This window comes from Desulfovibrio psychrotolerans (assembly GCF_013340305.1).
Lineage (GTDB): Bacteria > Desulfobacterota > Desulfovibrionia > Desulfovibrionales > Desulfovibrionaceae > Halodesulfovibrio > Halodesulfovibrio psychrotolerans.
Window position 1 is genome coordinate 1 of sequence record NZ_BLVP01000043.1, and the last position, 57289, is coordinate 57289.

At 58.9% G+C, this 57289-nt stretch carries 54 protein-coding genes and 2 tRNA genes (1 of these 56 cut by a window edge); 24 read left to right on the forward strand and 32 right to left on the reverse strand.

Translation table 11 applies throughout. The annotated features are described in order from the left end of the window. The 7 genes from HUV26_RS15680 to HUV26_RS15710 all read left to right on the forward strand — a co-directional run. Positions 1-1164, forward strand: a 1164-nt coding sequence (locus tag HUV26_RS15680; protein ID WP_205245165.1) for a hypothetical protein, incomplete at its 5' end; no start/stop codon positions are given. Between the two features lie 12 nt (positions 1165-1176). Beyond that, positions 1177-1500, forward strand: coding sequence for a hypothetical protein (locus HUV26_RS15685; protein WP_174411089.1), 324 nt, complete (start codon positions 1177-1179; stop codon positions 1498-1500). A 280-nt stretch (positions 1501-1780) separates the two neighbouring features. After that, positions 1781-2110, forward strand: a complete 330-nt coding sequence (locus HUV26_RS15690) for a hypothetical protein (protein ID WP_174411090.1) — start codon at positions 1781-1783, stop codon at positions 2108-2110. Next, on the forward strand, positions 2091-2459 hold the full coding sequence (locus HUV26_RS15695; protein ID WP_174411091.1) for a hypothetical protein: 369 nt from the start codon (positions 2091-2093) through the stop codon (positions 2457-2459). The genes HUV26_RS15690 and HUV26_RS15695 overlap by 20 nt, the downstream gene beginning before the upstream one ends. A 159-nt stretch (positions 2460-2618) precedes the next feature. Then, on the forward strand, positions 2619-3218 hold the full coding sequence (locus HUV26_RS15700; RefSeq protein ID WP_174411092.1) for a hypothetical protein: 600 nt from the start codon (positions 2619-2621) through the stop codon (positions 3216-3218). A gap of 33 nt (positions 3219-3251) precedes the next feature. Further along, positions 3252-3572 (forward strand): immunity protein CdiI family protein, encoded by a 321-nt coding sequence (locus HUV26_RS15705; RefSeq protein ID WP_507762565.1) that lies wholly within the window; start codon positions 3252-3254, stop codon positions 3570-3572. A 197-nt stretch (positions 3573-3769) separates the two neighbouring features. Next, positions 3770-5140, forward strand: coding sequence for an ankyrin repeat domain-containing protein (locus tag HUV26_RS15710; RefSeq protein WP_174411094.1), 1371 nt, complete (start codon positions 3770-3772; stop codon positions 5138-5140). Between the two features lie 442 nt (positions 5141-5582). On the opposite strand, the gene HUV26_RS15715 is transcribed toward HUV26_RS15710, so the two are convergent. The 3 genes from HUV26_RS15715 to HUV26_RS15725 all read right to left on the reverse strand — a co-directional run bounded on the left by HUV26_RS15715 (position 5583) and on the right by HUV26_RS15725 (position 8598). After that, positions 5583-5996, reverse strand: a complete 414-nt coding sequence (locus HUV26_RS15715) for a GFA family protein (protein ID WP_174411095.1) — start codon at positions 5994-5996, stop codon at positions 5583-5585. A 291-nt stretch (positions 5997-6287) separates the two neighbouring features. Further along, positions 6288-6363 (reverse strand) — tRNA-Ala (locus HUV26_RS15720). Between the two features lie 120 nt (positions 6364-6483). Continuing rightward, positions 6484-8598: a sensor domain-containing protein gene (locus HUV26_RS15725; protein ID WP_174411096.1), complete on the reverse strand. Its 2115-nt coding sequence runs from the start codon at positions 8596-8598 to the stop codon at positions 6484-6486. A gap of 294 nt (positions 8599-8892) precedes the next feature. On the opposite strand from HUV26_RS15725, the gene HUV26_RS15730 reads away from it, so the two are divergent. Continuing rightward, positions 8893-9471 (forward strand): flavodoxin family protein, encoded by a 579-nt coding sequence (locus HUV26_RS15730; protein ID WP_174411097.1) that lies wholly within the window; start codon positions 8893-8895, stop codon positions 9469-9471. 226 nt (positions 9472-9697) lie between these two features. Here HUV26_RS15730 and HUV26_RS15735 read toward each other — a convergent pair whose 3' ends face one another. Next, positions 9698-9898 (reverse strand): hypothetical protein, encoded by a 201-nt coding sequence (locus HUV26_RS15735; protein ID WP_174411088.1) that lies wholly within the window; start codon positions 9896-9898, stop codon positions 9698-9700. Positions 9899-10987: 1089 nt separating this feature from the next. Beyond that, positions 10988-11413 (reverse strand): 2-thiouracil desulfurase family protein, encoded by a 426-nt coding sequence (locus tag HUV26_RS15740; RefSeq protein WP_174411098.1) that lies wholly within the window; start codon positions 11411-11413, stop codon positions 10988-10990. 177 nt (positions 11414-11590) lie between these two features. Here HUV26_RS15740 and dinB point away from each other — a divergent pair, with 177 nt between their 5' ends. Continuing rightward, positions 11591-12832, forward strand: a complete 1242-nt coding sequence (gene dinB / locus HUV26_RS15745; protein WP_174411099.1) for a DNA polymerase IV — start codon at positions 11591-11593, stop codon at positions 12830-12832. A 159-nt stretch (positions 12833-12991) separates the two neighbouring features. Here the strand turns inward: dinB and HUV26_RS15750 are convergent, their stop codons facing one another. The 5 genes from HUV26_RS15750 to HUV26_RS15775 are packed head-to-tail and all read right to left on the reverse strand — an operon-like array spanning position 12992 to position 17683. Beyond that, a complete protein-coding gene (locus HUV26_RS15750) occupies positions 12992-13774 on the reverse strand; it encodes an aminotransferase class IV (RefSeq protein ID WP_174411100.1) in 783 nt (260 codons plus the stop codon). Then, entirely contained in the window at positions 13771-15435 is a 1665-nt protein-coding gene (locus tag HUV26_RS16865) for a chorismate-binding protein (protein WP_243451431.1), read from the reverse strand. Before HUV26_RS16865 ends, HUV26_RS15750 begins: the two co-directional genes overlap by 4 nt. Beyond that, positions 15407-16351, reverse strand: coding sequence for an aminodeoxychorismate/anthranilate synthase component II (locus tag HUV26_RS16870; protein WP_243451417.1), 945 nt, complete (start codon positions 16349-16351; stop codon positions 15407-15409). The genes HUV26_RS16865 and HUV26_RS16870 overlap by 29 nt, the downstream gene beginning before the upstream one ends. A gap of 4 nt (positions 16352-16355) precedes the next feature. Then, positions 16356-17108, reverse strand: coding sequence for a purine nucleoside phosphorylase YfiH/LACC1 family protein (locus HUV26_RS15770; RefSeq protein WP_174411101.1), 753 nt, complete (start codon positions 17106-17108; stop codon positions 16356-16358). After that, positions 17099-17683, reverse strand: coding sequence for a 5-formyltetrahydrofolate cyclo-ligase (locus tag HUV26_RS15775; protein ID WP_174411102.1), 585 nt, complete (start codon positions 17681-17683; stop codon positions 17099-17101). The genes HUV26_RS15770 and HUV26_RS15775 overlap by 10 nt, the downstream gene beginning before the upstream one ends. A 361-nt stretch (positions 17684-18044) precedes the next feature. Here HUV26_RS15775 and HUV26_RS15780 point away from each other — a divergent pair, with 361 nt between their 5' ends. From HUV26_RS15780 to infA, 3 genes are all read left to right on the forward strand, one after another. Next, complete coding sequence (locus HUV26_RS15780; RefSeq protein WP_174411103.1) at positions 18045-18716, forward strand: metallophosphoesterase; 672 nt, start codon at positions 18045-18047, stop codon at positions 18714-18716. Between the two features lie 112 nt (positions 18717-18828). Further along, positions 18829-18905 (forward strand) — tRNA-Met (locus HUV26_RS15785). A gap of 121 nt (positions 18906-19026) precedes the next feature. After that, the gene (gene infA / locus HUV26_RS15790; protein WP_174411104.1) at positions 19027-19245 is read left to right on the forward strand and encodes a translation initiation factor IF-1; all 219 of its coding nucleotides are present in this window, start codon (positions 19027-19029) and stop codon (positions 19243-19245) included. 135 nt (positions 19246-19380) lie between these two features. Here the strand turns inward: infA and HUV26_RS15795 are convergent, their stop codons facing one another. The 3 genes from HUV26_RS15795 to HUV26_RS15805 all read right to left on the reverse strand — a co-directional run bounded on the left by HUV26_RS15795 (position 19381) and on the right by HUV26_RS15805 (position 23874). Then, entirely contained in the window at positions 19381-20751 is a 1371-nt protein-coding gene (locus tag HUV26_RS15795; RefSeq protein WP_174411105.1) for a PFL family protein, read from the reverse strand. Between the two features lie 118 nt (positions 20752-20869). Beyond that, positions 20870-21433 carry a glycine cleavage system transcriptional repressor gene (locus HUV26_RS15800; RefSeq protein ID WP_174411106.1) on the reverse strand — a complete coding sequence of 188 codons (564 nt, stop codon included), beginning with the start codon at positions 21431-21433 and terminating at the stop codon, positions 20870-20872. Positions 21434-21624: 191 nt separating this feature from the next. Further along, positions 21625-23874 carry a heavy metal translocating P-type ATPase gene (locus HUV26_RS15805; protein WP_205245166.1) on the reverse strand — a complete coding sequence of 750 codons (2250 nt, stop codon included), beginning with the start codon at positions 23872-23874 and terminating at the stop codon, positions 21625-21627. Between the two features lie 633 nt (positions 23875-24507). On the opposite strand from HUV26_RS15805, the gene HUV26_RS15810 reads away from it, so the two are divergent. Both HUV26_RS15810 and HUV26_RS17025 read left to right on the forward strand, forming a co-directional pair. After that, complete coding sequence (locus HUV26_RS15810) at positions 24508-25080, forward strand: hypothetical protein (protein WP_174411108.1); 573 nt, start codon at positions 24508-24510, stop codon at positions 25078-25080. A 3-nt stretch (positions 25081-25083) separates the two neighbouring features. Next, positions 25084-25356 (forward strand): type II toxin-antitoxin system RelE family toxin, encoded by a 273-nt coding sequence (locus tag HUV26_RS17025; RefSeq protein ID WP_174411109.1) that lies wholly within the window; start codon positions 25084-25086, stop codon positions 25354-25356. Positions 25357-25414: 58 nt separating this feature from the next. On the opposite strand, the gene HUV26_RS15820 is transcribed toward HUV26_RS17025, so the two are convergent. Further along, a complete protein-coding gene (locus tag HUV26_RS15820; protein WP_174411110.1) occupies positions 25415-26662 on the reverse strand; it encodes a glycosyltransferase family 2 protein in 1248 nt (415 codons plus the stop codon). After that, positions 26656-27024, reverse strand: coding sequence for a tRNA-binding protein (locus tag HUV26_RS15825; RefSeq protein WP_174411111.1), 369 nt, complete (start codon positions 27022-27024; stop codon positions 26656-26658). Before HUV26_RS15825 ends, HUV26_RS15820 begins: the two co-directional genes overlap by 7 nt. Positions 27025-27508: 484 nt before the next feature. Between HUV26_RS15825 and HUV26_RS15830 the strand changes: the two genes are divergently transcribed. Genes HUV26_RS15830 through HUV26_RS15850 form a run of 5 tightly spaced genes read left to right on the forward strand, consistent with a single transcriptional unit; the run spans position 27509 to position 34598 of the window. Further along, positions 27509-29836 (forward strand): adenylate/guanylate cyclase domain-containing protein, encoded by a 2328-nt coding sequence (locus HUV26_RS15830; protein ID WP_174411112.1) that lies wholly within the window; start codon positions 27509-27511, stop codon positions 29834-29836. A 32-nt stretch (positions 29837-29868) separates the two neighbouring features. Beyond that, the gene (locus HUV26_RS15835; protein ID WP_174411113.1) at positions 29869-31422 is read left to right on the forward strand and encodes an ABC transporter substrate-binding protein; all 1554 of its coding nucleotides are present in this window, start codon (positions 29869-29871) and stop codon (positions 31420-31422) included. Between the two features lie 59 nt (positions 31423-31481). After that, positions 31482-32582: an AraC family transcriptional regulator gene (locus tag HUV26_RS15840; protein ID WP_174411114.1), complete on the forward strand. Its 1101-nt coding sequence runs from the start codon at positions 31482-31484 to the stop codon at positions 32580-32582. Positions 32583-32633: 51 nt separating this feature from the next. Then, positions 32634-33566 carry an AraC family transcriptional regulator gene (locus tag HUV26_RS15845; protein WP_174411115.1) on the forward strand — a complete coding sequence of 311 codons (933 nt, stop codon included), beginning with the start codon at positions 32634-32636 and terminating at the stop codon, positions 33564-33566. Between the two features lie 48 nt (positions 33567-33614). Beyond that, a complete protein-coding gene (locus HUV26_RS15850; RefSeq protein ID WP_174411116.1) occupies positions 33615-34598 on the forward strand; it encodes a DMT family transporter in 984 nt (327 codons plus the stop codon). 557 nt (positions 34599-35155) lie between these two features. On the opposite strand, the gene HUV26_RS15855 is transcribed toward HUV26_RS15850, so the two are convergent. After that, on the reverse strand, positions 35156-35443 hold the full coding sequence (locus tag HUV26_RS15855; protein ID WP_174411117.1) for an HU family DNA-binding protein: 288 nt from the start codon (positions 35441-35443) through the stop codon (positions 35156-35158). 263 nt (positions 35444-35706) lie between these two features. On the opposite strand from HUV26_RS15855, the gene HUV26_RS15860 reads away from it, so the two are divergent. Continuing rightward, a complete protein-coding gene (locus tag HUV26_RS15860) occupies positions 35707-36411 on the forward strand; it encodes a MerR family transcriptional regulator (RefSeq protein ID WP_174411118.1) in 705 nt (234 codons plus the stop codon). An 8-nt stretch (positions 36412-36419) separates the two neighbouring features. Here the strand turns inward: HUV26_RS15860 and HUV26_RS15865 are convergent, their stop codons facing one another. The 5 genes from HUV26_RS15865 to HUV26_RS15885 all read right to left on the reverse strand — a co-directional run bounded on the left by HUV26_RS15865 (position 36420) and on the right by HUV26_RS15885 (position 41188). After that, positions 36420-36821 (reverse strand): Ros/MucR family transcriptional regulator, encoded by a 402-nt coding sequence (locus tag HUV26_RS15865; RefSeq protein ID WP_174411119.1) that lies wholly within the window; start codon positions 36819-36821, stop codon positions 36420-36422. A 628-nt stretch (positions 36822-37449) separates the two neighbouring features. Then, positions 37450-38073, reverse strand: coding sequence for a VOC family protein (locus tag HUV26_RS15870; protein ID WP_174411120.1), 624 nt, complete (start codon positions 38071-38073; stop codon positions 37450-37452). 8 nt (positions 38074-38081) lie between these two features. Then, entirely contained in the window at positions 38082-38687 is a 606-nt protein-coding gene (locus tag HUV26_RS15875) for a peroxiredoxin (RefSeq protein WP_174411121.1), read from the reverse strand. A gap of 138 nt (positions 38688-38825) precedes the next feature. After that, positions 38826-39410, reverse strand: coding sequence for a TlpA family protein disulfide reductase (locus HUV26_RS15880; protein ID WP_174411122.1), 585 nt, complete (start codon positions 39408-39410; stop codon positions 38826-38828). A gap of 1025 nt (positions 39411-40435) precedes the next feature. Continuing rightward, entirely contained in the window at positions 40436-41188 is a 753-nt protein-coding gene (locus HUV26_RS15885) for a biotin--[acetyl-CoA-carboxylase] ligase (protein WP_174411123.1), read from the reverse strand. 302 nt (positions 41189-41490) lie between these two features. Between HUV26_RS15885 and bioA the strand changes: the two genes are divergently transcribed. The 3 genes from bioA to HUV26_RS15900 all read left to right on the forward strand — a co-directional run bounded on the left by bioA (position 41491) and on the right by HUV26_RS15900 (position 47060). Then, positions 41491-43611: an adenosylmethionine--8-amino-7-oxononanoate transaminase gene (gene bioA, locus HUV26_RS15890; RefSeq protein ID WP_174411251.1), complete on the forward strand. Its 2121-nt coding sequence runs from the start codon at positions 41491-41493 to the stop codon at positions 43609-43611. Beyond that, positions 43602-44957 (forward strand): sodium:solute symporter family protein, encoded by a 1356-nt coding sequence (locus HUV26_RS15895; RefSeq protein WP_174411124.1) that lies wholly within the window; start codon positions 43602-43604, stop codon positions 44955-44957. The genes bioA and HUV26_RS15895 overlap by 10 nt, the downstream gene beginning before the upstream one ends. 393 nt (positions 44958-45350) lie before the next feature. Then, positions 45351-47060: an FAD-dependent oxidoreductase gene (locus tag HUV26_RS15900; RefSeq protein WP_174411125.1), complete on the forward strand. Its 1710-nt coding sequence runs from the start codon at positions 45351-45353 to the stop codon at positions 47058-47060. A 209-nt stretch (positions 47061-47269) separates the two neighbouring features. On the opposite strand, the gene HUV26_RS15905 is transcribed toward HUV26_RS15900, so the two are convergent. From HUV26_RS15905 to HUV26_RS15950, 10 genes are all read right to left on the reverse strand, one after another. Continuing rightward, entirely contained in the window at positions 47270-47647 is a 378-nt protein-coding gene (locus HUV26_RS15905; protein ID WP_174411126.1) for a hypothetical protein, read from the reverse strand. A 172-nt stretch (positions 47648-47819) separates the two neighbouring features. Beyond that, on the reverse strand, positions 47820-48200 hold the full coding sequence (locus HUV26_RS15910) for a DnaJ family domain-containing protein (RefSeq protein WP_174411127.1): 381 nt from the start codon (positions 48198-48200) through the stop codon (positions 47820-47822). Beyond that, the gene (locus HUV26_RS16980) at positions 48197-49555 is read right to left on the reverse strand and encodes an ABC-type transport auxiliary lipoprotein family protein (RefSeq protein WP_308483165.1); all 1359 of its coding nucleotides are present in this window, start codon (positions 49553-49555) and stop codon (positions 48197-48199) included. The genes HUV26_RS15910 and HUV26_RS16980 overlap by 4 nt, the downstream gene beginning before the upstream one ends. Continuing rightward, complete coding sequence (locus tag HUV26_RS15920; RefSeq protein WP_174411129.1) at positions 49479-50441, reverse strand: MlaD family protein; 963 nt, start codon at positions 50439-50441, stop codon at positions 49479-49481. The genes HUV26_RS16980 and HUV26_RS15920 overlap by 77 nt, the downstream gene beginning before the upstream one ends. A 61-nt stretch (positions 50442-50502) precedes the next feature. After that, positions 50503-51282, reverse strand: coding sequence for an ABC transporter ATP-binding protein (locus HUV26_RS15925; RefSeq protein ID WP_174411130.1), 780 nt, complete (start codon positions 51280-51282; stop codon positions 50503-50505). A gap of 223 nt (positions 51283-51505) precedes the next feature. Continuing rightward, a complete protein-coding gene (locus HUV26_RS15930; protein ID WP_174411131.1) occupies positions 51506-52258 on the reverse strand; it encodes an MlaE family ABC transporter permease in 753 nt (250 codons plus the stop codon). A 222-nt stretch (positions 52259-52480) separates the two neighbouring features. Next, positions 52481-52789: an STAS domain-containing protein gene (locus HUV26_RS15935; protein ID WP_243451420.1), complete on the reverse strand. Its 309-nt coding sequence runs from the start codon at positions 52787-52789 to the stop codon at positions 52481-52483. 26 nt (positions 52790-52815) lie between these two features. Beyond that, on the reverse strand, positions 52816-54093 hold the full coding sequence (locus HUV26_RS15940) for a PP2C family protein-serine/threonine phosphatase (protein WP_174411132.1): 1278 nt from the start codon (positions 54091-54093) through the stop codon (positions 52816-52818). 14 nt (positions 54094-54107) lie between these two features. Then, positions 54108-55139: a bifunctional heptose 7-phosphate kinase/heptose 1-phosphate adenyltransferase gene (locus HUV26_RS15945; protein ID WP_174411133.1), complete on the reverse strand. Its 1032-nt coding sequence runs from the start codon at positions 55137-55139 to the stop codon at positions 54108-54110. 5 nt (positions 55140-55144) lie between these two features. Then, on the reverse strand, positions 55145-56068 hold the full coding sequence (locus tag HUV26_RS15950) for a ParB/RepB/Spo0J family partition protein (protein ID WP_174411134.1): 924 nt from the start codon (positions 56066-56068) through the stop codon (positions 55145-55147). Positions 56069-56152: 84 nt separating this feature from the next. Between HUV26_RS15950 and HUV26_RS15955 the strand changes: the two genes are divergently transcribed. After that, positions 56153-56602, forward strand: coding sequence for a hypothetical protein (locus HUV26_RS15955; protein WP_174411135.1), 450 nt, complete (start codon positions 56153-56155; stop codon positions 56600-56602). Positions 56603-56621: 19 nt separating this feature from the next. Here the strand turns inward: HUV26_RS15955 and HUV26_RS15960 are convergent, their stop codons facing one another. Continuing rightward, a protein-coding gene (locus HUV26_RS15960) for a ParA family protein (RefSeq protein ID WP_174411136.1) crosses the window boundary here: on the reverse strand, positions 56622-57289 show its 3' portion. The gene runs 106 nt beyond the window's last position; 668 of the gene's 774 nt are visible here — the last part of the coding sequence; the start codon falls outside the window, past its right edge; the stop codon is at positions 56622-56624.

The window sequence follows — 57289 nt, forward strand, 5'->3', positions numbered from 1 at the left end:
GAGATTACCAAGGATTCCGAGACGGTTGTTTCTGTGTATATCGACCCGGCTGCAATTAAGGAAATTGCAAGCGGGTTTGAGGGGGTTGTCGAGGGATTCAAGAGCGCAGGTGAAGAGCTCCAGCAGTTAGCCCGGGAATATAAAGCGTTCACAGCTGCCCTTCCTCCTGACATGAAGCACTTGGGCGAAGCTGGCCTTTCGGCCATGCAGAATATGATACGCGGAGGAGCAAAGGATCAGGATATAGCCGCACTAATGAAGGATCCGGAGTTTCAAAAGGTTTTAACTCAACTGGCTGATGTTCAGTACGCTCTTGATAATGGCGGTATAAATTCCATATACCAGGAAAAAGGTGCAACGCGAATTGAGAATGGCGAGCTGTATATAGATATATACCTGAACGCTCCGACTCCTGTTGGTGTCAAGGTTCTAACTGCTCTAGGTTCTGCAAAAGATTATTTTGAAAGCATTCCATACAAAGAAGAAGCTGCGCTGGCCTTGCTTGGATTGCAAACTCTACTTTTCGGCCCAATTAAAACGGCAATCTCAGTAGCGGGAGATGTTGCTAAGGATACAATTTTTGGAGGATATATTGAGCAGGCTAAGACAGAGATTGCGACAGAAGTTGCTTCTCAGCTTCGGTATAATTTGTCATCATCTATAGTGGCTCCAAATGTTGATAGTTTTGGGTTTAGGGATCAGTTCGAAAATGATGTTGCTGCAGCAGAGTTTGGGATAGGCATTTTAGCCGGGAGCATTGGCGCGATTGTCGGGAGTAAGGCGTCCCTTGGGGGTGGCGGCGTTGGTGCGGGGAGTGTTAAGCTCTCATACGACAAGGCAACGAAGACATGGACCTCGCCAGCTGGGTTGGTGTATGGGCCAGACCGAAATGCAGAATTTGGGAATAGAATAAAGCATGTGTTAGCTCATTGTGAGGAAAATTCAGAAAAAACTAAGCATTCAGTTTTTAGTGTGCCAAGAGAACAGTTGCTTGGTTTGCTTGATGAAGCGTGGGTAAACAAGGGAGTGGGATTTACTGATGGAAGAGCATATGTCCATGTGGTTAATATGGGGAGAGTGGTTGGGACACAGGGTGAGCACAGTGTTCGAATTGTCACTCGCGCTGGTACATCAGAAATAGTGTCTGCATATCCCGTAAAATGATTGGAGTGTAGAATGGGTGATTCATTGTTTGTTGATAAGAATGGCGTTGTATATTGCACTTCATTTGAGGATGGAAGAATAGAAAAAATATTATTAAAAAAAACAGGTGATATCGTGTTTGTGTGCGAAGAGTGTGAATCAACATGGACTGATCCAGAAAGTATTTTTATGAAAAATGATTTTATTGGATTCATGGATTATATTGAATCAATTGGATTGATAGAGAGGGGTAAAGCTCCTGATTGGGATAACATTATTAGTAACTTGGGATATGTTTACATTAATGATGTCAAGGATTTTGTTGATAAGCATGGTGTGGAAATTGTTAGAGTGTAGATTGTTGGAGTGGCCCCGACCTGCGTAGGGTTTGTGTTCGCGAGGTGCCGCCGCTCTTCGGCTGTGTTGTCTTGTTCAGGCAATATCTCCTGGCCCCATGATTTGCGGAAGGCCGTAGCGTGCCGCAAACCCCAAACCATGATAACACGCAGCCGACACTTCCCGGCACGAGCACCGGGGCTATGCTGCTGGTGCGGGAGGCGTTGGCTCTGGCCCGCAGGTAACCCCTGATCAGGGTGGCGGCTCTGGCACAGCGCATATTACGCCGGATCAGAGTGGGGTGATTGATAATTCCAATCTAGTGATTAATAGTGGTAATCAGGATGCTGCTGAGTTGGCAGAAAAGATTGCCAAGGGGTATGCATGGGGGAAGCATGTAGTCAAGAAAGGCGAATTTTATGGGATAGTGAGTGATGAAAGGGAGTTCAAAGAACTAATTGAGCGCATCATTAAAAATCCCAGTGAAACGAAACAATTAGCTAATGGACGTCAAGGTTATTGGGATGACAAAACGGAGACGCTAGTTATAACAAGCCCCAAGGATAAAGATGGTGGAGCTTGTTTCCGCCCTGACAATGGAAAGGACTACTATGATAACAGCCTGGAATAGAACAGAAATATCTGATCAAGATGCAAGGCTATTACGCAGTATGCTTAACGAGGTCCTGCATGGATTTAATGCATCTGAATACAGTGACTTCTTTAAGTATAACAAATATAAATGTGAATGTGCTTTTGAAAAATTGAAGAAAAGCATAAAATCCAATAGAGTAATGTTCTATGGAGACATTGCGAAAGAGGAGTGGGTTGCAACGTTTGAGACGTTTAGGGCTGTTATGTTTGATTTTTTTGAATACAACGAGTTCCACACGACGCTTGGATATACTTTCCACGAATGTATTGATTTGTTTAGCAGAATATCAACTTTGTTGATAGATGGGCAAAACGGACAGAAATAGTATTCACTTTGCAGAATCGCTTCCGGCAACGAAATATTCGGGCTGCCCCTTTCCGGGCAGCCTTTCTTCATTTCTCCCCCTTCCCTGACGCTGGACACCAACACCCTGACCTATGCTGACATTCACGATCACGACACGGCCAGCAATGTCAGTGTGGGGGTGAGTGTATCCGGAAGCCATAACGGCGGCGTGGATGGCCCCAAGGCACCGGAGCAGGTGGGTGCAAAGGATGTTTCGCTGGGTTCCGTGAGTGTGGATTATTCCTCCAAAGACCGCCGCCAGATCAACCGCGCCACCATTGGTGAAGGCACCATCATCATTCGTTCTGACCCCAACGCAGGGCTTGAAGGGCTGAACCGCGACCTTGCCCGTGCGCAGGAGATTACCAAGGATTCCGAGACGGTTGTTTCTGTGTATATCGACCCGGCTGCAATTAAGGAAATTGCCAGCGGGTTTGAGGGGATACGGAGCGATTTGAGGAAAATCGCTGAGATTGTCAAAAAGGCTCTGCCCGATGGACCAATCGCAAAGAGTCTTGAAGCTCAGGCCGAGTTGATGGAGTCTTTGAAGGCTCAGGGTGTTACGGAGGAGGGGCTGGCTGAGCAAATCAGTGCCGCAAACCCATACGAGGCCAAGGTTATTTCTGAACTTGCTGCACTGGAGCAGCAGCACGGCACGCTTGAGAATGTTCCTGGCGAAGTGGCGCAGAGGATGCTCACTGCTTTGCAGAAACAATTTCAGACAACGAATTTGTTGTAGATGCTAATCAAAAGGCATAAAGGACATAAAGTGATGAAAACAATAAGGCTATTTCTAGAGTATACGTGCTCCGGCATATGGATTATTTATGACGATGGAGTAGATACTATTGAGCCAGAAGATCTTCCTGTTAGCGTTGAATTGCAAAAGGCTCTTGCTTTGTGGAATAGAACATATCAAGCAACGTATGATAGTGCAGTTGCACAGAATTCTGGATTTTCCAGCACGTTGGCAAGCAGATTGCTTGACGAAGCTTTCAATGAAGAGGGTGCGTTCTTACTTCAAAGACTTAAAGACGAACTCCCAGATGAGTACGACCTGACGCATACGCCTATTCGGTTGTATGACGCTTGATAACTGATTGAGGTTGGTTGCTGGTGAGATCGTTTTGGGGTCTGGGATGGTGTTGCCCCTCCTGAACCGGATACGTTGCCGACACTTTCCGGCACGAGCACCGGGGGGCTGTGCTGCCAGGCTGAGGAGGCGTTTGCCTGCCTCATGCTGCCGGGAGTGCAGGGGGGGATTCGGCATTGTACCATAGGAGTCCGGATATGAAGTTCGTTAGATTTGCGGTTGCGTGCATGCTCCTTCTTTCGCTTACGGCATGCATGGCATCGAATAATACATCCTCGCCGCATCGCAAGTCGTCTGTGCCGCTGCGGTCTATGAGTATAGAGGAAATGTTGCCGGGTATGCCGCTTGAGCAGCAGCTGGCTGTTGCCGCATCAAAGGGCAATATCAAAAAGATGGATGAGCTTGTGGCTGTCGGGGCGGATGTGAACGCCAGAGGGGCATACGGCGTAACCCTGCCCTACTGGGTGCTGATGCACCCCAATTATGAGGGGTTTGTTCATCTGCTGAAGCTCGGCGCGGACCCGACTATTTTTTCTAACAGAAAAGTGTCTTTTTTGCATTTTTCCATTGAGCAGTCGCCCGTGATAGGTCTGCGCTATCTCAAGGCAATTCTGGAAATAGGCAAGGCGGACCCCAATCTTGCCCATCCGGAGCGCCTGTATAGGCCACTTCAGTCGGCTATTGCTGTTAAGTCGCGTGAGGCCTTTGTCATGCTGGTGAATGCCGGTGCAGAGATTGATTACAACACGTTCGGGAATCTTCCATTTGTTGCAGACGTAATGCTCACAGGAGACTATGAGCTTGCCTATTATTTGCTGGAGCAGGGGGTCGCGATTACTGCAACCACCAGCTATGGCTTTGGGGTAAATACAGCGCTGGATTTTCCTTTGGAGCGTCAGCCATGGAATTTTGTTCCTTCTGCGCCGCAATACATGTGGTTCTGGCGTTGTGTTGATTTTGTGGAAAAGCGCGGCATGACGGTGAAGATTCCTCCGGATGCGCAACGCCCCGCTGTGCTTGCCACACACCCGCCTAACATCACCACATCGCCTCCCCGCACGGTGCCGATGACGGGTAACGTTATCATGCATGAGGTTTCGCTTACCTATCCCGCTCCGATATGGGCTCAGACTGTTGAAACTATGGAAGATCTGGCGGTGCGGAGCAAGAACAATCCCGGTGTCATAATGCATGAGGTTATTCCGCGAGGGGAAAACTTTGAGACGTGGAGCCGGAAGATGGTTCTGGGCGGCTTCTATGGAAGCGGCGTGACGCTGGAGAGTTTCACGGAAGCGTGGATAGCCCATGCTCGGAAGGAAGCTGGCGGAAGTCTTGCTGTGCAGACCATCGAGAAGGCGGAAGGTCACCTTTTGAGCCACCTGAAAAGCGAAGCTTCGGATTTTGAGATGTGCCTGTACACCGGAAGATATAAGGACACTTTTGTAGTGGTTTCGTCTGCGTGGCATCCATCCATGGTGCAGCAGCCGGAAGAGTACAGCGCCCATGTGCTGCGCGATATGCAGAAGATAAGAATGGACAAGGGCTTGAATGTGGTGCCGGTCAATTAGCGGGCGTTGCGGAGGCTCTGCTTTATAACCTGATGACACGGAGAGGTATCGTGAAGAATGTATGTGATTGCGCGGCTCGCGCGGTTGTTGTTTGGTGTTGCCCTCCTGAACCGGATACGCAGCCGACACTTCCCGGCACGAGCTTCAGGGCTATGCTGCTGATGCAGGAGGCGTTAGCCCTGCCCGCTGCTAGCTGGAGTAACCCTGTCCGCCTCACAACCGCACTGCCGAGCGCATCCCGCAGCCTGCCCCGCCGCTGAATGCCCAACCTTCAGCAGTGGTGCACGGTCAGGCCCCAATCATCCCAAGCGCCTACCGCGCAAATCAGCCTCGTCAGCAATCGCTGACATTCAGCAGCACGAAAAAAGGGTCTAGGTCAATTCGACCTAAGCCCTTGAAAAATTTGGTGGAACTGAACGGGATTGAACCGATGACTTCCCGCTCACTCTTCATTCTCATCAGGAAGTCGCTCAAACATAGGCACATTCTCCAAACCTGAATCCCAATTGGCCTTATTTGCGATGAAAATATGACCATCCGGCCGAATCGGCACTTCGCTGTCGAGACTGCCCACAGGCACGACGAGAAGAGCCCCATCCATTTGGATATTCGGCAGTGCAGAACCACAATGAATGCAGAAGCTCTTTATATGCCCTGTTGAGTTAAAATTGAACGTCCGTACGTCCTCTTCGCCAGATAACCATCGCAACTTGGCTGTGGAAGAGAACAGATTTGCAGCATGCGCTGAGCCAGTGTCTTTGCGGCATCGCTCGCAATGACAGAGATAAAAACTATCAAAACCACCTTCCACCTCAAATGCTACCTTGCCGCACAAACAGGCCCCTGCATGTTTCATTCTGCTTCCTCCATTACATAACGTCTGCTTTTTGAGCTGGAGCAGAAAAAAGCATAACGTCAGCCTACTCAAGAAGCAAACACCACCACGAAGCTTTTAAAGAACGTATAGCTCTTTCGCAGAAGCAGACACACAGAGCCGCTATTCGCTTGGGTAGGTGAGCTTGCCGGACTGGTGCGGCATGCTTGACGCGCGCCATATACCGCGCGGAGCCATGCGGATTGAGGGGATAAACGGACGCGACAACGAAAAAAACGGTTACGTCTTTCGACATAACCGCTTGTATTCGCGTGGTGGAGCTGAACGGGATTGAACCGATGACCTCTTGAATGCCATTCAAGCGCTCTCCCAACTGAGCTACAGCCCCACGCTGTGGAAGAGGTAAGTAACCAAGTGGCCTGTTGATGTCAACAGGAAATACTCTCCCAGCTGCTTTTTCTTGCACTGCCGGGAGCGTCCGCCCTGAAAACGGCACTGCACAAAGTGGCTACTTCCCTGCCGGAATCTGCACGCATTCCGCCCCCTCATTCTCTTCTGGCGCATGCGGCTCCGCTGCCATACAAAACCTCGCACGTGCGCGCTTGGCCTCATACATGGCGCTGTCCGCCGCGCTGAGCAGATCACTTGCGGTAGTGCCATGCGCGGGATACAGGCTGGCTCCCATGCTCGCTCCCACGGAACAGAGCGTACCATCGCAGTCATACGGCTCACCAAGCGATGCCAGCAACTCGCGGCTCACCCGTTCCACTGCGGCACAATCACCCACATCCCAGAGCACCACAGAAAATTCGTCCCCGCCCACCCGGGCGGCTAGGTCTGCACTGCGCAGCCGTGCGCACAACCGCTCCGCCACCTGCGCAAGCACCATATCCCCCACCCTGTGCCCGAACTGATCATTAATGGGCTTGAACCCGTCCAGATCAATAAACAGCAGCCCCACCCTGCACCCGGAACGCGCCCCCTGCCGCAGGGTCTTCTCCAGATGCTGGTTCATGCCTATGCGGTTGGCAATGCCCGTAAGCGGGTCCGTAATAACCAGCCGCGCCAACTCCTCTGCCGACTGCTTCTGCACGGTCACATCCACTACCAGTCCCTCAATGCGCTCCAGCCTGTCCCCCAGCCCGAACATGCCACGCGCGCTGATCGAAGCCCACCAGACAGCACCATCCGCGCGCACCACCTTCGCCTCAAAGCCAGAAACCACACGCTCCGCCCGCAACCGCTCCTGCAATTCGGCATATTGCTCGGGCTGCACAAAAAGCTGCGCCCCCACATCACGCACCTGCACCCGCATGGCCTGCGGCGAATCATAGCCAAACATTCCGGCCATGGCAGGATTCACGCCAAGAAACACGCCTTCCATGGATGCGGTAAAAATCCCTTCTGCCGCATTCATATACAGGGCGCGATAGCGCTCCTCTGCCCTGCGCAGAGAATTCTCCATACGCTTGCGGTCGGTTATGTCCATGATCACGCCCACAAGGCCGATCAACCCCCCATCCTCATTGAACATAGATTCCTTGTTGAACATCACGTCGCGAACGCTCCCCGCCGACACCACCTGATACTCATACTGCTGCACCGCCGGCCCGCACGAGGCTAACAGCGCAGCATCCATCTGATAATATTTTTCCGCATACGCCCGCGGCGCTACGTCAAACACTCTCTTGCCCAGCACCTGCTCGGCACTTTGCCCAAACAGGTGCTCAAACGCCAGGTTCACAAGCTGATAACGCCCCTCTGCGTCCTTAAAAAACACAGGCGTCGGCATGGCATTGAGAATATTCTGCAAAAAGGTGTGGCTTTCGCGCAGCATGCGCTCGGCTTCCTTGTATTCGGTCACATCCAGGACGGCACCCTGCAAATAGCCTTCTTCCTTGTGCAGTGTGGCCGTCATCATCACATGCAACGATCCGCCGTCCTTGCGACGCAGTTCCAGCTCCATGTTATCCACCCGCCCGTGCAACTGCAGCACATCCAGCAGCACGTCACGCATCCGGGGGTCCTGATACAGCCGGGTAGGTGTCGCCAGCCGCAACAGTTCCTCCACATCCGCATAGCCCAACGATTCGGCACAGGCCTGATTCGCAATGATAAAACGCTTGCCGTCCAGCGTTGAGCGAAAGATGCTCACCTGCGCCAGATCAAACAACGAACGGAACCGTTCCGCCTCGCGCTCGGCGGCATAAAGCGCACGGCTGTACTGCTCGCGCAGCACGTCCGCCTCCCTGCGCTGCACGCGCCGCTCATCCCGCCTTGCCCTGCGCGCCACCACCCACAGAGAAACAGCCCACACCGCAGCCAAAATCCCCGCCCCTATCAGCAACGGCCCTGCCCCGCCCTGCACGGCTACCCCCTTCCCTGCAGAGGCCTGCGCGCCGGAAGCGGGCAAACTGAACAGGGTGAAAAGGCTGAACAGACCGAACAGGCTAAAAAGGCTGAGCGGACTGAACGGGCTAAGCAGGTCTGCATGGCTAGGCAGGCGGGCGCGGGCGCGCGCCGCCTGAAAAAACGTCCGCACACCGCCACCGTGCAGCATTCTGCGCACCATCCCTGCCACTGTTCCTGTAGCTGTTCCGTATATATGAAGAGTCAAAAACATAGGGTACCCTGCATGAGTGTGTAATGCTCCCATTCTGCCATGCCGCCGCACATTTCCCAACGATATTTTTCCTCTCGCGGCACGTCAGGCATAGCACGCTGTTTTGACAATGCATACGACCACCCCCCGTCGGGGAGAAAGACCGCGGAAAAGGAGCCAAAAAACCGCACATGGCTGGTATGTTTTTGGGTACTATTCAACAAAAAAGTGGGTACTTGCACGATACGCCGCACCGTGAAATACCATAAGAACAGCATATACGGCACAACCATCCCCAGACCATACGGAGGAACCATGAAAGTAGTGGCTTTTAACGGCAGCCCGCGTGAGGGCGGCAACACGGAACATCTGATAAAGGCGGTCTTTGTTCCTCTGGAAGAGGCGGGCGTAGAAACGGAACTGGTGCGCATCGGCGGCACGGGGCTTCGGGGCTGCATCGCCTGCATGAAGTGTAGAGAGCGCAAAGACGGCAAATGCGCCATAAAAAACGATGATCTCAACGACTACGTGGAAAAGATGCGTCAGGCAGACGGCATCCTGCTCGGCTCCCCCACCTACTTCACGGACGTAACGGCAGAAATGCAGGCACTCATAGACCGCGCTGGCTTTGTCACGCTGGGCAACGGTGCACAGCTTCGCCGCAAGGTGGGCGCAGCCGTGGTGGCGGTCCGGCGCGGGGGAGCCACCCATGTGTTCGACACCATGAACCACTTTTTCCAGATCAGCCAGATGATCGTGCCCGGCTCCACCTACTGGAACATGGGTTACGGCCTTGGCCCCGGTCAGGTCACCGCCGATGAGGAAGGTATGAACAACATGCGCAATCTGGGCGAGACCATGGCGTGGCTGATGAAGGCTATAGAGGGACGCTGATCCGGATGTTCCGGTTAAACCGGTAAAGCCCGTTGTTCCGGCTAAGGCGGGACATAACGACCAGAGGCGGCATCGCGAAAAGCTGCCCGGAACCTATCTGGCCCTATCCGACCCTATCTGGCCCGACAGGAACTGGTGGCCCCGTTCAGCGCACAGAAACAGCATCCGCAGGCACCCGCCTCCCTGAATACATGGGGGTTGCGGAGCTTGCGGATGTCTTTTCTTCCTACTTCTTGTTCCGGTTCTTATGCTTGTGGGCAAGGGTAATGCCCGCAAGAAAACCGGCCACCATACCCAGAGCCAGCGCGCGAGGCAGATTATCCATAAACCCTGCCAGATGGGCAAAGGTGCCCATTGCTCCGCCTATGAGTATGCCCCGCACCAGATAGTTGGGCATTTCCTTGTTGTCGTCTGGGGTCTTAGACATGGGTATCTCCTTGTGAACTATGCGCAATCCTTGCGGTTACGGTTGCGCAAGCCTACGGGCAGGGCAGGCCTGTGTCAACGTGAACCGAATGTTGCCCCTCCAAACGCAGGCTCCCCGGTTCCGTGAGGAACCGGGGAGCTCGCTTAGGAGGTCGCTTCGCTTGTCTAAGGCTGGTTGCGACCGTGGGCAAAGCCGCAACCGGGGAACAGAGGCATGGGAAGGAGGAGTCAATGCATGTTTCAAACTATCCGTTCGTGCAGTGCCGCGTGGTTCTGGTCTCCCCCGCAGACACTGCCGTCAATCTCTATGTCATGCGGAACATCATTCCGCCTGTTTTGCTGGGCAGGGCTTCGCGCGTTGAAGCCCTGCCGGGTATCCTGTCGATCGGCGGAAAGACGGAGAGGAGGAAACCGTCTTTCCAAGGGAGCATACCTGTCTGCCGGTCCCTGCGTAGGGATTCAGGAACCGCAGCATCTGGAGTCGGTCTGCGCGCCCGCCGCCAAAGGGGGAAAGCGTCAGGTGCGCAGTTGGCCGGAGATGTCGAATCCGGCCCGAGCCAACGTGTGAGGAAACGTTCAAGCCTAGCGTTCTGTTTATCCGGTCAGGATTCGGAAATGCTGCCTTCTGCCACAAAGGACACCTCTTCCACCCGACCGTTGCGTCCTTCTCCATCCGCCTGTTCTCTCAGATTCTCTCAGAGGGAGAAGACATGTTCGCCGTATCTGGTCTTCTTATAGCACACACCGTGCCAAACAATTTTGTCCTGCAATTTCAGCTAGTCACAAAAAGCCTTCGTTCCTTCGCCTTCACTTGTGCAACTTTCTGCGCAACATGTTGCACAAACATCTGCTGCATGCACTGCACTTGTGCAATAATCCCCTTTTTGCACAAAAGCACCCCATTATCGCCCGATGAGCAGATCCCCGCGCACAACCGGCCCGGAAAAATATACGGCAGACCGCTTGCAGTATACCCCTGTATTTTCAAAGGGCATATTCAGGCTGCGCAAAACTTGGCCCGTCGCAGATGACTCTTGCAGCAACCTGCGGCTGCTCCCTCAGTCCCTCACTCCCTCAGTCTCTCAGTCCCTCAGTCCACGGGGCTTGCGTCCAGAGACTCCACCACCACCCCTTCACGGTGCAGGCGGTCCGCAAACAGACCGTTGCCTGCCACCTGAATACCGGAAAAGGTTCCATCATAAATGATGCCGAACCCGCACGAAGGCGAGCGGGATTTCAAAATCGCCCGCGTGCAGCCCGCCAGCCGCACAAGGTGCATGGCCTCATCCACGCCGTGGAGCATGGCAGGCGTTATGTCATTGCCGTCCCTGTCCAGCGCGCACCCCTGCAGCAGCTCAAAGGGAGACCTCGGGGTGGGCAGTCCTCCCAGTTGTTCAGGACACAGGGGCAGTGCCCTGCCCTGCCGCACAAGCTCCAGCACGTGTTCATCCGGCGTGGTCTTGCCGTCGTAACGGCAGTGGCAGCCTGCAAGGCAGGCGCTAACAACATATTCCATGAGCACTCTCCCTGTTTCATCCGCTCCGGGCACCTTCCGTCAGGCACGCGGCGCGGCCATAGTGTGGCGGTCAGCTATAGCGCACCCTGCACGCCGCCGCAACGACCTGCCGATAGCGGATTGCACATCACTCCCCCACCGCTTCTGCAACGCGCAAAAAACTGCTATGCCTTCCTCATGCACACGCCCCCAGCCATATCCCCGGACACGCCCCAACCGGCTCTGAGCCAGCCCCCGCAAAGACGCATCCTGCATCTGGACATGGATGCCTTCTTTGCCTCCGTGGAGCAGCTGGACCACCCGGAATGGCGCGGCAAGCCCGTCATCGTGGGCGGGCGTGAACGCGGGGTGGTCTCCGCCGCCTCCTACGAGGCACGCACCTTCGGCGTGCGCTCCGCCATCCCCATTGCACGGGCAAAAAAACTCTGCCCCCACGGCATCTACACCCGCGGCAACATGGCCCGCTATGCGGAAATCTCCCGGCAGATCATGAACCTCCTCTCCTCCTATTCCCCGCTGGTAGAACCGGCATCCATCGACGAAGCCTATCTGGACGCCTCCGGGCTGGAACGCCTCTTCGGCTCCCCGCGCGATTTAGCCCTGCGCATCAAGCAGGATATCCGGCAGACCGTGGGGCTTGCCTGCTCCATCGGCATCGCTCCCGTAAAGTTTCTTGCCAAGATAGCTTCAGACCACAACAAGCCCGACGGGCTGTTCATACTGGAGCCGGACGACGTGCCCGGCTTTCTCTCCACCCTGCCCGTGGCGCGCATTCCCGGTGTGGGCAAACGGTTTCTGGAAGAACTGGAAAAACTGGGCGTGCGCACCTGCCGCGATGCGCAGCAGTACCCGCAAAGCTTCTGGGAACGCCGCTTCGGCAAGGGGGGGCTGTCCCTGTGGCGCAGGGCGCATGGGCTGGACGGGCGGGGGGTGGAAACAGGCTACGAGGCAAAGTCAGAAAGCGCAGAAAACACCTTTGCAGAAGACACAGACGACCGCGAACTGCTTAAAAAATGGCTCCTGCGTCAGGCGGAACGGGTGGGAACCGGGCAGCGGCGCATGGGCGTGAAGGGGCGCACCGTCACGCTCAAGCTCAAATATGCGGACTTCACCGCCATCACCCGCAGCCGCAGCCTGCCGGAGCCCACAGATTCCACAGAGATCATCTTTCAAACCGCGTGCGAACTGCTGGATGCCGTGCCCCTGCGGCAGAAGGTGCGCCTCATCGGGGTGGGACTTTCCAACTACGACCGCGGACCGCAGCAGCTCAGCCTGCTGGACGGCAGTGCGGGTGGGCAGACAGGCGGCAAGGTTGCCACGGAGAAGCAACGTAATCTGGACCGGGCGCTGGATGCCCTGCGCGACAAGTTCGGACGCGATGCCATAACGCGCGGGCGGCTCTTCGATTTCGATAAGTAGACAAACTCGCGTCACTCTGTAGTACAATTCATACTACAAAAAGACATACTAAACGATTTCACTTCCTTTCACCGTCTGCGCACGCACCGGCAGCCTGCCTTCTTCGCTCGGCCCGCAGGCCGCCTCAGCCTTCCCCTGCCGCCTTCGCCCCGGCCACCTTCAGCTGCAGATAACCTCGGTCAGGCGGGCACAGGTGGCCTCATCCGGTGCGTACTCCACGCCATTCAGCCACACCACGGGCCGCATGCCCATGAGCGAGTTCAGCACATAGGCATGGCGAAACCCGCCCGCAGTGCTCGCCCGCACGGTGCAGCCATCAATGGGGGTAACCTCGCGCGCTGCGGCAAGCGCGGTAGACTCCAGCCTGTCCGCACTGCCGGGAGTACACAGGCTGGTCCCGTCGCCGAACACCAACGCCGCCGTGGTCGTTTCCAGCAGCACGCCGTCCTGATGCACCAGCACCGCGTCGTCATACCCCAGCGCCTGGGCACTGCGACGCTCCATCCAGTGGAACATGGCATTCATGGATTTGTGGGCAAAATAGGGGTGCTGCACGGCAACGGAAGCCAGCGCAAGACGGTACGTCTTGTCCGGTTGCGGCGCATAGGGCACTGCGGCAATCACGGGCACCACGGTGCCCGACTCATCTTCTGCGGGGAAAAAGATATTCACCCGCGCCGCACGCTCCGTCAGCCCGTTGGCGCGCAGCACAGCGGCAATGGCTTCCGCGTAACGGGCGTCCCCATAGGATGCTTCTGGCTCCGTCAGCCCGAAAAATTCCAGACTCCGCCGTGCCCGTGCCAGATGCGCAGGCAGGCGGCACAGGTTTCTGCCGTTATACAGCAAGGTTTCAAACACCCCCGCCCCGAACCGGAAGGCGGGTGAGCCTATATCCTGCCGTATGCCCCCTTCGTGCAGCTGACCGTTCCTGTAGTAGATCATCCTTCCAGCACCCGTAAAAACTTGCCCGCCTTGGCAAGGGTTTCCGCGTATTCACGTTCAGGGTCAGAATCCGCCACAATGCCGCTCCCCGCAAAAAAACTCAGCGTCTCCGCCTGCTCATCGTACCATCCCGTGCGTATGGCTATGCTGCTGTCCATGGTGCGCGCATCCTCCACACAGAAGACGCTGCCGCAATACAGGTCACGGCTGTGCGGCTCCAGCCGGTCAATAATGCGCATGGTACGCCGCTTGGGGCATCCGGTCACGGAGCCGCCGGGAAAGGCGTCCAGCAGCAGGTCCAGACAGGTGGCATCCTGCCGCAGGGTGCCGCGCACATCAGAGTACATCTGAATGAGCGAATCCACTACAAAGGTGGCTTTATGCCTCGGCACATGCACGCTGCCATACTCGCAGCGGGTGGAAATATCGTTGCGGATAAGGTCCGTGATCATAGAAAGTTCCGCGCTCTCCTTGGGCGACTCCGTGAGCAGCCGCTCCATGCCGGGCACATAGTCCCCCTGCCACGAACCGCCCCATTCCCCCGAACCCTCCGATTGTCCCGCTGCAGCCCCCCCCGGCACAGCATTCCCCCGCAAAGCGCGCGCCTCTCCCGCCCCGGCACTTGCTCCGAATGCCAGCGTCCCTTTAATGGGCTGTGCCAGCACCTCCCCCGCACGCACCCGCACAAACCGTTCCGGCGAGGTGGAGAGCACGCGCAAGGCACCTCCCTGCCCCTGCGCACCGCCCACGGTGTTCAGCCAGGCGTGAAACGGGGCGGGCGAGGTCTCCCAAAGGTGCAGGAACAGCCGCAGCGGATCAAATCCCGTCCCGTGCAGGTCCGCCATGAATTTGATGGAGAGGTTCAGTTGGTAGGTGTCGCCGTTGCGGATGCACTCCAGCACCTCCTCCACGCCGCGCATGTAGGCGGCGGCGTCCAGCGACCGGGCAATACGGCCTTTCCACGCCGGAGAAGCCCCGGTCCATGCCTGCTGCGTCCCGCCGCTCCGTCCGTCCCCGGCGTCCCCGGCGTACTTGGCGTACTTGGCGTACTTGGCATCCGGTGCGGAAACGGAAAAACGGGCGCACACATCTTCCAGCGCGCGCAGCCGTTCGTGCCGCGCCTCTTCCGCCGCATGGCACTCCACCAGCACTGTTCCCCGTCCCGCCGGGCTATCCTCGGTTTTCGGGCTATTCGGGCCATCCTGACTCCCGTGGCTCCCGTGACTTCCGTAGCTTCCGTAGCTCCTGCGGTCATCGGCAGCAGCAGGGGTCAGATACAGCAGCACCGCATACTGGCGCACATGTCCTTGCGGTAGCGACTGCGGTTTGGCACTGGCAATACCGTAACGGGTCAATCCGTAGGTGTAGGCAAGATACCCCATGGAAGCAGGCAGCACCCTGCGCAGTGCCTCTCCGGGCACGTCAAGGCAGAATCCGCGCACCTCCTCCGCAGCGGTACGGGCCGTCACCACCAGTTCCCGCGCCGGGTCCACGCCCACAATGCAGCGCTGCGGTTCTCCCCGCCACATCAGTTGCGGTTCTGCCGTGCCCTCACGGGTCACGCCGCCCAGCAGCATGTCTGCACCAAAATCCTGCGCCAGACGCAGGAACAGGGCGGGCAGTGCCGCGACGCTAACGGTTGTGGAAAAAGCGCAACGCATGGGCAATATACCACTCCCCGTCCGGGGTAAGAAACGATTCCGGGTGAAACTGCAATCCCATCAGCGGGCGCGACTCGTGACACAGCCCCATAACAATACCGGCCCCGCCATATGCCACTGGTTCCACAGATTCCACGGACTCCACAGGCTCCACAGACTCCGGGGGCACACGTGATTTCCCGGCGATCACGGCGTTCGCGGATTGCACGGGGTTCCCAGACTCGACGGACTCGGCGGAACTCAGGGACGCCGCACACTCGACAGACTTGGCAGTGTCAACAGACTTAGCTGCCTTGCTAGGTTCGACAGCCTTGCCAATCCCGACAAAATTGCCAGCCTCAACAGGCTTGTCAGCCCCGACAGTCCCGACAGGCTTGGCAAGCACCACAGATCCCTGTACCCCGGCAGTGCAGCCTTCCGGCGTCTCGTCTTCCTCCGGGCACAGCGTGGCAATAACGCGCAGACCCTGCCCCAGACGCGAGCAGTGCAACGAATGATACCGCGCAACCCTACGCCCCCTGCCTTCCATGACAATGCGGGCCTGCTTGCCGTGCACGCCGCCCGCCCCGTTTTGCGGGTGCGCGGGCAGCCGCGCCGTTTCGCCCCCGAAGTGATGATTCAGTACCTGCATCCCCATGCAGATACCCAGCACAGGCACACCGCTGTCTATAATGTCCGCATAAGCGGGATACTCGCGCGGATGCCCCGGCCCCGGCGAAATGACCACCAGATCGGGCCTTGTACCTGTTCTGCTCTCCGGCCAACTATCCGGCCAGCAATCCGGCCCGCCGTTCCGTCGTATGTCCCGCAGCCGCGCATAGGGCACCACCTGCACCTGCCCCCCGGTGGCTGCCACCAGCAGGTGCTCCAGATTGCGGGTAAAGCTGTCGTTGTTGTCCGCCAGCAGAATGCGCACGCGGCTACTCCGCCGTTATCCAGATAAGGGAAGCCTGCCGCCCGCACCGGTTTTCCCTGCGGTAGGAAAAGAACATCCCCTCAAGGGTGTGGGTGCACAGGTCCAGCCCAAAGATGCTCCCCTCGCTCAGTCCCGCCTGCATAAGCTGATGCCGGGTCAGGCTCCACAGGTCCATGGTCCGCGCAGCAGCGTCATGCCATCGGGTCCAGTCCGGCCCCCACTCCATGCTAAAGTTCACGAACTCCGCCATGGCGGGGCCAAGGCTCGGTCCGCGCACCGCCCGCACGTCTGCCGGATCCAGCCCGTAGCGCTCGCAGAACCGCGCCACGCCCGTCTGCACAAACCCCATGCGGTTGCCCCGCCAGCCCGCATGCAGCGCGGCAATATGCCCGCCACCGGCATGGGCCAGCAGAATGGGCTGGCAATCCGCCGTCTTAATGACCAGCACCCTACCCGGTTCATCCGTGGCGGCACCGTCTGCCTCTGTGGTCCCGGGCGCATCCGGCGGTACGGAAGACGGGTCAAACACCAGTACGTCTCCGTGCACCTGCTTCAGTTCACACCACGAATCCACCCCCAGCCCCGCCATGAGCAGCCGCCTGTTTTCCGCCACCGTATCCGGGGCATCGCCCACGTCATGCGAAATATTGGCCCCGCCAAAAGGCCCCTCCCCGCCCGCACCGCCGCACCGGGTCTGAAAGGCGCAGCGCACGGAATCAATGCCGGGAAAGCGGAACGGAATATAGTCTACAGCCATAGGAACTCCTTCTCTGTGCACAGCGCGTGTACGGGTCTGTCCCACGGGTCGGCGGGTATGGCGGGCACAACCTGAAAGGCGTGAGCAAAGCCCACCAGCACAGTGCCGCTCATGGAGGGGTGCGCCAGATAGCGGTCATAATACCCCGCGCCGAACCCCAGCCTGTTTCCGGCCGTATCAAACCCCACGCCGGGAATAACCGCCAGCTCCGGACAAAACGCCTGGTCATCAGGCAGCAACGCAGGGCAACGCTCCGCGTCCGGCTCCTTCAGCCCGAACCCACCGGGAACCAGTTCATCCTCTCCGCCGCACAGGGCAAGGCACATCTCTCCCCTGCACTGCGGATTCACGCGCGGCAGCAGCACGCTTTTTCCTTCCGTCCACGCCCTGCGCGCCAGCAGCGTGGTGTCCAGTTCATTGCGCAGCGGCATGTACAGCAAAACCTGCCGCGCCCTGCGCCACAGGTCCTGCGCCAAAAGACGCTCCTGCGCGGCCACGCCGTTCTCCTGCGCCGTCTCCGGCGGCAGGGCATCCCGCAAGGCCAGCAGTGTTTTCCGTAGCGACTGCTTATTCATCAGGTGCCATCATATATATTGTACTCATCAGATTCCATCAGGCTCATTCTAATCCCCCCCCAACTCGCCCGAACTCTTATTGCCTTGTTCAACCCTGTTGAATCCCGTTCAGTCCAGATCAGTCCTATGCAACCAGTTCACCCAGTTCACCCAGTTCAATCCAGTTCGATCAAGACCAGCCAAATTCAGTCCAGTTCAGCCTCGTCCGGTTTCGTCCACAATCGTCCACACTCGTCCGGTCCCGTTTTCCCAATGGCCGAAAAAACTATTGTGACGCCGCATCCCCCTGCGATACTGTGAACACGGCAAACACCGGAGCAAATACCGCCCGGTGCCGCGACCCTAACAAGGAACGTACTCCATGCAAAGCGGCGAATACTGGATCGGATTCGGCGACATCCACGACGACATATCACGCATTCACGCCATTCCCGGCATCCGGCAGGCCGCAGGCGTCATCCTTTCCGGCGACCTCACCGTGGGCGGCAGCGTGAAGCAGGCAGAGCGGGTTCTGCGCGCCGTGGCGGAAGTAAACCAAACCGTCTACGCCCAGATAGGCAACATGGACCGTGCGGAGGTCACCACCTATCTGGAGGAGAACGGCTGGAACATCCACATCCGCTCGCGCGAGATTGCTCCCGGCGTAGGGCTGATGGGAGTAGGCACATCCACCTTCACCCCCTTCGGCACGCCTTCGGAATTTCCCGACTCCCGCATAGCCGAATGGCTTGAACAGGCGTACCGCGATGCGCGCCACTTCCGCCGCCTCATCCTCATCTCGCATACCCCGCCCTTCAATACGGAATGCGACCGCATCTCCTCCGGCGTGCATGTTGGCAGCCGCGCCGTGCGCGAGTTTATTGAGGAACACCAGCCGGATATTTGCCTGTGCGGGCACATCCACGAATCCCGCGCCACCGGCAAGCTGGGCAGGACCACACTGATCAACACGGGCACCCTTTCTGCGGGCGGGTATGCCGTCATCCGCAATATGGCTGAGGGATTGCAGGCGGAACTGCACATGCTGGCATGAAATTCATGTTTTTCCAATTTTCTGATTGACAGTGCCGGGGCGTATGTATACATATGTCGTCCCTGAGCGGGAACGCCTTTCAGGCGCAGCCTGCTTCAACAAAGCTACATGACGCGGGGTGGAGCAGCTCGGTAGCTCGTCGGGCTCATAACCCGAAGGTCGTCGGTTCAAATCCGGCCCCCGCTACCAAATTTACCCCCCTGTTCCGGCTGTACCGGCAGGGGGGTTCATCTTTTTCCCAACGGCAAGTTTCTTTCCGCATCGATTCGCAGATGGTCACGGAACCTGCCCTTTTCCCAAGGAGGACGCCATGGCCAAAGAAGACGCCATTGCAGTGAACGGCCAGGTGATGGAAGCCCTGCCCAACGCCATGTTCAAGGTACAACTTGAAAACGGTCTGGAAACGCTGGCCCACATATCCGGCAAGATGCGCAAATTCCGTATCCGGGTTCTTCCCGGCGACACGGTGACTGTGGAACTTTCGCCCTACGACCTTTCCCGCGGACGCATCACCTTCCGCCCCCGGTAGGGTAGTAGGGTAGGTTTTCAACCGACAGACCTGCGACGCAAAACAGCCCCCCGGCTCCGAAAGGAACCGGGGGGCTGTTTGTCATATCTACGTGCCGTTTACGCTGAGCGCGCCAGCCGTATACGCCCGGAAACGTCAGTTTTTCAGGCTGTGTATGGGGGCCGGAATACGCCCGCCCAGCTTGATGAAGGTATCTGCCGTGCCGCCGGGAACCGCCATGATGCGCGCCTCGCCCAGCAGACCGCCAAAGCTGACCAGATCGCCCACCACCTTGCCCGGCACGGGAATAATGCGCACGGCCGTGGTCTTGTTGTTGATCATGCCTATGGCCATCTCATCCGCGATAATGGCGGAAAGCGTGGTGGCAGAGGTGGCACCGGGAACAGCCACCATGTCCAGCCCCACGGAGCACACGCTGGTCATGGCTTCCAGCTTTTCCATGGTCAGCGCGCCCGATGCGGCTGCGGCGGCAATGCTGGAATCTTCGGAAACCGGAATGAACGCGCCGGAAAGCCCGCCCACATGGGAAGAGGCAAACGCCCCGCCCTTCTTCACCGCGTCATTAAGCATGGCAAGCACGGCGGTGGAGCCCGGAGCCCCGATGGACGAAAGCCCGATGCTCTGGAAGATTTCACCCACGGAGTCACCCACCTCTGGGGTAGGCGCCAGCGAAAGGTCTGCCACACCGAAAGGCAGCCCAAGGCGGTTTGCCACCTCGGACCCGATAATCTCGCCCACACGCGTGACCTTGAAGGCCGTGCGCTTGATCACTTCGGCAATATCGCTCAGCGTGCGGTTCGGATTGCTCTCCATGGCCCGGTCAATGGCCTTCTTCACCACGCCGGGACCGGAAACGCCGACGTTGATTACTACCTCCGGCTCACCCACACCGAGATACGCGCCCGCCATGAAAGGCACATCCTGCGGAATGTTGGCAAAAACCACCAGCTTGGCGCAGCCTATGGCGTCGCGGTCTGCGGAACGCTCGGCTATGGCCTTGATGGTTTCGCCCATCAGGGCCACGGCGTCCATGTTTATGCCGCTGCGCGAGGAGGCCACGTTAATGGAGGAGCAAACACAATCGGTTACGGACAAAGCTTCCGGCAATGAATCGATAAGCGCCCGGTCACCTCTCGTCATGCCCTTTTCCACCAGCGCGCCGAATCCGCCCAGAAAGTTCACGCCTGCTGCCTTGGCGGCTTCATCCAGCACCTTGCAGGCGCGTACCATCTGGTCCGGCGAAAACGAGGCGCACACCACCCCCATGGGACTCACGCTGATGCGCTTGTTCACCACGGGAATACCGTATTTATCGCCCACCTCATCGCAGGTTGCCACCAGCTTTTCGGCATAGCGGTGAATCTTGGCCCGCACCTTGTCTGCAAAGGTGTCGAAATTGTCGCTGGCGCAGTCAAAAAGGCTCACGCCCAGCGTGACGGTGCGCACGTCCAGATGTTCGTTGCGCAGCATGTTCAGCGTGCTGAGTACTTCACGATCCGTCAGCATATTCGGTTCCTTATCTGAAAAAACGTTTTGATCCCGGCTTGGCGTACCCGCGGCTTACCGAGCGGCTCCTCGTGCGCGATGAACCGGGCATATTCCGGCCATTCTTCGCCTATACGGCTCAGACGGGCTGCACCCGGTGCACTGCCTCAAAAATATCCCGGTGCTGCATGCCCACACGCACCTGCAGCACGTCCGCAGCGGCACGCAGCTCCGCGCGCAGGGCGGCAGGGTCCACATGGTGGGGCAGCGCCACCTCGTACACGATGAGTGCCTGCCCGTTACTCTTGCCACCGGGCATAACGGCCTTCAGATTCTCTATGTTCACCTTATTGCGGGCGAACACGCCCGTTATGCCGGAAATAAGGCCGGGACGGTCCGGACCGTCCACCGTCACCACAAAGGGTTCCGCCGCGCCATCGTTCCACTTCACGCCGTCGAACAGCCGGGTGGTCACCGCAAGGTCCACGTTACGGGTCTTGAGTCCCGCTTCCAGCTTGGCGTGCAGGGTTTCCAGCGCCAGCGCCTTCGGCACGTCCACAATAAGAATGGCGGCAAATTCGCTGTGCAGGATGGTCTGGCTCACTTCATCGATATTACAATCCAGTTCGGTCATGAGGCTGGAAACCGCATGCACGATTCCGGGGCAGTCCCGCCCCAGAAAGGATACGACTGCTTTATACATCAGGGTGCTCCTGTCTACGAGAATATACCGCGAGACCATCTTAGGCATCGGCCCCGATGTCAAGAAAATCATCCCGCCACCGGAAATACCGATGGCGGGATGTCTATTGTACACTCGCTGCGGCAGCCATAGCCTGAGAGGGCCGTATGGCGTTCGCGTCAGGTTCGCAGCAGGCCCGCGTCAGGACCGAATCAGGCCCGCAGCAGGCGCAGGCCGTTAGCCACCACCAGCAGGCTGGACCCCACATCCGCGAACACCGCCATCCACATCGTGCCCAGTCCCGCCAGCGTAAGGGCCAGAAATACGCTCTTTATGCCCAGTGCCAGCACAATGTTCTGCACCAGAATACTCCTCGTGGCCCGCGAAAGGCGCACAAAGGCAGGCAATTTTCTCAGGTCGTCGTCCATCAGGGCCACATCGGCAGTCTCTATGGCCGTATCCGTACCCATGGCCCCCATGGCAAAGCCTATGTCTGCCCGCGCCAGCGCGGGAGCATCGTTAATGCCGTCGCCCACCATGCCCACCAGTCCTTCCTTGCCAAGGGCTTCCACCGCCTGAAGCTTGCCTTCCGGCAGCATCTCGCCAAAGGCCCTGTCCATGCCCATTTGCGCGGCCACCGCCTCCGCAATATGGGCATTGTCGCCACTCAGCATCACAGTGTGCACGCCCAGCGTGTGCAGGTCTTCAATGGCGGCGCGGGAGGTTTCCTTCACCGTGTCCGCCACGGCAAACAACCCCAAAACCCGCTCTGCGCCCATAAGCGCCACCACAGACCTGCCCTGCCGTTCCAATGCCTCAAAGCGCTCCGCCACCATGGGCGGCTGCGTGCCGTGCTCCTCAACCAGCCGCCTGTTGCCCAGCAGATAGACAATTCCCTCTGCCGTGCCGCGCACGCCCCTGCCGGGCAATGCCGCAAAACCGTCCACATGCGCGGGGGCCACGCCGTCCGCCTGCGCTGCATACGCAATGGCCTCCGAGACAGGATGGTCGGAAAGCGCCGCAAGCCCTGCGGCAATGCCGCGCGCATGGGCCGCGTCTGTTCCGTCAAGCCATTCCATGTCGGTCTGCACGGGTTTTCCGTTGGTTATGGTGCCCGTCTTGTCCAGCGCTATCCACCTCAGCTTGCGGCCTTCTTCCAGATAGACGCCGCCCTTGATGAGTATACCCTTGCGGGCCGCCGCAGCCAGCCCGCTGACAATGCTCACCGGGGTGGAGATAACCAGAGCGCACGGGCAGGCGATGACCAGCAGCACCAGCGCCTTGTAAATCCATTCCTGCCAGCCGCCTCCGGCAAGCAGGGGCGGCACAACGGCCACCAGCAGCGCCCCGGCGAAAACCATGGGCGTATACACCTTCGCAAACCGGTCTATGAAACGCTGGGTGGGAGCTTTTACGCCCTGCGCCTGCTCCACGGCGTGGATGATGCGCGCCAGCGCGGTATCTTCCGCCCCGGCGGTCACGCGGTATTCAAAGGCTCCTGCCTCGTTGACGGTGCCTGCGAACACCCTGTCGCCCGGAGCCTTATCCACGGGAATGCTCTCTCCGGTGATGGGAGCCTGATTAACGGTGGAATGCCCCCGCACCACCTCACCATCCAGTGCAATGCGCTCTCCGGGCCGCACACGGACCACACTGCCCACCGCTATGGCGGACGCCTCCACCTCCTGCCACGAGCCGTCTTCCCGCTGCACGGTGGCACGGTCCGGGGCCAGCCGCAGCAGCCCGGCAATGGCGTTACGGGCACGATCCAGCGAACGGGCCTCCACCTTCTCGGCAATGGTGAACAACACCATAACCATGGCAGCTTCCGGCCATTGGCCCAGCAGCATGGCGCCGGTCACGGCAATGCTCATAAGGGCGTTTATGTTCAGGTTCAGATAACGCAGGGCGACAAACCCCTTGCGGTAGGTACCCAGCCCGCACAGGGCTATGGCCAGCAGCGCAAACACCAGACCGAGCCAATGGGGCAACGCGGTCCAGTGCACCACTTCGGCTGCGGCTGCGGCGGTAACGGCAAGCCCCAACGGCCACCACGGCTTGTGGGTCTCTTCCGCTTCTGCAAGCCTGCCCTGTGCATCGGGCAGTTCCGGCTGGAAGCCCAGCGAGCGTATGGCTTCTGCAATATCGTCCAGAGCGGCGGGTTCGTGCACCACGGTAAGCACCCGCTGCACCAGGTTGAACTCCAGACGCTTCACACCCGGCATGCCTTCCAGCTTGGAACGGATGAGCCCCTCTTCCACCGGGCAGTCCATCTGCATGATGCGTATGGGCGTGCGCACACCGTCCGCCACAGCACGCGGAGCGGAAAGGCGGGTAAACTCCACGGGCGGGGCATCGCAGCATGAACAGCCGCATGCGTCTGCTGTGAGGGCATTGCCTTGCGGTGCGCCCGTCCCGGTTGCAGAAGGCGACCCAAGCCGCGCAAATGCGGCAGCCGCCATACTCCCTGCACTGCCCGAAGAAGGAACAGTCCCGTGGGCATGGTCATGCTCGCAGCAATTTGCACCCGCTCCCGGCAATGCAGGAGATGCAGACACTCCCGGTGCACCGGGTGCAGCAGCAGTTCCGGGGGCGTGATCATGGCCGCAACAGGGAGAGGTGCCGTGCCCTGCCGCATGTTCGGAATGACACCCGGCACCGTGACCGGAATTTCCTGTACCACCCATATGCTGCTTGGAATCGCAACTGCCGCTCATAGTCTCGTTCCCTGAATAATTCTTCTATTCGACCTTGCCGCAACGTGTCCGTCAGCACGCCCGCTCACAAACTGCCGGGGCATGCACGGACTGCCGGACCCGAAAATGTACCCCCATTTCCGCCGTAACAGCACGGCGCGCGGGTACTCGCGCCCAGCTCCCTGCGAACACATGAACACTCGTTCATATGTTTGATAGGACGTTTCCCTTTCCCGGTCAAGTACCCCCGTGCAACCGCGAGGGGAAACTGCTCAACGGCACACGCATTATCCACGGATTTTGACGTTGATAACGGCTCCGGTCTCGTGGTATTTTTTGTTCACTATTCATTGACACGCTGTCAGATGGCTGTATAGCAGGTGGTGAGGAGGCCGGACCATGCCACCAATAGCGAAGACAAAAGAAGCTGACTTAATCAGCACCCTTTCCGAAAGAGCCAACGACCCAAGGCCCATTGATGAGCTGGAAGCCCTTAGATTTATTCATGAAGCTGAGCTTCTTAAAAAAGCCGACCAACGGGCCGGATACGAAGCCCTAGGCATTATCGCCTGTCTCATGGGTAATCTGGAAAAAATGCATAAGTATCACCAAAAAGCCATACGCCTCTCCGCCCACAGCCCCCTTGCCCACAGGAACTATGCGTGTTCCCTTTTACATAGCGGTGATGCTGCGCTCTCTCTGACTGAAGCACTGAAAGGGCACCAGAAAGATCCTTTGGACATCTCGTGTATTGATGCCGCAATAGCTGCTGCCTACTACCTTGGTGCTATTGAGCAGGCATTGGCGCTCAACAGCACCTACCGAGCTCTTGTCGGTGAAGACCACGAGGTAACTCTCTGGCTGGAGGAGGACGAGGAAGACGCCGCCGCCGCACAGGAAAATCTGAGCAGAAGCACTCCTGAAGATTTCGTCTCTTGGGATGACGCGATGAAGGAACTGGAGTGTAGATAGGACATGACTTACGAGGTGCATCTCCATAAAAGCGCTCTTAAAACACTCAAAAAAATGGACGGCACCCTACGAAGGTGTATTCTGAATAAGATTGAGCACCTCAAACGCGACCCGCGCCCTTACGACTGCAAAAAGCTTTCTGGATCTGATATGTATAGAGTTCGTTCCGGAAACTTCAGAATACTGTATACTATTGAAGACAAAAAACTCATCGTTCTGATTGTCGCCATCCGTGACCGAAAGGAAGCCTACAAAACGCGACAATCTGTTGCCTGACACAAAACCCTGCCTCGGCGATGGACTGCAAATATTCCAACAAGATACCCCTCCCCCGCTACGTCCCCATATGCCGATACATGGAAAAATCTTCCGGCCCTGCGCCATGCAGAGCACCCTGTGCGCAAACCGCATCCATGGCGGCGCACACCGGGGGAGGGAACAGCCCCGTAAAGGCGGGAAAGGTCACCCCTTCCGCCGCCTGCCCTTCAGGCAACGGGGTATCCAGCTCATTCAGGTCGTCCGTAAGTACACCCAGCAGCGCTGAACAATCCCGCAGATAGCCACGAAGAAAGGCTGCCATCACCTGCTGCGCGCCCTCATAGCGGGCAGCAAAGCGCATCAGCCCGTACACGGCGTACAGCATGTCATGATACACCAGCCCGGGAGCCTGCACCATCCGGGCACAGGGGCGTGTGCCCACGCTGTAGAGAAATACCTGTGCGATTTCGCCGAAAGGGACACCCGCCTCAATCTGTTCCAGAAAGGTATTGGCCTGCCACACCATCCCGCGCCGCACGGCAGTGGTGCGCGAAAGCCTGCGCATCTGCCATGCCCGCGAGGCATCGGTAATGCGCAGTCGGTACCCTGCTGCCGTAAGCCGTTCGCACAGGAACCTGTCCTGCCCCAGACGTTCGCCATACCCGGCAAACCCGCCCACGGCATCAAACACCGCCTTGCGCATCAGAAACGCCGGCCCGGGAATCATGGGCACATCACCACGGACAGGGGCAAAACTGTAGGTCAGCCGCATATACTCGTTCGTCAGTGTGCCGGTGCTGCCGTCGCCGGAACGGTAGTCCACGGGCGTGGAAACCATGCCCGTATCCTCCTGTGCGGCAAGGGGCAGGCAATATTCCAGCCAGTCGGCTTCCAGCCGTGTATCGGAATCCATGGAAAGCACGAACCGGGAAGCGGCGGCGGAGATACCGGACTGCTTGGCCCCGGTGGGGCCGCAGTTCTGCCCGAGAGAGATCACCCGCAGGGGAACGGCCTTATCCGCTGCCCGGACGTGGCCCGCCTCCTGAGCCGACTCCGGCGCATCTGCCTTCTCCTGTGTATCTGCCTTCTCGGGCGCATCCGGCTGCCCCCCCTTTCTGCTCAGAAAGGACAAGCGGATGTCGGCTGCAGCCTCTGCCTGCGGGAAAGGCGTTTCCGATCCGTCGTCCACCACAATCAGTTCACGCGGCACAACTGACCAGCCCCCCACGCTGCGCAGGAGTTCCCGCACCAACCCGTGGTCGTTGTAGGAATAGGTCACCACGGAAAGGTGGACCCTGCGCGCCGTCCGTGCCCCCGTCAACATAGCTTGGCCCCCAGCGGAGCGGGCTTGTCCGGCACGGCAAGAAGAATCCTGCCCTGTTCGTCCGCAAACCCGGTAATAAGGCATTCAGACATAAAGGGACCTATCTGCTTGCGGGGAAAATTCACCACCGCAATGACCTGCTTGCCCACCAGTTCTTCCGGCGTATACAGGCTGGCAATCTGGGCGCTGCTCTTGCGCTCTCCGATTTCCGGGCCGAAGTCCACCCACAGCTTGTGGGCAGGCTTGCGTGCCTCTGCAAACACCTCTGCCCGCAGCACCACGCCCACGCGCAGTTCCACCTTCTCAAACTCCGCCCAGGTTATCTCCTCACCCACCGTTGTATTTCCGGCATCATCCGCCATGGCATCCTCCCTTGCTTACTCGTTTGGTCCTTATGGCCGTTTTGACCTGTCGGTCCCGTCGAGTGGTTGGCAAAACATTTCTTCCCTGCAGACTGCTTTTGTATGGCAAGGCTCTCTCCGCCGCAACAGCAAGACAAATACGTATACATGCGGCCGCAACGGATGCAATGCGACCCTGTATAACTGTAACACCGCATACGCGATATGCTTCAGGCTCCTGAAGACTTGGCGGCACGTTTTCACAGCACCTGTTCAGCGTGCGGACGCAGCATACCATACGCCGGACACCGTTGCCGGACACTGTGAAACGCACAATCACGCGGGCAATCCGCTACGCTGCGCGAGGCCGATGCGTGAAAATCATTCGTACCCGCTTTCGATTTAGGATACAGTCCTACAAGGCTTCCCCTTTGCCGCAGGCATTATTTCCTTACGGCGCGGGGGCACCTCTTCTCCTCACACATGTCCGGACACGGGGGCACCGATGAGCGCACACTATAAAGCCATACACTATACGCCTCCGCCCGGTTACAAAAAGCCTTCACTCTACCTCACCATTCTCACCATTTTCATGGCTGTAGCCATGTTCATAGCCGCCTCGGTCACTTGGTACAACTACCTCAAGGGCAAGCAGGCGGCAAAACTGGCGGCGGATGCGCAACTGCTCTCCATGAGCGACAAGGTGCTGCTGGAAACCCGCCGCGTGTTCGAACCCGCCATAATCCTCACCGCCGTGCTGAACGGCATGGACGATTCCTCCGCAAAGCCGGAATTGCACGCCCACCCTGTGGCTCCCATGCTGCTGGACGCTCTGGAGCATTACCACCAACTGCTCTCGCTCTATCTCGGATTTGATGACGGCGACTTCTATCAGGTTGTTTCCTTTCACGGAGAAAACCGGCACGTGCGCAGAATCCTGCGTGCCCCGGCAGACGCTGTGTTCGGCCTGCGCACGGTGTTCATGCATCATGACTGGCGCAACACTCCTCTTGCCACCGTACATCCGCCCCGCAGGGTGGAACTGTGGGTCTGGCTGAACAGCGAACGCAAGATAGTGGGGTCACGTGCCGATCCCGTTTCGGAGTATGATCCCCGCGTGCGACCCTGGTTTCGGCTGGCTGGCGAAAGCGGCGGGATAGTGATGACCGATTATTACATCTTCGCCAGCAGCGGCGCGCTGGGCTTCACCGTTGCGCAGCGGTTTGACGGGCCTGTGGCAGGTGCCATAGGGGTGGACATGACGGGCATATCCCTTTCTCACTTCCTGCGGGAACAGAACCGGGGCACAGGCGGGCTGGTGTTCATGTTCACAGATACGGGCAAGCTTACCGCCTACCCGGACCCGGAGCGCGTGGCACGCCGCGTGACCGTAAACGGTACGCTGACCGTGGAACCCGTGTTTCTGGATGCCTTCGACGACCCTGTAGCCGAAACGGTGTTCAGGCTGTACCGGCAGTCGCCGGGGTCCGAACTCCGGGAGTTCATCCACGACGGCGAACCGTGGCTGGCCCGCATCACCCCTGTTCCCGGCGTATACGGACGGGCCGAGATGGTGGCCGTGGCAACCCCGCTGAGCGTGTTCACGGCTTCGCTGGACCGCACCCGCAACGAAAGCCTTCTCTTTGCCTTCGCCATTACGCTGTGCATGATTCCGGTCATTGTTTTTGCTTCACGGCGCATCTCAGGCCCTCTTTCGCAACTGGCCAGAGAGGCGGAGCGCATCCGGGCCTTCCGGCTTGAGGAAGATCACGCCGTGGTGCAGTCGCGCATCAAGGAAGTGGCGGAACTTGCCATCGCCTTCGCTTCCATGAAGCAGGTGCTCGGCACCTTTGCCACCTACCTGCCCAAGGCGCTGGTCCGGCAGTTCGTCATTTCGGACATCGTGCCCCATCTGGGCGGCGAACGCAGGGAACTGAGCCTGCTCTTTACGGACGTGGCCAACTTCACGGCTCTTTCTGAGCAACTGGATGCAGAAACCCTTATGCTGCGCGCCTCGGAATATTTTCAGGAACTCAGCCTCCCTGTGCTGGAAGCTTCCGGCACCATAGACAAGTTCATCGGTGATGCCATGATGGCGTTCTGGAACGCCCCGATGCCACAGCCGGATCATCATCTGCGGGCCTGCGCCGCCGCCATGCGCTGTCGCAACGCCGTGAACACCCTGAACACCCGCTGGAAACGCGAAGGCAAGCAGCCCATGCTCACCCGCATAGGTCTGCATGCGGGTGAATGCATTGTAGGCAATGTGGGCACCACTGACCGCATGAACTATACCGTTATGGGTGCCCACGTGAACCTTGCGGCACGTCTGGAGGGCCTGAACAAATTCTACGAGACAGCCATTCTTGCCAGCGGCGACATGTATGATAAAGCGAACGAAGCCTTCCTGTTCCGCTCCGTTGATCTGGTGCGACCCAAGGGCACTGCGGGCATAACCCGGTTGTACGAACTGGTCAGCCAGCTTCCCGGATACACGGAATGCTATGCCGACCCAGCCATTCTGGCCGGCCCTGACTGGACAGATACGGGTGGCATTCCTCATACGAGTGATACGGCTGGCGCATCCTCATCGTCAGACAGTTGCGGCCCTGCGCCTGAAACCGCGCTTCTGCACTGGCACGCACGGTGGGAAGAAGCCATTTCCCGCTATCGCGGGCGGGATTTTGCGCAGGCACTGCTCATCTTTGACACCCTGCTTGCAGAGAACCCGCAGGATGCCCTTGCACGCATGTACATTCAGCGCTGTACACACCTGCTGGAGAATCCGCCCGACGAAAACTGGTCTGCCGTTGTGACCTTTTCGGAAAAATGAACCGGACCGCTGAGACCGGAAGGAGCACCGTCATGACCACACGCCGCACCGCCCCCGTACAGCCATTGCTACGCTGTCTGCTCTGGCTCGGCCTATGCTCCGCGCTGTTGCTGCACTCCCTGCCAGCCGGGGCTGATACGCCAGTTCATACGAGTACTCATACAAAAAGTCAGACGACTGCGCATGGAGAAAGTAATACAGATGGTCATACGAATGACGATGAGGCTACTCTTCTGCGCATATGGGTTTCGGAAGTGCATTACGACAGGCTCGTGGCTATAGAGTACCTGACCAGAACCTTCGAAACCCTGTTTCCCGGCATTACCGTGGAGCTGACCGCCGTGGAGGAAAACCAGTTTGTGCCCGCCTTCCGGCGCAGCCTGCAAAACGGCACCACACCCGCCCTTGTGGGCACCGCCTCCGACCTTGTGGTGGCCCTTGGCGAAATGGACGCACTGGACCCGGAAGCTACTTCACGGGCGCTTAACCTCATAGGGCGCAGCCGGTTTTACCGCGGCCCCCTGTCGCTGCTGGAGCGTCCCCAGCGCGGACAGTACTACGGCATTCCCTTCCACGGCTGGATTCAGGGCATATGGTACCGGACAGACTGGTTCGAACGGGAAAATCTGGAGCCGCCCACCACATGGGAGGCAATCCTCAAGGCGGCTGAAGTCTTCACACAGCCGGAGAAGGGCATCTACGGCATTCTGGTGGGCACCAAGCGGGACCACTACGCCGGGCAGGTGTTCACGCATCTGGCCATTTCCAACGGCGCGCGCATGTTCGACAACGGGCGCACGGTCTTCAACAGCCCCGCCATGGCGGAGACGCTGGATTTCTATACCCGGCTGGCCGCCTTTTCCCCACCCGGCGAGCAGACATGGCGGGGCAGGGATTATTATCTGCAAGGCAGGCTGGCCATGATGTTCTATTCCACCTTCATCATGGATGATCTGGCCCTGCCCGGCATGGCGCTGGATTCCCTGAGCAGCGACAACTTCCCGGATCTGCCCGGAGCCCCCTTTGACCCGCATCTGGTCCACAACACGGGCATGGTTTCCCTGATAACCGCGCGGGGCAATTCTTCATACGGCATGGTAAACGCGCTGGGCCTTGTGCGCCTGAAAGAACAGGGGCAAGGCCCGTTGCGCGGTGCCGGAGACGATTCGCACGTCTACCGCGTCTACCGGGCACGGGAAGAATTTCTTCGTTTTCTCTACGCCCCCCACGTCTACACCTCGTGGCTGCACATGGCACCGGGCGGCATGTTGCCCGTCTTCCGCGACATCGCGGGGCAGAATGCCTTTATGCGCGACCTTACAGGTGTGTTCCGCCGCTATGGCAGACCCAAGATGCACGACATCATTCAGGGGCTCGAAACCATACGCAACTTCGGGCATGAAAACGGCGAGCATCAGCCCGCCGCTTCCGTGGTATACGCCCGCAACGTGCTGCCGGACATGATAGCCCACAGCCTTTCCGGCAACATGACAGCGGAACAGGCCGTGGGGTGGGCGCATGCACGCATTGAGGAAATCGTGCACGAACTGAACGCCGGAAAAAATTCAGCCCCAGCCTCACAATAGCAAAAACGGTCAAGACAGGTTCCGGCGGAAAGGGTATTTCCCTTTCCATGCAACAACACATGAACAACCTGAATATGGCCGACGCCCGCACAACGCAGAGTGGCGAGGATGATTCCCTGCGGGATGACAACCCGCCGCAGGACAGGACGGCTCCTGTGCAGCCCGTACCCGCTTTGCCCTCGTTGCCCCCGTCGCCCCCGGTTCACGGTCCCGCCCACCGGCAGGCAGGCAACAGCTATCGGCAACGCATCCTCCGGGTGCTGTTGTACATGGAAGAGAACATAGGCAGGCACGATACTTCGCCCTCTTCAGGCAGAAACGGCGAACGCCCCGGAGCGCAGGCAGACCCGCTCTCGCTGGAAAATCTGGCTTCCGTGGCGCACCTTTCCCCTTTTCATTTCCACCGCGTCTTCACCGGCATGGTGGGCGAATCCGTCAAGGCATACCTGCGCAGGCTGCGGCTTGAACGGGCAAGCACCATGCTGGCCTTTACAGACCGCGCCATACTGGATGTGGCACTTGAGGCCGGATACGAATCGCAGGAGGCCTTTACCCGCGCCTTCCGGACACGGTTCGGCGCAAGCCCCGCACAATACCGCAGGAGCGGATGCCGCCTAACTCCTGCAAACCCGTACTTCAAGGAGATTTTCATGCCCGCAAACACCGAATTTAATCCGCAGGCCCTCGGGCTTGACGTGGAAATCAGGAAGCTTCCTGCCCAGCGCGTGGCTGCGGTCCGCCATGTGGGCCCCTACTCGCAATGCGAATCCGCATGGAACACCCTGTGCGGCTGGGCAGCCCCGAAGGGCCTCTTGGGTCCGGGCGTGCTGTTCCTCGGCATCTGCCATGATGATCCCACCGTGACAGACCCTGACAAAATCCGTTATGACGCATGTATTGCCGTATCCGATACGGATACCGTGGAAGGCCCTGCCACGGCCCTTACCCTGCGCGGAGGCGACTATGTGGTGGCCGTGCACAAGGGGCCTTATGAAAACCTTTACAAGAGCTACGCCGCCATCTGCGGGCAGTGGATTCCCCTGTCCGGGCGCGAAATGGCCATGGAGCCGAGCATAGAGGTATACCTGAACGACTGCAAAACCACTCCCCCCGGCGAGTTGCGCACGGAAATACGTATTCCGCTCGTTCCCGCCGCATAGGGCAGCCCCCTGCCATGCGCATGTATGGCGGGGGCCCCGCAGATATCCGTTATGAAGACCATCAGCAACACACGCAAAGCAGCGCCTCAGCCCGCCACGGAAACTGCCCGCTACTGGGCAGACAGCCGCATTGCCGGGCTGGAAATGCTTAAGGCACAATACGTGCGCCACACCTTTGCCCGCCACGCGCATGAGGGATTCGCGCTGGGCGTCATCCTGCACGGGGCACTGGCTTTCCGCTATCTGGGACGCAACCATGTGGCGCAACCGGGAACGGTAAACCTCACCGTACCCGGTGAGGTGCACGACGGGCACGGGGCCGACTCCGCAGGATGGGCGTACCGCATGTTTTACCTGTCTCCGCAGTTCGTACTTGCCGCCGCCACGGAGGCGGGCATGCCTGCGGGGCGGCTTCCCGAATTCTCTTCCGGCGTGCTCCAAGACCCCGCTCTGGCGCGCGGGCTTACCCTGCTGCACACGCAAATGGAACAGCAGGATGCAACCATGCCCGTGCTGGAACAGCAGGTACGGCTGAACGCCCTGCTCGCGCACTGGATTCATGCCCACGCCAACCGCAACACCTGCACAGGAGCAACGGGACCGCAATCCCCTGCCGCAGGCAGCGCACGGCAGACAGGATCAATGCCCCGCGCAGGCTGTGAACCCCGCGCCGTGCGGCTGGCCCGGGAATATCTAGACGCGCACAGCGCGGAAGATGTGCGGCTTGAGGTGCTTGCACTCCACGCGGGACTCAGCCCCTACCACCTTTCACGGGTTTTCTGCCGCACGCTGGGTATGCCGCCGCATGCCTACCTCACCCAGCGGCGGGTGTTCCACGCCCGCGCACTCCTTGCCACGGATACTCCGCTGGCGGACATCGCCCTCACCTGCGGATTCGCCGACCAGAGCCACCTCACCCGGCAGTTCAAACGGGTTCTGGGCGTTCCGCCCGGTGCCTTGCGCAAGAACGTGCAAGAACAATAATTCTGCCTGTTCCATGATGCTCTCCGTACCATACAGGAGGTTCTCATCATGGACACACATCCCCGCAAAGCTGCAACGCCTTCCGACGCAGCCACTCACCTGCCCCGCAATCCGGCAGCCCCCTCTGCCCTCCGGGCACGGATTTCGCTCTGCCTTGCCATGGCCATTGTCGGCTCTTCAGTGGTTGCCGGAAAATATGTGGTGCTTTCCATGCCCGTGTATCTTTCGCTCTGGTTGCGGTTTGCCATAGCCTTTGCGGTTATGCTGCCTCTGCTTTTCCTGCGGGAAGGCGGACTGCCCCGTGCCCCGCGGACAGACTGGCTATTGCTCTTCGCACAGGCCGGTTGCGGAGGATTCCTGTTCAACGCTCTGCTGCTGGAAGGGCTGCGGCATACCGATGCACCATCGGCCGGTATCATCACCGCCACTGGTCCCGCCTGCGCCATGCTCGTCTCGTGCCTCATGCTGGGGGAGAGGCTCACCCGCCGCACCGCGCTGGCTGTCTGCCTGTCTTTTTCCGGCATTGCCCTGCTCCATGCCGGAAATCCGCAAATGACAGCGTCTGCCCCTGCCCGGCAGATCACGGCATACGGAACCATGCTTGTCTTCGGCGCGGTTATGGCTGAATCGCTGTTCCTGCTGCTGGGCAAACGGTTACGTACCCGCATCACTCCGCTGGCGGCGTCCACTCTTCTCTGCGGTTTCTGCACGGTGCAGTTTTTTCCGCTGGCCCTGCCGCAGCTGCTTGCGGGCGGCATGAGCGGCATGTCCTATGCCGATGCGATGGTTATTGCGTGGTATGCCCTCGGCATCACGGTGGGAGCCTACCTGCTGTGGTTTTCCGGGGTGGCGCATGTGCGCGGGGCAGAGGCGGGCCTCTATACCGGCATCATGCCCGTATCTGCCCTTCTTTTCTCCTCCTTGCTGCCCGGCAACGTCATCGGCTGGCAGCACGCAGCCGGGTGCACGGCCGTGCTTCTGGGCATTGCCGCCGCATCCCTGCCATATCGGCCCGCCAAGCAACTACAGTAGCAGAGGAGTATCTTTTCACTCCAATACCACTGAAGGTGCGCGTGGATGAATAATCCTACCCTCCACGCGCACCTTCACGTGCACCTTCACGCGCAAAGAAGCCGCCGGACGATCTTTCGTCCGGCGGCTTCTTGCGCTCTGCTCCGGAAAGCCCGCCTTGCTGAAGGGCCGGTTCCCAGAAACGGAGGAGCGATGCCCGGAAAATTCGGGCACCGCAGTTGGGTTAGCGATTGGGAAATCCCGCGCATAATACCCGCAGCGCGTCATTGCGCAAATGAATTCTTTTCATGCGGCTGTTGAATTTTTTTCAGGTACCGCTCTTCTGAATAAACCTGTACCGGAGCCACCCCGGCAAGACCGGGCAAGCATCCGGATGCATGCCCGCTGACAATCGGTATCTGCATACCGCAGTGACACGCGCTTGCGGCCACAACTGCCAGCCTGTACTTGCGGCGGTCGGTGGCGCCTCCCCTTGCTCACGATGCCCCACAAAAAACAGTCGGCCACAGGGAGCAATCCCTGTGGCCGAAGGGCAGTACTGCGAAAAAACAAAAAGACTACTTGTTAACCACGTCAACAAGCGCCTTGGCGGCAGAAAACTTAACCACCTTGCGGGCCGGAATGGTAATGGGCTTTCCGGTCTGCGGATTGCGGCCTGTGCGGGCGGCACGCTCGGAGACGGAAAATGCGCCCACGCTGGGCAGGCGAACACCGGCCTTGGCGGCAACGCCATCGGCAAGCACCTTGCAGAAGGCATCATATGCCTTTTCCGCACTCACCTTGGTCTCGAACACTTCGGGCAGGGCATCTTTAAGAGCCGCTACAAATTCAGCCTTGGTCAACATCAGGAATATCCTCCTTAAAGCACGATTCGGTTTCCCCCCGGAACATCAAGCCGTGACCACATTATTAACAGACCCTATGCAGTCTTCTCCAAACATTGTCAATCGTTTCACGGGCGCAAACCCCCGCCCCGCAAGACTTTGCGTCGTTATACACATTGCTTGTTACGGTATTGCTATTATCATATGAAGTGGTTACGGTGTAATAGACAGTATTGAAGTTTTGTGCATTCGCGCCTGTTCCTTCAGCGTATCAGGGGGTTTTCATGAATAACGCAACCCATATGCACGACGTTCACACCCTGCTGACCATTGCGGAAATAGCGCAACGGTTTTCACTGCCTGAATCCACTGCCCGTTACTACTGCAAGCGATTCCTCGCCTACCTGCCCCATGTGGGCGAAGGCAAACGCAGGCGCTACCGCAAGGGCGTGCTGGACGTGTTTGCGGTTATTGTTGACGAAATGAAGCGGAATAAAAACGCAATGGCGGTGGAGGCAACACTTTCCGCAACGTTTCCTAAAAATATCGATGTATTGGGAGACAAACCGCAAGCGCAACAACAAAACAACAACACCGCGGCATCTACTGCGGTTCTTCCGTTCTCCGCGCATCTCCCGCAGGAAGCGGACCGCCTGTTCAACCTTCTTGAGCAACAGGCCATGGCCATGGGCACCATAGCCAAAGCCCTGTGCACCATTGCCGCGCGGGCAGAAACCATGCTGGATATGGCTGCGGGTCACACTGCCCCCCCGGTTGCCCCCGCCGCGCCCCCTGCTGTCAGCGAACTGGAACAGGCTCTCGTGCGCAAGGATGAGGAACTGGAAACGCTCCGCAAGGAGATTTCCACAATAAAGATCCTGCAGGCAGAGTCGGAAAAACTCCACCAGCAGGATCTAGATCAGATGCGAAAATGGCTGGGCCGCATAGCACAGGAGCAGAACACGGCTGCGGGCAGACAAAATTCCTGACAATCTGCCTACACAGCAGGTGCCGCCCGCTTTTCCCACAGCTTCATATCCTTCATTTTCTTGCGCCGCTCCCGCTGCAATGCCTTGCACACGAGCGATGCGCCCTTTTTGTACCCGTATTTGGCGCGGTATTCATCCGGCGTGAGCCCATGCGACTCCAGGTGCTTACGGGTAAGCATCTTGAACATTCTTTTGCATTCCAAACAGGTTACAGACTTTTCGCGGATGACCTTTTCCGGATCGGTCTCCGGGTCTGATGCCGGAGCGGACACCTCTGCCCCTCCTTCCGCTATCTGCCGGATGGCGGTTGCAAGACCGCGCATCATGGAACTTATTTCCTCTTCACCCATGGTCCGCACCGACGCCTGCGCCTTGATAATTTCCAATGCCTGCTTCAGATAGTCGTCCATCACCCACTCCTCCACTCCTTTTGGTTGGCAAGACCGCACACGTCTCACCCCGCCCCCACCCCGAATGGCACAACGGCAACATCAGTAAAACCAGTCCGCCCCCAAGGCATACGCGCCTCACCGCAAAGAGGCGCACAGAACCTGCGTGCCCTGCAGGTTATCCCGCATTCCGCCGCGTACTTCTGCGGCACACAGTCCGCGCACGCCGGCCATGTCAGCATTCGCTTACTTTTTACCACACTACAGAACCATTGCCATGATTTTCGGAACCTTACAAGACGGCACGTGCTTTTTCGCCGGCGCACCGCCTGCCCTGTATTCCCGGCAAGCGTTCTCCGCCATTGCACAAAAGCCGTAAAAAGGCTCATGAGAGCCTGCAGATGGTGAGCAAAGTGGGAGGAACAGGATGGCACATTATCAGGCCTTATCAGGCCTTACTAGGCATGATCAAGGCATGATCAGGACATGATCAGGGCATGGGGCACTGTCTCACGGACTTGTTCCGCAAACAGGCATACAGGCGGTATGGACGGGCAACGGAAGCAATCCGCAACTATCAAGCGACACCCGGCACAAAGCGGAGCACACGTCTTTTACACTGCACCTGCGGGAGGAAAAACAGGTCGCGTCAGTCGTTCCCGGTCTCCCACATGTTCTTCTTGCGGTGCATAAGGTCGTGCCCCTCTCCGGGATAGACCATGCGCTGGTCACATGGCGTGGGGGCACCTTTCAGATGCCAAGCCCCCGGAACGGGGTCCGGCCCCTGCATGGTGCGGACAGAAGGCGCGGTATCGGTCATTCGGGGATGGGCGCGCAGGTCCACGCCGGGCACATAGCAACTGAACTCCAGAGCAATGCCGTTGGGGTCGAAGGTGTATACGGAGCGGATGAAGCCGTGGTCCACAAGTTCAGAAACCCATACCCCTGCCCCTTCCAGCCTGTCCCGCACATCCCACAGGGCATCTTCGTCCGCAACCCCCAAAGAAACATGGTCAAACACATAGGGTCCGCGCACGGGAACCCCGTGGTCCTTTTCCGGCAGCGGCTCCACCCCCGGCCACTCAAAAAACGCCACCATGTCCACGTCTGATATGGCGAAGAAATACTGTCTGTACCCTTCATGACCAAGCCCGGCGATAAGGCGCATGCCCAGCAGGTCGCGCCAGAAGAGCACCGTGGCGTCCATATCTTCCGTGGCCATGGCCAGATGATTAACGCCGGTATACCGCGGCGCAAAAGGCGTTTTCTGCATTTCCGGCCTTACTGCAATTCTGAAAGCTTTTTGATAATGCCGCCGAGATCGGGGCGAAGGTTTATGTCCGTGATTTCAATATGCCGGATGATGCCCTGCCTGTCGATAATGAAAATGGCTCTCTCCGTCACGCCCTCCGGCCGCAGAATGCCGTAGAGCGAGGCCACAGCCCCGTGAGGCCAGAAGTCGGAAAGCACAGGGAACCACATGCCCTGCGGGTCCATCTGGCGGGTCCATGCGTGCAGCGAAGGCAGGTTGTCCGTGGTTATGCCCAGCAGCACCGCGTTGTGCTGTTCAAACAGCTCGCGGGCAATGTTATACCCCGGCCACTGCCCGGAACACACGGGCGTAAACGCGGCGGGCACAAAGCTGAGCACCACGTTGCTGATACCACGAAATTGAGAAAGACGAACAACCGTTCCGTTCAGCGCGGGCAAGCCAAAGTCCGGCGCCGCATCGCCCACAGCAACTGCTATCATGCTGTCCACCGGCTTTGCGGCAGCATGTCCTTGCGGCGCATACAACTGCCCGGGGTCCACGTCAGCACGCGACAGGGCGGGCATCACCAGCATGCCCAGAACAGCTACCGCTGCAACCAGCCTGGTCCAATACATGATCACTCCTCCCCGGCATCGGCCGAAAGCTTGTCTATTCGTCTGGAATGTTAGCCGCCTTAACCTATTTTAATAGAGGGCCGGAACAATACCGCAAACGATGGATATTGCACGCCCCGTCACAGGTAACAGCACATGTCACCGTCCGGCAGCCTTCAGGCACTGGGCCAGAAACGCCTTTTCGGACTCCATGCGTCCTGTCTGCGAGTAGACAGTGGTTCCGCCCTGCTTGCCCAGACGCACCACATAAAAATGCGGCGTGCCGGGGTTACCCAGCAGTTCATGCAGGCTTAATTCCGCATCCTCAAACAGGGGCATGGCCACGCCGTACTTGGTGCGGAAAAAATCCACCTCAAAGGCGGAGTTGCCCGCCCCTATGCCTATCATCTTCACTGCGTCCGCGTGCTCGGAGGCGCGCAGCGCTTCGTACACGGCATTCACAGCAGGAGCCTCTGCCTGACAGTACGGGCAGTACATGCTGAACACCTCAATGATCACATGCCCGGCCTTTATATCAGAAAATTTCCACGGCCCGGCACCTGAAAGGCCCAAATATCCCTTCTGCTCTTCGGTAAGATCGCCCGCAAGAGGCACATCCGGAAACGCCTCGCCCACCTTCAGCGCCCCCGCCGCCGGAGCCGCCGCCAATGCCTGCGAAGTGAAAACAGGCACCAGACCCGCCAGGGCAAACCACAGGATAAACAATCCGGATATACCCAACATTCTGAATAGTTGCATCGCCATGGTTGACAGCCACCCCGCATTCCCAATCTTTCGGTTCATTGCATCCTCTCTGTATCCTTGCGCATGGTTTTCAAAGTGCTGGCAGATACCAAGCCTGCAAAATATGCGTATGCTTTCCACAAAGTTCCCTGCCCGCCTATCCCGCTGTGTTCACGCTCTTCCCTATCCCATACCACGACCACATTCTAAATAGTACACATAGTGTCTTTTCCGGTGCTGCGCGTCCAGCCTGCCATTCTTATGCACAGTTTGTCACCGCCCCGACCGCAATGAGCACTCACGTAGACAACGCACGCAACAGACTATGGGCATTGCATTTTTCATCATATCATCCGCAATTGCACAGCAATTACGATTTTTTTTGACTATACAACGGCATGAAGTGGAGTTTTTTGTATGCAGCTATGGACAAGATATTTCCTCTGCGCTACTGTAAAGACAAACGCGACACCATCCGGGTCGTCTTTGCACAGCTTTTTTGCGAAGGCCAACAGGAACATATGGTGTTTCGTTGACATACTACATTGGCAAGGCGAGTTGCCGTTTTATCAACCCGGAGTGCGCCCGGCCCGCACAGCACGCATAAGCGTCTGCGGGCACAGCCGGTCACCGGCACAAGCACTGAACGTGGCAAAGGCATGAACCGAACACGTTATAAGGAGGATACTTCTGGAAGAGGTTTTCCACCATAGCGGCAAAGTGAGTTGCCTGTGAGCAGGGATGATTCCATCGAAAACCTGCATGTCGTGCGCGAACACACCCCATAGCCAGCCATATCCGGCCAAAGCATGGGACCACCGGTCATCCGGAACGCGCACGACTTTTTTGTCTTTTGGATCCCCATCTGTCTGTTAATACTGCCTTTTCGGCAGCCATTCAACAATGGCAGATACCGGAACAGACTACAGCCTTAAGGCTTCCCCCTCCGTTGGTTCCCGCATTGCATGCAAGGGACCGTCACGTGCCAACCGACAGAAAAGTCAGACAAATGCCAGGTTGCGGAATCAGCCGTGCAGGCTTTGGTAGGCCGCTTCCAGCTTGTCCAGCACAAGGGCAAGCAGGGCAACACGGGAAACCGGCGCCCCGGATGCGGCAAAAAGCGAGGTTGTGATGCCCCGCACGGCTTCGGGGAATTCTTCAGGCAGCGTATTCACGTTACAGCCGATTCCTACAACAGCCCATTCCGGCTCGTTGCCCCGATACCCCGTTTCCACCAGCACACCCGCAATCTTCCTGCCTTCAATCAGCACATCGTTGGGCATCTTGATTTCGGCAGCAAGGCCCGTGAGGTCCCGCGCCGCTGCGGCAACAGCCTGTGCGCCCAGATACATGAACCGCTCGGCATCCCATTGCACCGCATTGGGCAACAGCACCACGGAAAACTGAATGCTGCGCGGCGCGGAAAACCATGTGAATCCCTTGCGCCCGCGCCCCATGGTCTGGGTTTCGGCAACCACCACATGGCCTTCCTCTCCGCCCTGTGCGGCAAGCTGCGCTGCCACCAGATTGGTAGAGGGGGTTGTATGCAGAAATGTCCAGCCTGCCCGGCCCAGCACGCGCGTGTGCAGCGCTGTGGTCAGGGCTTGCTCCCGCAGTGCATCATGCCGCACGGTCAGACGGTAGCCCTTGCGCGTCACGGCATCAATGGCGTGTCCCTCTGCGCGTAGCGCAGCCACATGCTTTGCCACGGCGGCACGGCTTATTCCCAGATGCTGCGAGATGGCTTCGCCGGAAATCCAGTCCTCGGCCTGATCCATCAGGAGAAGGATTGTTCCTCGGGTATGCACGGAGCTGGACAATTGTAAACTCATTTTGATGACGTTTTGGTTTACAAATCGGGGACGATTCCCTACCTTGCGTTGGCTGACCAAGGAGAGAACCATGACCGATTGTACCCATGGGGCACGGCACGCGCCCGTTTCCTGCGCAAGCACATGCTGTGCGGCTGAACCAGCGTATCACAGCACCTTGCGGGGGGTCCATGCCCCGGTTGCGCCTTCCGGTGTAACTGCCTGCCCTTGCGCTTCCTTTTGCGGTGCCCGCTGCGGACATGCCGGAGATGGCCGTGCCTGAGGTACTTTGCATCACCGGAACAGACACGGATGCAGGGAAAACCCTTGTAACGGCAGCCCTTGCCCGCGCCGCCATGCAGGCTGGCAGGCAGGTGCTGGTCCTCAAGCCCGTACAGACGGGATGCGGACATGGGGACAGCTATCATCACGATGGAATGGGCATGCGCATTGCCCCACCCCCTCCTTCAGATACAGTTCCGGATGTCGCAACATACCGCACGGCAGCACCGGCAGCCTCAGCCTGCGCAATTGTGCAACTGGCACCTGCCTGCTCTCCCCATCTTGCCGCACGGCAGGCGGGCGTTGACATTACCGTCCACGACCTGACGGCGCAGGTGCGCGATCACATAGCCCGGCACAAGGCCGACCTTGTGCTTATTGAGGGCGCGGGCGGCCTGCTCACCCCTCTGAACAGCAACGAAGTGCTGGCAGATCTCTTCGCGGAACTCCGTTTTCCGTTGCTGCTCGTTGTGGCCAACAGGCTGGGCGCGGTGAATCACGCCCTGCTGACCATCGAGGCCTGCTCAGCCCGCAGCGCAAGAGGCTGCATACCCCTTGCCGGATTCGTGACAACGGAAACCTCGCCTGCGGCAGGCCCGGCGGAGCATGCGATACGAAAAGACAATGCCTCCATCATCGCCACGCTGGGCAGGCTGCCTTGTCTGGCAGCCGTGCCGCATATATCCGGGTTGCACGGATCGGAGAATGCACGGGAAGCCGCGTGGAATACGGCAGCGGCAGCGGTAAGCCCCGTGCTGGAGACAATGCGCCGCCCCCCCTGCCACTGCACACGCAAAGCCGCGCCGGATAGTACTCCGGAAAGGCTGCTGGCCTATGACCGCGAGCACCTGTGGCACCCCTATACCTCCGCACAGACACCTGCACGCACATGGGAAGCCGTGTATACGCGCAGCACACGCATTACTCTGCGTGACGGACGCGAACTGGTGGACGGCATGTCCTCGTGGTGGTGCGCCATACATGGTTACAATCATCCCGCCCTGCTTGACGCCCTGCAGGAGCAGAGCAAGCGTATGCCCCATGTTATGTTCGGCGGGCTGACCCACAAGCCTGCCGTGGAACTGGCGCAGAGCCTGCTCGACATGGTACCGCAGGGGTTGGCTCACGTTTTTTATGCCGATTCCGGCTCTGTTGCGGTGGAAGTGGCCCTTAAAATGGCCCTGCAATATCAGATGGCGGCAGGCAGACCGCAACGCAACCGCATTCTCTCCCTACGCGGCGGCTACCACGGAGACACGATGGGTGCCATGAGTGTGTGCGACCCGGAGAATGGCATGCACCATCTCTTCTCAGGCATGCTGCCGCGTCAGATATTCGCTCCCCGCCCGGAATGTCCCTATTCTTACGGGCAGACCACGCCGTATGACCCCGCATCCTTCGCGCCCTTTAGCGCTTTGCTGGAGCAGTATGGGGATTCCGTGGCTGCGGTGATTCTGGAACCCGTGGTACAGGGTGCCGGTGGCATGTGGTTTTATCATCCTGACTACCTGCAGGCGGTGCGCGAGGCCTGCACGCGCCACGGGTGCCTGCTTATCGCTGATGAAATTGCCACGGGGTTCGGCCGGACCGGGAGCCTCTTCGCCTGCGGGCATGCGGACATTACGCCGGACATTCTATGCGTGGGCAAGGGGCTTACAGGCGGGGTTATGAGCCTCGCCGCCACCCTTACCACCGCAGAGGTGGCGCACGGCATCTCCCGTGACGGCGGCGTGCTGATGCACGGTCCTACCTACATGGGGAATCCGCTTGCCTGTGCCGTGGCGCAGGCAAGCCTTGAACTGCTGATGCGCGGCAACTGGGTGCATGATGTTGCCCGTATCGAATCCGGTCTGCACACAGGATTGCACCCCTGCACAGGGCATTCCGGGGTGCGCGATGTGCGCGTGCTTGGAGCCATAGGTGTGCTGGAAATGGAAACCCCTGTGAACACAGAGGCGCTTCAGCGTTTTTTTGTCCGGAACGGCGTGTGGATACGCCCATTCGGGCGGCTCATCTACGTTATGCCCCCTTATGTAGCCTCGGATGAGGATATTTCAACGTTAACCCGCGCCATGTGCGGTGCAGTAATGGAGGGCGCATGGCGCTGATACTGCTCGGGGCGTATGCCCTGCTGATCGTATGGACAGGAATGGCGGCGCAACGGCGCCATACGGTCATGGAGCCGTCCGCGGCAGCAGATGCCTTCTACGTGAACAACCGGACCGGCAACGCCTGGGGAGTGGGCTTCTCCATCATCGTTTCCTGTGTCGGCGCCTCTGCCACATTGGGCATTATAGGCCTTGCCTTTATGGCCGGTACACCCGCGTTCTGGTGGCTGGGCGCAGGCGCCGCAGGTCTTGCCCTGCTTTCCCTGCTGCTCGCGCGTGCGGTGCGCCGCAGCGGCGCGTACACCTTGCCGCATACGGTGGAAACGCTTCTGGGCAGTCAGGCACGGCCTGTCATCGCGGCGGTGATAGTAGTGGCGTGGACAGCCATCCTCGCCGCACAGTTTTCCGCGCTCACCAAGGTGCTGGGGTCGATTACGGCCTTTACGCCGTTCACCTGCCTCGGTATCGGCCTTCTGCTCATCGGCGTGCACACCATGGGCGGTCAGGCGGCCATCATGCGTACAGACAGGATTCACGCGTTCATTCTGGTTTTGTCGCTGGCATTGATGCTGGCGTGGCTGACACACCACAATCCCGGCTGGCTGACTTCGGTCAGGATAGAAGCCGTTAACAACGCCTTCCCCGTGGACAAACTGCTTTACTTTCTTGTGGTGGTGGGAGCTAACTATGTGGTGTGTCCCATGCTGTTTGGCAGGCTGCTCTCTGCACAGGATGAACGTAGCGCGGTGGCGGGCGGGCTTATCGGTGCGGGCGGGCTGATGGTATGTGCCGCGCTCATCGTGGCGGTGGGGCTTGCCTGCAAGGGCCTTATCCCGGCTGATACTCCCGGCGACGCCGTGCTCACGGCCGTACTCAGCGGTGTGATGCCGCCGTGGATGCACGTAGTGGTTTCTTTTGCACTTATCAGTGCCATTGTCTCTTCGGCAGATTCCTGCCTTGTCACCGCCGCTACGGTGGGCAGCCATGACCTGCTTGGGAACACATCCGTCGCAATCCGCCGACTCTGCGTGCTTGCGCTCGGCGTGGCAGGGGCGGGCGTAAGCCTGTGGGGCAAGGGCATTCTGGGTTTCCTGCTTATGGCCTATGATATCTTTGCCTGCGGCGTGGCCATGCCCTGCTTTGTGGGGCTGGTGCTCCCCAAAGGCCGCAGCATACAGGCACACTTTGCCTGTGCCGCAGTCATTGCGGGCGGACTGCTCGGGATTGCCGCTGCCCTCACGGAAGAGCGCGTGTATAACTACACGGGCATGGCGGTATCGGCCCTGCTGGCTTATGCGGGAGCCTTTGTTCGCCAGCGTGAATCACAAGCTGCGCTCACCGAATAGCGCGCGCCGGCATACCGTTGCAAACGCCCGTGATATGCTCCTTCATGTGTGGTGATGCCGGTGAACACCAGTTCCGGTTTGGCTACCCGGATAAGAGCGTGCCGCACATCCGCCCTGCAGCTTTCAGTAAGCACACACAGACCTTGCCAAAAGGGGAAAAAGGTCATAGACCTACCTTTCGGGTAGGATTTGACTTGTCTGTTGAGCCTGCGTATGCAAGCAACGCCCTGCCCTGAAAGGGATTTCCCTGTTCGAAATCACGTTCATGCGCATATTGCACAGCCGCCCGGCCCGCCTCTGCCGCATACCCCCGGCGGGCATGGCGGGCGGCCCTATTGAAGATCGGCGGAATAGCTTTTCGCCGCAAGCACGCAGATTCCGGAGGATGCTCCCATGTCCAAGCATGTTGTGGTTATCGGCGCGGTGGCTCTTGGCCCCAAGGCCGCCTGCCGTTTCAAACGTCTGGAACCGCATTCCAAGGTCACCCTCATAGACCAGTGCCCCCGCATTTCCTACGGCGGCTGCGGCATCCCCTATTTTGTCTCCGGCGAAGTGAACAGCGTAACCGAGCTGCAGTCCACTCCCTATCACATCATCCGCGATGCGGAATTTTTTCGCACCAACAAGGATGTGGACGTGCTCACGGAAACCCGCGCCACGCGGATAGATCGTGCCGCCAAGACGGTGGAAATTCTGAACGTGGCCACGGGAAAGACAGACACCCTGCACTATGACAAGCTGGTGCTTGCCATGGGCTCCAAGGCCAACCTGCCCCCGTTTGCAGGCATGGACCTTAAGGGAATAACTCCCGCCACCAATCTGGAAGAGGCAGAAATGCTGCGCGATGCCGCCGCCAGCGGTTCCGTGGATAAATGCGTTATCGTGGGTGCGGGCTTCATCGGGCTGGAAATGGCCGTTGCCTTTGCAGACATGTGGGGCATAGAAACCACGGTCATTGAATTGCAGGATCAGGTTCTGCCCGGTTTTCTTTCCAAGTCCATGGCGCAGATGGCCCTGCATGACCTGGAAGACAAGGGCGTTACCGTGCTGCTGGGCGAATCCGTCAAGGCCTTTGAAGGCGAGGACGGAACCGTTACCCGCGTGGTAACCAACAAGCGCACCATAGAGGCCGATCTTGTGGTTCTTTCCGCCGGGGTTTCCCCCAACACCGCCCTTGCCCGCGAAGCCGGCATTGACTGCGATACACGCGGAGCCATTATCGTAAACGAATTCATGCAGACTAACGATCCGGATATCTATTCCGGCGGCGACTGCGTGACCATTCCTCACCTTGTCACAGGCAAGCCTGGCTACTTCCCCCTCGGGTCCATGGCCAACCGGCAGGGTCGCGTTATAGGCACCAATCTTGCCGATGGCAAGGCCACCTTCCCCGGTGCCGTGGGCGGCTGGGTGGTGAAGCTGTTCGAGCAGTCCGCATGCGGTGCCGGTCTGACCATAGAATCCGCCCTGAAGGAAGGGTATGATGCCATCAGCGTGCATGTGGAGCAGTTTGACCGCGCCCACTTCTTCCCGGAAAAGGCCCTCATGTCGCTTGAGCTTGTGGTGGACAAACCCACCCGCCGCGTACTGGGCATTCAGGGAATGAGCGAGTTGGGCGATGCCCTTACAGCACGCATCAACGCTGTGGTTCCGCTGCTTAAGGCGCATGCCACGGTGGATGAGGTCTCCAACCTTGAGGTGGTCTATTCGCCGCCCTTCGCCTCTGCCATGGATATTGTCAACGCCGTTGCCAACGTGACCGAAAACGTGCTGGAAGGCCGCAACCATATGGTTAGCCCCAGCCAGTTCGCCACCCTGTGGGCCAACCGTGATGCAGAAGACATCTTCTTCATAGATACCCGCCTTGCTCCCAATGCCGTGCCCTACGTGGAAAAATACCCGGATGCGTGGCACAGCATTCCTAACGAAGAAATCCGCAACCGCATTGCGGAAATTCCCGCAGGCAAGTCCGTGGTGGTTGTCTGCAACACCGGCCTGCGTTCCTATGAGGCCATGCTGCTGCTCAATGAACTGGGCGTGAAGGATGTAAAATCCGCCGCAGGCGGTATGGTCGCCCAGAAGAAGCTCGGCTCCGGCATCTGATACCGCGCGGTGCGCCCCGGCATTGCAGGCTGCCATTGTGACCCGACGTTGTGGGGTGGCATTATTGGCTGACATTACAGACGGACTTTTGCCCGATTTACCTCCCCTGCCCCTTCGGCGCATCATCTGCACCGCAAACTCTAAGGCCGCCCACACCGGGCGGCCTTTCTGCTATCTGGAAAACCATGTCTGGGCAACGTTTGCCGCAGCTACTGCGCAGGCATTTCCCCACGATCCACCGGGGGATAGAGCGAACGGAGGCGGTCCAGTTCCTCCATAATTTCGCGGCGGTCATCGGTGTTAAACGATTCCGGGTCAATGCGGGTCATTTCCGGGTCCAGATACTGAACCGAAACCATATTATCCTCTTCCGCAAAAATGGAGGCCATGCCCCGCACAGCATAGGCTTCGCCCACACGAATGCGTTCGTACTGTGCCCGGTCGCACTGCGGAAAGAAGAGGATGATGTCGTTATCCGTATCATCTGCAAAAAGGGCCTTCCCGTACACATCCATTTCGTGTCCGCCATCTTCCATCTGCTTGTCCACGATAAACACATCCGCGTTCACTTCTGCTATCAGCGCCATAGTGCCCTCTATTTTTTGATTTTTCCGAGTTGTAATTCTTGATTGGTATATCATGGGCAGAGCATCATCCTCTGCCTTCCGTTTCTGTTTCTGCCGCTTGTGCCCGTTTTATTCCGCTTTGCCAAGCACAGGCACATTCCGGCTGCACCAGAGGATGCGGAAGGGCCGGTTGCTATACCTTTTTCCGCACCGGAACACGCGATAACACCTTGGCATAGTATTCGTTTTCCAAATTGAGTGCCACAGATGCTCTGCCCTGCTGCTTCATGCGTTCGAGAATGGCTTCCAGCTTGCGCATCTGACGGTAGCAGGTTTGCTCGTCAACGCTGTTCTGCAGCATTTCGATTATGGTGGTGGCGTCTTTGATATCCTGCGCTTCGGGCGGCAGGTAGCCTGCGTTTTTAAGGAGCTTGTAAGCCATGCGCAGATCGGGCGGAATCATGGAATCATCCTGTAATTCCAGAGGTTTTCCCTGACCTTCCAGATTGCGGAATGCCCCCTGTTCCTCGGCCTTGGTTATGTGGCGTTCCGCCATAACCGCAAGAATGTTCATTGCGCTGGCTCCGCCGGTCGCGTTTGTCCCACTGGTTGCGTTTTGCTTGCGTTTTGCGCTGCATGGAAGGCACGCAGGGCCGCTACGCCCTCTGTGGCAAGCCAGTGGTGCACGGAGGCTGTTATTTCAGCCATACCGTGCGAGGCGGCTTCTGCAATGCGCTGGGCTTGCGCTTCTGCAACCGGATACTGTGCCTGTGCCACATGCCCGGAAAGCAGGTGCGTACCGCGCGGTGCCCACAACGAGAAGCGCACACGGATGCGCAGCACAGATTCCTGCTGGCGGAATTCAAAGGATTCTACACGTCCGGTGAGTGTGGCATCATGGGCAAGCCTGCCGCGCCACGGCATGAGCAGCGTATAGTCCGTTGCGCCTTCCAGTGCTGCGGCAACGGCAGAGGCCGTAATTTCCGCAGGAGTGCCTTCCCAGTACCAGCGGCTGCTGGGCGAGAGCACGCTGCCGTGTGAAATCATGACGGCTGAGCGTTCCAATGCGGGCAGACTGCTCATGTTTTCCAGCATGATAACAGGGAGATACTGCGAATTTTGATTGTCTGCTCCATCCGGCTGTGATGCCTCGCCATGTGGGGTTACCGGACCGGACGGATACGCGCCGCCAGCAGGTTGGCTGGCGGGTAACCCTGCGGTTTGCATTGCGGTTTTTGCTGCGGTTACCGCAGATTCCGGTAGCTCTTTCGTCTCCGGGGCCTTGTGGTCCTGATGCACTAACGGGGCGGGCTGGATGCGCAGAACCTGCTCCGGAGCGACCTTTCCGCCTGCACATCCTGCTGTAATCATTACAAGAAATAAAAGAGCGGCGGCCAGTGGACGAAACGTGGACGAAGTGTGGACGAGCAGGGACGCGACCGCTTGCTGCGGCGGCGCAGCGCATGTACCGTGAGTTGCAAGGGGTACTCCTGAAGCAAAGGGGACGTCGGGGGCAAAGACACGTATTTTTTGAAATGCCCTGCCAAACGCCCTGCCTAACGCCCTGCCTAACGCCCTGAGGGACGCTCTGTGTGATGCTCTGTGTGATGCCCAAAGCGATGTTTTGAGAGCTGCTCTGAGGTACGTTCTGAAGCACGCCCAGAGAGACACTCCGCTGGACAATCTGAGTGACGTCAGGGGAGACGCCTGGGGAGACGCCAGAGGCGATGCCAGAGGAGACGCCAGACGGGACGCTCCGAGTAAGGCCTTAGGGGGCACCGGAAGGAACGCCTGAGGGGAGGTTCCGGGAGATACCGGAGAGGAGGCTGCGGGGGTTGGTGTAGCGGCCATGCTACTGCTCCTTCTTGCTGTCGTCCGGGCGGTAGATGATCTGCCACGGGCGTTCCCTGAGCGAGCGGGTAAGCACATTCAGGTTGCGGGTCAGTTCCGCCGTGTTTTCCAGAATCTCCTCCAGACGCGCCTGATCGTAGTCGAGATCGTTTTGCACCTGACGGGTGAGTTCCGTTACCGCACCGCCCACGGCGGCGGTCTGCACGCGCAGCACCTCCAGCGTGACGGCAAGGTCCTGCCGGGTATCCGTGACTGCCGTGTTCACCGTTCCCAGCGTGGTCTGCATGCCGCTGCGCACCTCGCCCACCAGTGCGCGTGTTTCCGCTATGCCTGCTCCGGCTTCGCGGGCAAGGCCGCGGAACTCCGCATCCATGCTGCGGATGGCGGTATTTGCGTCTTTTACCAGTACGGTCACTTCCTTGAGGATTTCTTCCACGTGCCTGCGGTTGTCTGTGTTCAGCAGCGCGCGCAGGCTGTCTGCTATTTCCGAAAGCTTGGGTTGCAGGTCTGCCGCAAGTCCCGCCATGGATGCCGCCACCTCCATGAGGTCCGGGGTGGCGTCCGGCGGGATTTCACTGCCCACAGGCAGGGGTGGCCCCGCCTTGCCGGACAGGTTGAGCAGCACGAAGTTATCTCCCACAATGCCCTTTTGCGATATGGACGCCTTTGTGCCCTGATAGACCGTGAATCCTTCGTGCAGGCCCACCACCACACGCACGAGGGCGGGGTCCTCCTTGTCCACATCTATGGAAAGCACCCTGCCCACGTTTATGCCCGCGTATTTTACCGGGCGGCCCACATCCAGATTCTTTACTCCGTTGAAGCGGATGGCGTATTCATCCAGCCGTTCCCAGAAACGGTGCCCGCCAAAGGCGATGATGAACAGCCCGAGCACGCACAGCCCCGCGAACACCGTAAAGCCCGCACGTATGAGTTCCCGTTTTCCTGCTGTTTGATTGAGCACGACCTGTCTTTCCTTTTCCTTGTTCCGGCGGACGGAGCCGCCTGCGCTGTTTGCCCGGATGCTATTCCAGCCATTCCGGTGCCTGCCGGATATTCGGTTTGCGGTTCAGGAACTGGCGTATGTACAGATCATCCGTTGCGCGCAGTTCCTCGATGCCGCCCTCGAACAGCACCATGCCGCCGTGCAGCACCACCACATGATCGGCTATGGCGAACAGGCTGTCCAGATCGTGCGTAACCACCACGATGGTCATGCCCAGCGCGTCATGCAGGTCCAGGATGAGTTGGTCCACCTCTGCCGCCGTGATGGGGTCCAGCCCTGCCGACGGTTCATCGCACAGCAGCACCTTGGGGTCCATGACCAGCGCCCGCGCCAGCCCGCCGCGCTTGCGCATGCCGCCGGACAGTTGGCTAGGGTGGTAGTCCGCGTAATTATCCAGCCCGACCAGTGACAGCTTGAGCCGGACCATGGTGCGGACGGTTTCCTCATCCAGATCGGTATGTTCCAGCAACGGCAGGGAGACGTTCTCTCCCAGCGTGAGGGAGCCGAGCAGCGCGCCGTTCTGAAACAGGACGCCCATCTCTCGCCTGTGGCGGTAAAAGCGTTCCTCGTTCATGGCGAAGAGGTCTTCATCTTCTATGAATATCTTCCCCGCGCTGGGGGTTGCCAGCCCCAGAATATGCCGCAGCAGGGTGGACTTGCCGCAGCCGCTGCCCCCGAGAATGACGGAGACCTTGCCGCCGGGCAGGGTGATGTTTGCATTGCGCAGGGTCACATTGCCGGGATAGCCCACGGCAAGGTTCTGCGTTGATATGGTGGGTGCCCTGTGGCGTCCGTACATGCGTTACCCGACGTTTCGTGTTGCCAATGTGGTGCTATGCCCTGTTTTTGCAGTATCCCAAAGTACCCCTATTTCCCTAGCACCCCTGCTGTCTCCAGCTTGCAGCCCGATACAGACTATCGCCGCACTTGCGTGAAATGTCAGCCCCCGGGGTGTGGATTATTCACGCCGACCGTTCCCTTATGCGTGGCTGCGCTTTCCGGTTTTCCCTCATGCCGCCCGGTTACATGAAGGTGTAGTTGATGGCAGTGAAGAAGAAGTCCAGAAGCACGATGAGAAAGATGGACTGTACTACGGCAAGCGTGGTGCGCCTGCCCACATCTGCCGCACCGTCCCGCGCCATGAGTCCCTGCCAGCAGCACACAAGGGCTATTGTGATGCCGAATCCCAGCGCCTTGACCAGCCCGGAAAACACATCGCCCACGGTGAGAAAGTTCACACACTGTTCAAAATAGGTGCGCAGGGTCAGCCCGAGGAAGATGGCGGAAAACAGCCCGCCCGCCACAATGCCTACCACGTCTGCAAGGAGGGTGAGCACGGGCAGCATGACCGCCATGGCGATGATCTTGGGCCAGACCAGAAAACGTACCGGGTCTATGCCGATGACCAGCAGCGCGTCAATTTCTTCTGAAATCTTCATGGTGGCCAGTTCTGCGCAGAAGGCGGCACCCGACCTGCCGGCGAGAATGATGGCGGTGAGGAGCGGCCCAAGCTCTTTGATGATGGTGACGGACACCATGTTTGCCACGTAGCTGAGCGCGCCGATCTTTTCCAGCTGCCCTGCCGCCTGCAACGCCAGAATCATGCCCGTGCAGGCGGCAATGACCGAGACGATGCCCACGGACCCGCTGCCCACGGCCGCGAGGTGATTCCATTCCTGCCAGCGGTAGAAGGCGCGGGAGCGCCGGAATACGGCTGGTGCGGTGACGATGAGGCTGTTTATCAACTCCGCGAGGAAGTGGAGTTCTTTAATCATGCGCACCGCCTGTGCAGCAGAACGGCAGGGTGCGCCGCGGAAGCCATGACGGAATGTATGCCGCAATGCAAGGCGGTATGTATGACGGAATGTATGTCGGAATGTACGCTTTTTGGCATGGCAAACCCTGATGTACCGGGCCTTGGGCATGCGTCCCGTACGCTGTATGTGCCGTGCATGCTTGCCATGATAAACGCCTTGCTGCGACCTGCATCCCGGCGGCTAGACGCCGAACAGCTGCCCCACCTGCGTGAGGTTGAATATCTTGCGGACCTGCGCGGAAACAGCCGTAACCGTGAGGCTTCTGCCCGCCTGCATGAGCACACGGCGCAACTCGATGAGCACTGCCAGACCTGAAGAGTCCAGATATTCCAGCTCGCCCAGATGCAGAGACATGGCACCCGTGCCCTGCCCTGCCTGTTCAAGCAAATAGCTGCGCACCTGTGTGGTGACGGTGTAGTCTATCTCGCCGCTCAGGGCGATGGCACTGCCCTGCTGTTCCGCCTTCCATATCTGCCGGGTGCTCATCATAACCGCCCCCTGTGTGCTGTGCGTGCTTACCGCCTGTTATCGCGCCAGAGTTCCAGAATCGTTCTGTCATCGTTGGCTGCCACACCCCGCTGCCAGAACAGCACACCTTCCATGAGTGCTTCTCCGTACGGAGCGGCCCCTTTTTGGCGCAGCAGGTCGGCAACACGCTCTTCCCCGAACATCTCGCGGTCTGCGTTGCGGGCTTCTGTAATGCCGTCGGAAATCAGGAGCACGGCTTCACCCGGAGAAAGGGAAAGCGAGTATTCCTGATACGACACTTCCGGCTCTATGCCAAGCGGAAGCCCGGGCGGCAGGGGTATTTCTTCCACCGATGCCCCCCGCATGCGCAACGGCATGAGGTGCCCGGCGTTGGCAAGCTGTGCGGTGTGGCTGCGTTTATCATACACCGCAACACACAGCGTGACGAAGAGAGCGTTTTCCATATCATTAAGAAGCATTTCGTTCATTCTTTTCAGAATGATAGACGGATTTAGTCCTTCCAGCGCAAGGCTGCGCATCCGCGACCAGACCGCAGCCCCCACCAGCGCCGCGCCCAGCCCCTTGCCAGCCACGTCTGCAATATAAGCCACCATGCGCCCGTCCGGCAGGATGATACAGTCGTACATGTCGCCGCCCACGTGTATGGCGGGATGGCTGCACGCCCATATGTGGCTCTCTGCCATGTCGGGCAGGCGCGGCTGAAAGGCTTCCTGAATGCGCGCGGCGGCCTGAAGCTGGGTATTCATCCGCTCCTGCTCCAGAAGGGCTTCCAGCAGGCGGGAGCGCACCAGCGCGACTCCGGCAAGGTGGGCAAAGCTTTCGAGTATGTCCAGATCTTCCGGGGTGAACATGCCACCCTGACGAGGATTGAGCACCTGCGCCACGCCCAGCAGTTCTTCCTTGTACAGGATGGGCACACAGAGCACGCTGCGTGTGCGAAAGCCTGTCACGGCATCTGCATCGCGCCGTATGCGGGGGTCGTCTTCCCCGCAGAGCAGGGGTTTGCGCGTCTGCGCCACAGTGCCCGCGATGCCTTCGCCCTGGCACAGCTCGAAATCGCAGGTGAGGATGCGCTCTGCAATGCCGGGGGTATCGTTACGGGCAAGGGCGAACCGCAGGCATTGGCGCTGCACGTCATACAGCAGGATGGACGAGGCTACCGCATCCGTCACATCCTGCGCCAGTTCCAGCAGGCGGGGCAGGAGTTCCGGCAGCGATTCCACCTGTGCCAACATCTGGTTGGCCTCAATGAGTTTGCGTAGCCGGCTGCCCTGCCGTTGCTGCACGGAGTGATCTTGTGCCATCATTTTCCCCCGGCCTAGAGCCAACGTTCCACCACAGGCACCATGCCCTGCAAAATGGCCTTGGTGAGCACGGCGGGCGTGACCGTGGCGGCCCCCACATGCCCTACCACTATACCGGCTGCGCAGTTTGCCAGCATGCACGATTCCAGCAGGCTGTGCCCCGCCGCCAGCGACAGGGACGCCGTGGCGATGACGGTATCGCCCGCGCCGGTGACATCGAACACCTCCTGCGCCATGGTGGGGATATGCCAGACCGTCTGCCTGTTCTCGAAAAGAGCCATGCCGCGGGGCCCAAGAGTGGTAAGCAGGCGTTCGCAGTGCAATGAATCGAAGATGGCCTGCCCTGCTGCCACGATTTCTTCCCGCGTCCCGACGGGCAGGTTGGCGCCCTCGCTTGTTTCCTTGGCATTGGGCGTGAGCATAAAGACCCGCTTGTACCACCGGAAGTTCGGCGTTTTGGGGTCTACAAGGATGAGCGGCTTTGCGGACGAGGCATCGCGCAGGGCGGTGAGCCGCTCCATGAAGGCTTGCGAGACCACGCCTTTGCCGTAATCGGACACGATGAGCACATCGTGCGCCTCCAGATGGCGCGCCACATGGTCCAGCAATTCATCCAGCGCATCGGCGCCGATGGGCGACGTATCTTCCCTGTCTATGCGCAGCATCTGCTGCCTGCCTGCGATGACGCGGGTTTTGCACGTGGTCTTTCTGCCCGCGATGCGCACGAAGGAACGCTCTATGCCCTCCTTATCCAGCAGGGAATCCATGCGCTCCGCGCCGTTGCCCGTGCCGGTTACGCAGACGACGTGGGGTATGCCGCCCAGACTGCACAGGTTGCGTGCCACGTTGCCCGCACCGCCCAGCACGTGCCGTTCACCGAAAACGCGGACCACCGGGACAGGCGCTTCCGGAGAAATGCGCTCTGCATCGCCGGTGAGGTATTCATCCAGCATGACATCGCCCACGAGGAGCACCTTTTTGCCCGCAAGACCGGGGACCAGACCGGCAAGTGTTTGCGGAAGTATGCGCTTTTCCTGTTCCTGCATGCCGCCTACCCTTCCACCTGCACACCAAGCCTGTTCAGCAACGCCGTGAGCTGCTCGCGGCTGGAGAACGACAGCGTGACCTTGCCCTTATCCTCTGACCCGCTCACGGAAACCCGCACAGGGAGTGCATCGCCCAGCCTGCCCTGCACGCTGCGCAGCAGGGGCGGCAGCTCGGACACCGGGCGCGCACCGCCCCTGCCCTGCTGAGGCTCCGCCTGCTCCGCCACAGGGGCAGAGGGCAGTTCTCCGTGCGACTTCCAGTATTTTGCCATGGCTTCTGCCTCGCGCACGGTGAGCATATCTGCCACCATGCGTTCCAGCATGTCCGGGCGAACCGCTTCATCCACTGCCAGCAGGGCACGGGCGTGCCCCGCGCTGATGGTGCCCTTTTGCAGCATATCACGCGCGTTTTGCGGCAGTTGCAGAAGACGCAGGGTATTGGCGATGGCGGAGCGGCTTTTGCCCAGCCTTTGAGACATATCTTCCTGCGAGAGGCTGAACTTATCTTTCAGCTCCTGCATGCCCAATGCCTCTTCCATGGGGTTTAAGTCCTCGCGTTGCAGGTTTTCTATAAGACCTACGGCAAGGGTTTCCATGTCGGTCATTTCGCGCACGATGACCGGCACCTCGCGCAGCCCCGCAAGACGGCTGGCACGCCAGCGGCGTTCGCCCGCCACTATTTCGTAGAAGCTTCCTTCCGCGTCCTGCAGGGGGCGCACCAGCAACGGTTGCAGCACGCCCTGCGCCTTGATGGACGCGGCGAGTTCTTCTAACGCCTCTTGTGCGAACTCCTTGCGCGGCTGGTTGGGGTTGGGTCTCAGCATGCGCAGCGGCAGCATGTTGGGTGCCTGCTGTTCTGCGGTGGTTTCTTCCTTTCCCTTGAACAGGGCGTCCAGCCCCCTGCCGAGTCCCCTTGGTGCTCCTGCCATGTATAACTCCTTGACATTCTGTCTGTTCGCCCTAAGTCTACTGCTCTACGACACACCTGCCGAGGCAGCGCAAACGGAGGCATTATGTCCGAAAAAGATTCTCATGTTGTCCCGCTCTACAGCAAGGACGGCTCATTGTACGGCATTCTTCTCAGCCCGCAGATATGGGAAACGGTGGGACGCAAGATAGGTCCCATTCTTGAAGGTGCGCTGGATGCCATGTATCCCGCCCTTGCCAGCCAGAAGCCCGAACCTTTGGAGGACTGGCAGACCTTTAAGGACTACTGGGATTTCAAGTATCCTTTCAACGCCCGTGTGGAGTGCAAGGTCTGCGGCGCGGTTTCCGAGGATTGGGAGCACGACCCGGAAAAGCCTTTTCACCTTAAGAACGCCAGCCTGAGCGGGCTGTGCGTGTTCCATTGCAAGCAGTGCAACGCCACGGTGCGCAAAAAACACTTCAAGGACCATATCTGTTTTGAAGCCACTCCCCAACAGGGCGACAGCACGGGTTCCTGCGGCACGCTGGTGGAATAGCCGTAACTTAACACATGCCCTAGGGGCGCGGCGGTCTTCTGAGCACGACTTCTTTAGCCAGTGCCAGATAGGACTCCGCGCCTTTTGATTTTATATCATAATGGATGATGGATTTGCCGAAGCTGGGTGCCTCTGACAGGCGCACATTGCGCGGAACCACGGTTTCGAAAAGGTGGTCCGGGAAGCACTTGCGCACCTCGTTCTTTACCTGCCGCGAGAGCCTGTTGCGCACATCATACATGGTGAGCACCACGCCCAGCAGATTAAGGCCCGGATTAAGCCGCTTGCGTACCTGCTCGAAGGTTTGCAGCAGCTTGACGATACCTTCCAGCGCAAAAAATTCGCATTGCAGGGGCACCAGAAGCTCACGCGCTGCGCACAGGGCGTTTAGCGTGATGAGTCCCAGCGAGGGCGGGCAGTCCAGAATGATGTAATCGAACCGCGATTCCAGCCCTGCCAGCACTTCTTGCAGGTAGTATTCACGCCCCATCTTATCCACCAGCTCAAGCTCTATGGCAACGAGGTCTGTGGTGGACGGAAGAATGGAAAGAAAGGGGGTGTGGGTTTCGTACACCGCTTCCAGCGCTTCTTCCGGCTGGAAAAAGGTGCTGTACAGGTTGTTGGGCATGGTTTCCTGATCAAGCCCGAGACCGCTGGTGCAGTTTGCCTGCGGGTCGCAGTCTACGA

Bases quoted from the DNA above. Each gene is read 5' to 3' on its own strand.
- HUV26_RS15900 (WP_174411125.1), top strand. From the start codon at position 45,351: ATGTCCAAGCATGTTGTGGTTATCGGCGCGGTGGCTCTTGGCCCCAAG.
- HUV26_RS15740 (WP_174411098.1), bottom strand. From the start codon at position 11,413: ATGGAATATGTTGTTAGCGCCTGCCTTGCAGGCTGCCACTGCCGTTAC.
- HUV26_RS15885 (WP_174411123.1), bottom strand. From the start codon at position 41,188: ATGGATCAGGCCGAGGACTGGATTTCCGGCGAAGCCATCTCGCAGCAT.
- HUV26_RS15940 (WP_174411132.1), bottom strand. From the start codon at position 54,093: ATGGCACAAGATCACTCCGTGCAGCAACGGCAGGGCAGCCGGCTACGC.
- HUV26_RS15880 (WP_174411122.1), bottom strand. From the start codon at position 39,410: ATGTTGGGTATATCCGGATTGTTTATCCTGTGGTTTGCCCTGGCGGGT.
- HUV26_RS15730 (WP_174411097.1), top strand. From the start codon at position 8,893: ATGAAAGTAGTGGCTTTTAACGGCAGCCCGCGTGAGGGCGGCAACACG.
- HUV26_RS15855 (WP_174411117.1), bottom strand. From the start codon at position 35,443: ATGTTGACCAAGGCTGAATTTGTAGCGGCTCTTAAAGATGCCCTGCCC.
- HUV26_RS17025 (WP_174411109.1), top strand. From the start codon at position 25,084: ATGACTTACGAGGTGCATCTCCATAAAAGCGCTCTTAAAACACTCAAA.
- HUV26_RS15870 (WP_174411120.1), bottom strand. From the start codon at position 38,073: ATGCAGAAAACGCCTTTTGCGCCGCGGTATACCGGCGTTAATCATCTG.
- HUV26_RS15905 (WP_174411126.1), bottom strand. From the start codon at position 47,647: ATGGCGCTGATAGCAGAAGTGAACGCGGATGTGTTTATCGTGGACAAG.
- HUV26_RS15955 (WP_174411135.1), top strand. From the start codon at position 56,153: ATGTCCGAAAAAGATTCTCATGTTGTCCCGCTCTACAGCAAGGACGGC.
- HUV26_RS15930 (WP_174411131.1), bottom strand. From the start codon at position 52,258: ATGATTAAAGAACTCCACTTCCTCGCGGAGTTGATAAACAGCCTCATC.
- HUV26_RS15750 (WP_174411100.1), bottom strand. From the start codon at position 13,774: ATGATCTACTACAGGAACGGTCAGCTGCACGAAGGGGGCATACGGCAG.
- HUV26_RS15770 (WP_174411101.1), bottom strand. From the start codon at position 17,108: ATGGCTGTAGACTATATTCCGTTCCGCTTTCCCGGCATTGATTCCGTG.
- HUV26_RS15830 (WP_174411112.1), top strand. From the start codon at position 27,509: ATGAGCGCACACTATAAAGCCATACACTATACGCCTCCGCCCGGTTAC.
- HUV26_RS15795 (WP_174411105.1), bottom strand. From the start codon at position 20,751: ATGCTGACGGATCGTGAAGTACTCAGCACGCTGAACATGCTGCGCAAC.
- HUV26_RS15685 (WP_174411089.1), top strand. From the start codon at position 1,177: ATGGGTGATTCATTGTTTGTTGATAAGAATGGCGTTGTATATTGCACT.
- HUV26_RS15715 (WP_174411095.1), bottom strand. From the start codon at position 5,996: ATGAAACATGCAGGGGCCTGTTTGTGCGGCAAGGTAGCATTTGAGGTG.
- HUV26_RS15950 (WP_174411134.1), bottom strand. From the start codon at position 56,068: ATGGCAGGAGCACCAAGGGGACTCGGCAGGGGGCTGGACGCCCTGTTC.
- HUV26_RS15800 (WP_174411106.1), bottom strand. From the start codon at position 21,433: ATGTATAAAGCAGTCGTATCCTTTCTGGGGCGGGACTGCCCCGGAATC.
- HUV26_RS16865 (WP_243451431.1), bottom strand. From the start codon at position 15,435: ATGCGTTGCGCTTTTTCCACAACCGTTAGCGTCGCGGCACTGCCCGCC.
- HUV26_RS15850 (WP_174411116.1), top strand. From the start codon at position 33,615: ATGGACACACATCCCCGCAAAGCTGCAACGCCTTCCGACGCAGCCACT.
- HUV26_RS15695 (WP_174411091.1), top strand. From the start codon at position 2,091: ATGATAACAGCCTGGAATAGAACAGAAATATCTGATCAAGATGCAAGG.
- HUV26_RS15825 (WP_174411111.1), bottom strand. From the start codon at position 27,024: ATGGCGGATGATGCCGGAAATACAACGGTGGGTGAGGAGATAACCTGG.
- bioA (WP_174411251.1), top strand. From the start codon at position 41,491: ATGGCCGTGCCTGAGGTACTTTGCATCACCGGAACAGACACGGATGCA.
- HUV26_RS15840 (WP_174411114.1), top strand. From the start codon at position 31,482: ATGAACAACCTGAATATGGCCGACGCCCGCACAACGCAGAGTGGCGAG.
- HUV26_RS15865 (WP_174411119.1), bottom strand. From the start codon at position 36,821: ATGGACGACTATCTGAAGCAGGCATTGGAAATTATCAAGGCGCAGGCG.
- HUV26_RS15775 (WP_174411102.1), bottom strand. From the start codon at position 17,683: ATGAATAAGCAGTCGCTACGGAAAACACTGCTGGCCTTGCGGGATGCC.
- HUV26_RS15860 (WP_174411118.1), top strand. From the start codon at position 35,707: ATGAATAACGCAACCCATATGCACGACGTTCACACCCTGCTGACCATT.
- infA (WP_174411104.1), top strand. From the start codon at position 19,027: ATGGCCAAAGAAGACGCCATTGCAGTGAACGGCCAGGTGATGGAAGCC.
- HUV26_RS15935 (WP_243451420.1), bottom strand. From the start codon at position 52,789: ATGATGAGCACCCGGCAGATATGGAAGGCGGAACAGCAGGGCAGTGCC.
- HUV26_RS15820 (WP_174411110.1), bottom strand. From the start codon at position 26,662: ATGTTGACGGGGGCACGGACGGCGCGCAGGGTCCACCTTTCCGTGGTG.
- HUV26_RS15835 (WP_174411113.1), top strand. From the start codon at position 29,869: ATGACCACACGCCGCACCGCCCCCGTACAGCCATTGCTACGCTGTCTG.
- HUV26_RS15725 (WP_174411096.1), bottom strand. From the start codon at position 8,598: ATGTTTTTGACTCTTCATATATACGGAACAGCTACAGGAACAGTGGCA.
- HUV26_RS15845 (WP_174411115.1), top strand. From the start codon at position 32,634: ATGAAGACCATCAGCAACACACGCAAAGCAGCGCCTCAGCCCGCCACG.
- HUV26_RS15705 (WP_507762565.1), top strand. From the start codon at position 3,252: ATGAAAACAATAAGGCTATTTCTAGAGTATACGTGCTCCGGCATATGG.
- HUV26_RS15875 (WP_174411121.1), bottom strand. From the start codon at position 38,687: ATGTATTGGACCAGGCTGGTTGCAGCGGTAGCTGTTCTGGGCATGCTG.
- dinB (WP_174411099.1), top strand. From the start codon at position 11,591: ATGCACACGCCCCCAGCCATATCCCCGGACACGCCCCAACCGGCTCTG.
- HUV26_RS15810 (WP_174411108.1), top strand. From the start codon at position 24,508: ATGCCACCAATAGCGAAGACAAAAGAAGCTGACTTAATCAGCACCCTT.
- HUV26_RS15925 (WP_174411130.1), bottom strand. From the start codon at position 51,282: ATGTACGGACGCCACAGGGCACCCACCATATCAACGCAGAACCTTGCC.
- HUV26_RS15805 (WP_205245166.1), bottom strand. From the start codon at position 23,874: ATGGCGGCTGCCGCATTTGCGCGGCTTGGGTCGCCTTCTGCAACCGGG.
- HUV26_RS15910 (WP_174411127.1), bottom strand. From the start codon at position 48,200: ATGAACATTCTTGCGGTTATGGCGGAACGCCACATAACCAAGGCCGAG.
- HUV26_RS15710 (WP_174411094.1), top strand. From the start codon at position 3,770: ATGAAGTTCGTTAGATTTGCGGTTGCGTGCATGCTCCTTCTTTCGCTT.
- HUV26_RS15735 (WP_174411088.1), bottom strand. From the start codon at position 9,898: ATGTCTAAGACCCCAGACGACAACAAGGAAATGCCCAACTATCTGGTG.
- HUV26_RS15895 (WP_174411124.1), top strand. From the start codon at position 43,602: ATGGCGCTGATACTGCTCGGGGCGTATGCCCTGCTGATCGTATGGACA.
- HUV26_RS15780 (WP_174411103.1), top strand. From the start codon at position 18,045: ATGCAAAGCGGCGAATACTGGATCGGATTCGGCGACATCCACGACGAC.
- HUV26_RS15945 (WP_174411133.1), bottom strand. From the start codon at position 55,139: ATGCAGGAACAGGAAAAGCGCATACTTCCGCAAACACTTGCCGGTCTG.
- HUV26_RS16980 (WP_308483165.1), bottom strand. From the start codon at position 49,555: ATGTGCTTACCCGCTCGCTCAGGGAACGCCCGTGGCAGATCATCTACC.